This is a genomic window from Ancylobacter sonchi, from assembly GCF_018390695.1.
GTDB lineage: Bacteria > Pseudomonadota > Alphaproteobacteria > Rhizobiales > Xanthobacteraceae > Ancylobacter > Ancylobacter sonchi.
Map to the genome: position 1 here is coordinate 1 of NZ_JAHBGF010000009.1, position 47827 is coordinate 47827.

General features: G+C 58.3%; 49 protein-coding genes and 2 pseudogenes. 22 read left to right on the forward strand and 29 right to left on the reverse strand.

The genetic code is table 11. The features are described 5' to 3' along the window. From KHC28_RS01265 to KHC28_RS01285, 5 genes are all read left to right on the forward strand, one after another. Nucleotides 1-1577: YaaC family protein (locus KHC28_RS01265; protein ID WP_214006526.1), on the forward strand; the 1577-nt coding region annotated here is incomplete at its 5' end. A gap of 219 nt (nt 1578-1796) precedes the next feature. Beyond that, nucleotides 1797-3914 carry an ATP-binding protein gene (locus KHC28_RS01270; RefSeq protein ID WP_214006527.1) on the forward strand — a complete coding sequence of 706 codons (2118 nt, stop codon included), beginning with the start codon at nt 1797-1799 and terminating at the stop codon, nt 3912-3914. Nucleotides 3915-4625: 711 nt separating this feature from the next. Continuing rightward, on the forward strand, nt 4626-6137 hold the full coding sequence (locus KHC28_RS01275; RefSeq protein ID WP_214006528.1) for a hypothetical protein: 1512 nt from the start codon (nt 4626-4628) through the stop codon (nt 6135-6137). Between the two features lie 274 nt (nt 6138-6411). Then, the gene (locus KHC28_RS01280; protein WP_214006529.1) at nt 6412-6795 is read left to right on the forward strand and encodes a hypothetical protein; all 384 of its coding nucleotides are present in this window, start codon (nt 6412-6414) and stop codon (nt 6793-6795) included. Further along, entirely contained in the window at nt 6792-7769 is a 978-nt protein-coding gene (locus KHC28_RS01285) for a tyrosine-type recombinase/integrase (RefSeq protein WP_214006530.1), read from the forward strand. Before KHC28_RS01280 ends, KHC28_RS01285 begins: the two co-directional genes overlap by 4 nt. 39 nt (nt 7770-7808) lie before the next feature. Here the strand turns inward: KHC28_RS01285 and KHC28_RS01290 are convergent, their stop codons facing one another. Next, complete coding sequence (locus KHC28_RS01290) at nt 7809-8312, reverse strand: hypothetical protein (RefSeq protein WP_214006531.1); 504 nt, start codon at nt 8310-8312, stop codon at nt 7809-7811. Nucleotides 8313-8580: 268 nt separating this feature from the next. Here KHC28_RS01290 and KHC28_RS01295 point away from each other — a divergent pair, with 268 nt between their 5' ends. Further along, entirely contained in the window at nt 8581-9411 is an 831-nt protein-coding gene (locus tag KHC28_RS01295) for an Abi family protein (protein WP_214006532.1), read from the forward strand. Nucleotides 9412-9475: 64 nt separating this feature from the next. Continuing rightward, complete coding sequence (locus tag KHC28_RS01300) at nt 9476-10750, forward strand: DUF4238 domain-containing protein (RefSeq protein ID WP_214006533.1); 1275 nt, start codon at nt 9476-9478, stop codon at nt 10748-10750. Here KHC28_RS01300 and KHC28_RS01305 read toward each other — a convergent pair. Continuing rightward, nucleotides 10726-11628: a hypothetical protein gene (locus KHC28_RS01305; protein ID WP_214006534.1), complete on the reverse strand. Its 903-nt coding sequence runs from the start codon at nt 11626-11628 to the stop codon at nt 10726-10728. The genes KHC28_RS01300 and KHC28_RS01305 overlap by 25 nt on opposite strands. 129 nt (nt 11629-11757) lie before the next feature. Between KHC28_RS01305 and KHC28_RS01310 the strand changes: the two genes are divergently transcribed. After that, a complete protein-coding gene (locus KHC28_RS01310) occupies nt 11758-12756 on the forward strand; it encodes a DUF4268 domain-containing protein (RefSeq protein WP_214006535.1) in 999 nt (332 codons plus the stop codon). Nucleotides 12757-12912: 156 nt separating this feature from the next. Further along, nucleotides 12913-14070: a hypothetical protein gene (locus tag KHC28_RS01315; RefSeq protein WP_214006536.1), complete on the forward strand. Its 1158-nt coding sequence runs from the start codon at nt 12913-12915 to the stop codon at nt 14068-14070. A gap of 24 nt (nt 14071-14094) precedes the next feature. Here the strand turns inward: KHC28_RS01315 and KHC28_RS01320 are convergent, their stop codons facing one another. The 3 genes from KHC28_RS01320 to KHC28_RS01330 are packed head-to-tail and all read right to left on the reverse strand — an operon-like array spanning nt 14095 to nt 15296. After that, nucleotides 14095-14340, reverse strand: coding sequence for a hypothetical protein (locus KHC28_RS01320; protein WP_214006537.1), 246 nt, complete (start codon nt 14338-14340; stop codon nt 14095-14097). A gap of 15 nt (nt 14341-14355) precedes the next feature. Continuing rightward, a complete protein-coding gene (locus KHC28_RS01325; protein ID WP_214006538.1) occupies nt 14356-15066 on the reverse strand; it encodes a hypothetical protein in 711 nt (236 codons plus the stop codon). Nucleotides 15067-15071: 5 nt separating this feature from the next. Then, nucleotides 15072-15296: a hypothetical protein gene (locus KHC28_RS01330; RefSeq protein ID WP_214006539.1), complete on the reverse strand. Its 225-nt coding sequence runs from the start codon at nt 15294-15296 to the stop codon at nt 15072-15074. 204 nt (nt 15297-15500) lie between these two features. Here KHC28_RS01330 and KHC28_RS01335 point away from each other — a divergent pair, with 204 nt between their 5' ends. Next, nucleotides 15501-16055, forward strand: coding sequence for a tyrosine-type recombinase/integrase (locus KHC28_RS01335; RefSeq protein ID WP_214006540.1), 555 nt, complete (start codon nt 15501-15503; stop codon nt 16053-16055). A gap of 457 nt (nt 16056-16512) precedes the next feature. On the opposite strand, the pseudogene KHC28_RS01340 reads toward KHC28_RS01335, so the two are convergent. Beyond that, nucleotides 16513-17624, reverse strand: a pseudogene (locus KHC28_RS01340) (IS3 family transposase). Nucleotides 17625-17734: 110 nt separating this feature from the next. Here KHC28_RS01340 and KHC28_RS01345 point away from each other — a divergent pair. Next, the gene (locus tag KHC28_RS01345) at nt 17735-17977 is read left to right on the forward strand and encodes a hypothetical protein (protein WP_214006541.1); all 243 of its coding nucleotides are present in this window, start codon (nt 17735-17737) and stop codon (nt 17975-17977) included. 38 nt (nt 17978-18015) lie between these two features. On the opposite strand, the gene KHC28_RS01350 is transcribed toward KHC28_RS01345, so the two are convergent. The 5 genes from KHC28_RS01350 to KHC28_RS01370 form a co-directional block, all read right to left on the reverse strand. After that, entirely contained in the window at nt 18016-18867 is an 852-nt protein-coding gene (locus KHC28_RS01350; RefSeq protein ID WP_214006542.1) for a type II secretion system protein, read from the reverse strand. Continuing rightward, a complete protein-coding gene (locus KHC28_RS01355; protein WP_214006543.1) occupies nt 18839-19624 on the reverse strand; it encodes a type II secretion system protein in 786 nt (261 codons plus the stop codon). Before KHC28_RS01355 ends, KHC28_RS01350 begins: the two co-directional genes overlap by 29 nt. 405 nt (nt 19625-20029) lie before the next feature. Then, nucleotides 20030-20506 carry a hypothetical protein gene (locus tag KHC28_RS01360; RefSeq protein ID WP_214006544.1) on the reverse strand — a complete coding sequence of 159 codons (477 nt, stop codon included), beginning with the start codon at nt 20504-20506 and terminating at the stop codon, nt 20030-20032. Nucleotides 20507-20912: 406 nt separating this feature from the next. Further along, nucleotides 20913-21587: an HAD family hydrolase gene (locus tag KHC28_RS01365; RefSeq protein ID WP_214006545.1), complete on the reverse strand. Its 675-nt coding sequence runs from the start codon at nt 21585-21587 to the stop codon at nt 20913-20915. A 62-nt stretch (nt 21588-21649) separates the two neighbouring features. Then, nucleotides 21650-21961, reverse strand: coding sequence for a hypothetical protein (locus KHC28_RS01370; RefSeq protein ID WP_214006573.1), 312 nt, complete (start codon nt 21959-21961; stop codon nt 21650-21652). A 216-nt stretch (nt 21962-22177) separates the two neighbouring features. Here KHC28_RS01370 and KHC28_RS01375 point away from each other — a divergent pair, with 216 nt between their 5' ends. From KHC28_RS01375 to KHC28_RS01390, 4 genes are all read left to right on the forward strand, one after another. Beyond that, nucleotides 22178-22861, forward strand: coding sequence for an SOS response-associated peptidase (locus KHC28_RS01375; protein WP_214006546.1), 684 nt, complete (start codon nt 22178-22180; stop codon nt 22859-22861). 255 nt (nt 22862-23116) lie between these two features. Continuing rightward, the gene (locus tag KHC28_RS01380) at nt 23117-23356 is read left to right on the forward strand and encodes a hypothetical protein (protein WP_214006574.1); all 240 of its coding nucleotides are present in this window, start codon (nt 23117-23119) and stop codon (nt 23354-23356) included. 10 nt (nt 23357-23366) lie between these two features. Next, the gene (locus KHC28_RS01385; RefSeq protein ID WP_214006547.1) at nt 23367-24104 is read left to right on the forward strand and encodes an N-6 DNA methylase; all 738 of its coding nucleotides are present in this window, start codon (nt 23367-23369) and stop codon (nt 24102-24104) included. A gap of 196 nt (nt 24105-24300) precedes the next feature. Continuing rightward, nucleotides 24301-24669: a DUF6876 family protein gene (locus tag KHC28_RS01390; RefSeq protein ID WP_214006548.1), complete on the forward strand. Its 369-nt coding sequence runs from the start codon at nt 24301-24303 to the stop codon at nt 24667-24669. A gap of 47 nt (nt 24670-24716) precedes the next feature. On the opposite strand, the gene KHC28_RS01395 is transcribed toward KHC28_RS01390, so the two are convergent. The 3 genes from KHC28_RS01395 to KHC28_RS01405 all read right to left on the reverse strand — a co-directional run bounded on the left by KHC28_RS01395 (nt 24717) and on the right by KHC28_RS01405 (nt 27029). Further along, complete coding sequence (locus KHC28_RS01395) at nt 24717-25094, reverse strand: hypothetical protein (RefSeq protein WP_214006549.1); 378 nt, start codon at nt 25092-25094, stop codon at nt 24717-24719. 4 nt (nt 25095-25098) lie between these two features. After that, nucleotides 25099-25677: a hypothetical protein gene (locus KHC28_RS01400; RefSeq protein WP_214006550.1), complete on the reverse strand. Its 579-nt coding sequence runs from the start codon at nt 25675-25677 to the stop codon at nt 25099-25101. Nucleotides 25678-25841: 164 nt separating this feature from the next. Continuing rightward, complete coding sequence (locus KHC28_RS01405; protein ID WP_214006551.1) at nt 25842-27029, reverse strand: Fic family protein; 1188 nt, start codon at nt 27027-27029, stop codon at nt 25842-25844. Between the two features lie 253 nt (nt 27030-27282). On the opposite strand from KHC28_RS01405, the gene KHC28_RS01410 reads away from it, so the two are divergent. Together KHC28_RS01410 and KHC28_RS01415 are read left to right on the forward strand one after the other, a co-directional pair. Further along, a complete protein-coding gene (locus tag KHC28_RS01410) occupies nt 27283-27825 on the forward strand; it encodes a LexA family protein (RefSeq protein ID WP_246564141.1) in 543 nt (180 codons plus the stop codon). Between the two features lie 2 nt (nt 27826-27827). Beyond that, nucleotides 27828-29090 carry a Y-family DNA polymerase gene (locus tag KHC28_RS01415; RefSeq protein WP_214006552.1) on the forward strand — a complete coding sequence of 421 codons (1263 nt, stop codon included), beginning with the start codon at nt 27828-27830 and terminating at the stop codon, nt 29088-29090. A gap of 33 nt (nt 29091-29123) precedes the next feature. Here KHC28_RS01415 and KHC28_RS01420 read toward each other — a convergent pair whose 3' ends face one another. The 4 genes from KHC28_RS01420 to KHC28_RS01435 all read right to left on the reverse strand — a co-directional run bounded on the left by KHC28_RS01420 (nt 29124) and on the right by KHC28_RS01435 (nt 32127). After that, complete coding sequence (locus KHC28_RS01420) at nt 29124-29849, reverse strand: hypothetical protein (protein ID WP_214006553.1); 726 nt, start codon at nt 29847-29849, stop codon at nt 29124-29126. Then, entirely contained in the window at nt 29849-29995 is a 147-nt protein-coding gene (locus KHC28_RS01425; protein WP_214006554.1) for a hypothetical protein, read from the reverse strand. The genes KHC28_RS01420 and KHC28_RS01425 overlap by 1 nt, the downstream gene beginning before the upstream one ends. A 276-nt stretch (nt 29996-30271) precedes the next feature. Continuing rightward, a complete protein-coding gene (locus KHC28_RS01430; RefSeq protein WP_246564143.1) occupies nt 30272-31183 on the reverse strand; it encodes a hypothetical protein in 912 nt (303 codons plus the stop codon). Between the two features lie 11 nt (nt 31184-31194). Then, complete coding sequence (locus KHC28_RS01435) at nt 31195-32127, reverse strand: hypothetical protein (protein WP_214006555.1); 933 nt, start codon at nt 32125-32127, stop codon at nt 31195-31197. Nucleotides 32128-32460: 333 nt separating this feature from the next. Between KHC28_RS01435 and KHC28_RS01440 the strand changes: the two genes are divergently transcribed. Beyond that, a complete protein-coding gene (locus KHC28_RS01440; RefSeq protein WP_512699542.1) occupies nt 32461-34350 on the forward strand; it encodes a ParB/RepB/Spo0J family partition protein in 1890 nt (629 codons plus the stop codon). Between the two features lie 53 nt (nt 34351-34403). Here the strand turns inward: KHC28_RS01440 and KHC28_RS01445 are convergent, their stop codons facing one another. Further along, nucleotides 34404-35579, reverse strand: coding sequence for a replication initiator protein A (locus tag KHC28_RS01445; RefSeq protein WP_214006557.1), 1176 nt, complete (start codon nt 35577-35579; stop codon nt 34404-34406). A gap of 868 nt (nt 35580-36447) precedes the next feature. Here KHC28_RS01445 and repA point away from each other — a divergent pair. Next, on the forward strand, nt 36448-37665 hold the full coding sequence (gene repA, locus KHC28_RS01450) for a plasmid partitioning protein RepA (protein WP_312893047.1): 1218 nt from the start codon (nt 36448-36450) through the stop codon (nt 37663-37665). Nucleotides 37666-37956: 291 nt separating this feature from the next. Next, on the forward strand, nt 37957-38961 hold the full coding sequence (gene repB, locus KHC28_RS01455) for a plasmid partitioning protein RepB (RefSeq protein ID WP_214006559.1): 1005 nt from the start codon (nt 37957-37959) through the stop codon (nt 38959-38961). A gap of 55 nt (nt 38962-39016) precedes the next feature. On the opposite strand, the gene KHC28_RS01460 is transcribed toward repB, so the two are convergent. From KHC28_RS01460 to KHC28_RS01490, 7 genes are all read right to left on the reverse strand, one after another. Further along, nucleotides 39017-39436, reverse strand: a complete 420-nt coding sequence (locus KHC28_RS01460; protein WP_214006560.1) for a hypothetical protein — start codon at nt 39434-39436, stop codon at nt 39017-39019. A gap of 9 nt (nt 39437-39445) precedes the next feature. Beyond that, a complete protein-coding gene (locus KHC28_RS01465) occupies nt 39446-40108 on the reverse strand; it encodes a hypothetical protein (RefSeq protein WP_214006561.1) in 663 nt (220 codons plus the stop codon). Further along, the gene (locus KHC28_RS01470; protein WP_214006562.1) at nt 40105-41727 is read right to left on the reverse strand and encodes a TraM recognition domain-containing protein; all 1623 of its coding nucleotides are present in this window, start codon (nt 41725-41727) and stop codon (nt 40105-40107) included. The genes KHC28_RS01465 and KHC28_RS01470 overlap by 4 nt, the downstream gene beginning before the upstream one ends. Nucleotides 41728-41744: 17 nt before the next feature. Continuing rightward, nucleotides 41745-42182, reverse strand: a complete 438-nt coding sequence (locus KHC28_RS01475) for a DUF4112 domain-containing protein (RefSeq protein WP_214006563.1) — start codon at nt 42180-42182, stop codon at nt 41745-41747. A 238-nt stretch (nt 42183-42420) separates the two neighbouring features. Further along, the gene (locus KHC28_RS01480; RefSeq protein WP_214006564.1) at nt 42421-42792 is read right to left on the reverse strand and encodes a hypothetical protein; all 372 of its coding nucleotides are present in this window, start codon (nt 42790-42792) and stop codon (nt 42421-42423) included. Between the two features lie 9 nt (nt 42793-42801). After that, the gene (locus tag KHC28_RS01485) at nt 42802-43116 is read right to left on the reverse strand and encodes a hypothetical protein (protein ID WP_214006565.1); all 315 of its coding nucleotides are present in this window, start codon (nt 43114-43116) and stop codon (nt 42802-42804) included. A gap of 11 nt (nt 43117-43127) precedes the next feature. Continuing rightward, nucleotides 43128-43502, reverse strand: a complete 375-nt coding sequence (locus KHC28_RS01490; protein ID WP_214006566.1) for a hypothetical protein — start codon at nt 43500-43502, stop codon at nt 43128-43130. A 227-nt stretch (nt 43503-43729) separates the two neighbouring features. Between KHC28_RS01490 and KHC28_RS01495 the strand changes: the two genes are divergently transcribed. After that, complete coding sequence (locus KHC28_RS01495; RefSeq protein WP_214006567.1) at nt 43730-44785, forward strand: YARHG domain-containing protein; 1056 nt, start codon at nt 43730-43732, stop codon at nt 44783-44785. A gap of 56 nt (nt 44786-44841) precedes the next feature. Further along, complete coding sequence (locus KHC28_RS01500) at nt 44842-45456, forward strand: hypothetical protein (protein ID WP_214006568.1); 615 nt, start codon at nt 44842-44844, stop codon at nt 45454-45456. A 30-nt stretch (nt 45457-45486) separates the two neighbouring features. Here KHC28_RS01500 and KHC28_RS01505 read toward each other — a convergent pair whose 3' ends face one another. The 3 genes and pseudogenes from KHC28_RS01505 to KHC28_RS27185 all read right to left on the reverse strand — a co-directional run. After that, entirely contained in the window at nt 45487-46032 is a 546-nt protein-coding gene (locus tag KHC28_RS01505; protein WP_214006569.1) for a hypothetical protein, read from the reverse strand. After that, complete coding sequence (gene mobQ, locus KHC28_RS01510; RefSeq protein ID WP_214006570.1) at nt 46029-47042, reverse strand: MobQ family relaxase; 1014 nt, start codon at nt 47040-47042, stop codon at nt 46029-46031. The genes KHC28_RS01505 and mobQ overlap by 4 nt, the downstream gene beginning before the upstream one ends. A 335-nt stretch (nt 47043-47377) precedes the next feature. Next, nucleotides 47378-47544: pseudogene (locus KHC28_RS27185) on the reverse strand (DUF4172 domain-containing protein); the annotation flags it as partial. Between the last annotated feature and the right edge of the window lie 283 nt (nt 47545-47827).

Here is a 47827-nt window from a genome sequence, read left to right on the forward strand (position 1 = left end):
AAAAAAACCAATTCCGTGGACTTTTTGGCTGTTTCAGCCACCATGTCCGGATGGACGATGGATGGCAACTGAGACTCGACATTCTCAAACGGGATGCCGAACAGAAGATACTTGCGCCGTTGCGAATGCATGGGTGGAAGGCAGCAGTCGACCGTGAAGTGAAGCCCGGCGAGTATATCGTCATGTCGGCCGAGCGTGGGGGTAAACGCCTGACTTTTGCGCTGCTCTATTCCTCGGCAACCGACAACAAGGTCTACCAAGCCCTCCAGGCAGAGGTAGATCTGATCATGTTCAACGGTGCGCCCTACCATCTCCAATCGTTCACCCAAGGCATCACAGCGCCCGTTCGCCCGGCCGATGAATTTCCGGTGATCCTTGTACAGTGGAACCGCGAGACATCCGAAGGCAAGTTCGCGCCTGATGAGGAAGCGGTTGCAACACTCGATGAGGGAGAAGAGGGTGACGATCATCGCGTGCTTCTATCGGAAACGCCGATCGAAGCGGTATGGCTGAGGCTTCGTCAGTTCCATAGCGTTCGGCTCGCGCAGGGCATGATCGAGGGCCGTGCCGTCCGGGCCGGGGTGCCGCTTTCATCCGAGGTGCTCAAGGACAAAGCTGAAGGCGTCGCCTTCGCGCTGCGCAACGCGACCGACTATTTCACCGCATCACAGACGCGCAATGTCAGCCAGCGCATCCTCAATCTCTATTACGGGTCGATGGCTTTCGTGTTCGCCGAGATGCTCGCCGCGCCGATGGGTCCTGTGACGCTTGCCGAAATAGAGGACGTCACCAAAAAGGGCCACGGGCTCTACACTATCGATGGTGCGACAACAGACCTGCAGGACATCATCGTCGGAGCCAAGCGGTCGGGGTTCATGCCTTATTGGATGCAGTTCCTTGGAAAAGACACCGCTTGGCTTCCAAAAGATGCAGCCAAGGTGTCCGAGCAAGTGCACGCCCGTCCCGAGGGAAGCTGGGCAACGCTCGAGGAGCTGTTTGCGCGCATTCCCGAGATAGCCGATTTATACATCGACATCTTCAAGAGCCCGGCAGGCTGGCTGCTGCCCAGCCACGACACATCCGCGAACCCGGGCGGTTTCAGCTCGCGCCAACACGAACGCCCTACTCGGACCTATGCAGTCCTTACCGACATGTCGGGACGAATGACACGCAATGATGTCGCTGCATTTCCTGGCCCAATCAGTGAAATTAAGAAGCTCGAATCGAAGGGGCGAGCACGGCGTTTTCGCGCCGCAATTGACCATGCCGGCCTTGACGTCTGGTGGAATGCGCTTCAGGTCCACCGCAGTCCACTTGGGCGCACAGCGCTTATCAAGCCCATTTTTTTAAACGTGAATGAATACCGGGCACTTTGTTTCACGGTGCTCTATGCGTTGTCGATAGTCGTGCGTTATCGGCCCAGCGTTTGGCGCCGGGTGCAGGAAGGTGATCTGGACCATATGCGCGCGCTGATCGAGGCCTTCCTTGCCGTGGTCGAAAGGGTGCTACCCGAGCAATTCCTGCTGAGCGTCACCGACAGCAGGATTTACGTGAAGCAGCCGGGCTCGCTTTTTTGAACAGCAACCGGCAGATCGACTGTCAACTCATCCCCAACCGGTCTGTTAGCAATGACATAAACCCTACCTGCCCGGAAAGCCAAAGCATCACGGGATACCATTTCTGCGTCAATTGACTTTTGAGCGTCGACATTCCACGGCCATGCAAAGCTGGACGGGAAACGCTGCTCAGTTTACCACCTATGGGAAACGCTCAGGCCATTGTTCGCCGGATTTCCCATGCCGACACTGACAACAGATCTCATCGGCCGCGTTAAGCGTCTTCCCCTTAAACCCTCCGCCACGTCGGCCCTAATGCCGCTGTTCGAAGCGATCTCGAACGGCCTACACGCTATCGACGATCGCCACAGGGATAAGGCGAAAGATCACGGTACTGTACTCATCGAGGTGCTCCGTAAGGAGAACGCAAATCCGTCATCACCTGTCACAGGCTTCGTTATCACCGATAACGGCATAGGGCTTAACGACGATAATTATAGGTCATTCTTGCGGCCTGATTCCCAGCACAAGTTCCAGCGGGGCGGCAAAGGTGTAGGCCGCCTAGGCTGGCTCAAGGTCTTTAAGGACATTCACGTAGAAAGCACCTTCGTCGACGTTACGGGCCAGTTGGCCGTGCGATCCTTCGATTTCGTGCTCAGCGACACAGAGCAGGTCGTGCTTCGTCCGGGCGCGCGGGCCTCGGCAACAGGCCCAGGCACGCGCGTTTCTCTCAGGACCTACGACACCCTCTATGGGACGAAATGCCCGTTGGATGCCGTTACCCTTCGTCAGAAGGTCATCGGCCATTTCATGCAGCTCTTTGCGGCCGGCGCAGCTCCATCGATCACGATGGCGGACGGGGTAGATACCGTTGACCTGAAGTCGGCATTCCATGACCTCGTGCGCAACACATCCGAGCAGACTATTCCCGTGCTTCTGACCGACGGTGAGACCATCGAGCTGACGATCAGGCACATACGCGCGGCTAAAGCGATCCGGCCTGACGCCAATAAGAAGGCGTATAATTGGCTGTTCCTCTCGGCGAATGATCGAGCCGTTGAAGAGACCGTCATTGATGACCAGATCGGCCTGAAGGCGCTCGATAGTGACGACGTTTATATCGGATGTGTATCGGGGCCACATCTCGATGCACATGTGAATCAGGAGCGCACCGGGTTCAGCTTCGATGCCGGCGAAAGCCGGGAAATCCGCCGGGCGTTGCAGGCCTCGGTGATGGCTTACCTCGCCACCTATGTCGCTCGCTTAAAAGAGAAAAAGCGTCGTCTTGTACAGCAGGTCATCGCTGAGTACCCGCAGTTCCTCTATCTACAGGGCGAGATGGAGGGCTTCATCAACAAGCTTGCCCCCGGCGTGACTTCGCGCGAGGCGGTCTATGTGGAAATGTGCAGGCATCGCTACCGCCGGACGAACCAAGAAAACAACAAGCTCGAAGAGGTTTCAAAAGCCGGAACCGCGCTGACCAAAGAGGTAGAAAAGAGGGTCGAGCAGTATCAGGCTTTCGTTCAGGAGCAGCAGCGAGGCGTGCTGGCGGAGTATGTCCTTATAAGAAAGTCTGTTATCGATATTCTGGACCGCTATGCCGAGTACCAGGAAGGAACAACGAAACACTACCTGGAAGAGGCGGTTCATAAGCTAATTGTTCCAATGAAGACCGACTCGGCTAGTCTCGAGATCGGTGATCATAATCTCTGGTTAATTGACGATCGCCTCGCGTTCTTCGCACATTTTGCTTCAGATCACCCGCTCAAGAAATACACGGATAATCCATCGTTGGATCGACCCGATGTCGCCTTCTTCTACGATACATGTTTCGCTTGGCGAGAGCAGGAGGCGGCGAATACTGTGGTACTCGTTGAATTCAAAAGGCCATCACGCGACGATTATAACGGCGAGGATAATCCACTTAAGCAGGTGATCAGCTATATCAAGAAGTTCAAGACATCCACTTCACTTAAGGATTCGAAGGGGCGCCAGTTATCTCCGCGGCTGCAGAGTGCCACGTTCCATTGTTATATCGTCGCGGACATAACGGATTCGCTGCGCGAGGCGATTGAAGGGTATCGCTTCCATGAGACGCCGGACGGCCAAGGCCTGGTCGGTTACCTGACCAATCCAGATGCCGTTGTCGAAATTATCTCGTATCCCAAACTGCTAGCGGACGCGAAAATGCGGAACAGCATCTTTTTCCAGAAGCTCGGCATCACCAACGTCGATCCCGGTGCTGCACGCGCCGAGAATGCGATCGAGGATGCTCTCGACGAGGTCGACGCCGAAGTCGATGCGGACGGTGAGGCGGAGCGGCTCCACCTTGCGGCTACCATCGTGTTGGCCACTTAGCTTGAGAGGGCGAACTTTCTTTGGCCAGCCTGTACCGGGGTCGGCCCCACCAAATTACTCTGCCGAGAGGGCAGCAGGTAAACTTCGCCGGCCACATGTCACGGCGGCCAGAGCTTTGACTTTCTCATCCAGAATGTGCCCCCATCAATTTGCGTGCTAGGGCGTGGTCAGCCGGACTTCCTCCGTACCCGTTTCACCGCAAGCTTTAAATAAGACCGGGCCTTCCGTCTAGTCACGGGAGGAGCCCATGCCATAGCATTCGCTGGCGGACGATCGCCATGCTGTCGCCATCCCCGGCATAACGCTCAGCCGCACGCCATGGCGGCATGTCTTTGCCGGTGGGACATGTACCGCCCAGCCAGCTTTGCATCGAACGCCCTTGCGTAATGCAATGATGAAGTGTCATTTTGCCCTTGAATGCGAGTAATGAGGTAACGCACGTAAAACATCGACGGCTCTCCACCGTGATGTTCCTCAAAGCTCACTGGATATTTAAATATGACGACCGCATATTCTATGACGTGTAACACGGTCTGTGATTATACTGATCGAAGTATATCGATATTCGCATCAAAGACATGAAGCCTTAGTTATCGTATTATTAACGATTTACACTAAAATGCATCTAGCTTACGCCGTAAAATTTGGTGTTGAGTTATCGATAAATCCTTAGGCCGATTATCAAGTCCATATGAGAAATGGAATCATGAAATGACTTTGCATCATGAAATAGCGGGAATAGCAAAAGAGAATTCGGCTATCTATGTCGGGAAGCAGACTGTTGAAAACTTATCGCTAGTTGCTATAAGGGATCAGATAAGTCGACTGGTCGGCAACAGAATAAAAGTTGTTTCGGATAACTTTTATTCTACTCTTAGATCAGCGAATACTATACTTGGTGGTGCTATTAAGGATTTAGATTATAAGTTTCACTTACAAGGAACTACTGTATATCTGTCGGCAGTTGGAGGATTGAAGCTAACCGTGGAATACGGTTGTGTGGATGAGCAGACGCAAGCTGACGTAAAACTTGGTGAAATTGAAATGATCGTCAAAGAAATGTCGATTAAAATCGACATTTCACCAAGTACGCTAGTGTGTAATCCGTCTACGGCGACATTCATACCTTCGATCAATCGGGAAGGCAATTTTGATGATATCTTAGACAATGCAAATGTTGATCGAGATTTGGCGGTTAGAGTCGAGGGAACGTTAGCATACAGTTCGATACAGACGATGATTGCATCGATGCTTAGAGACACATATGCGATCAGCTTTATATCCTTATTTCCGGGGATTGTGCTTAAGGGAAATCTTAATATCCATGTCATTGGCGCGCAAAGTACAATTTTGATTGTGCCGAGTGCAGGTATTGCCCGTGCGCCCGGTTCGGTATGTGAGTGTGCGGATGTTGGCGACGGTATAGGTGAGAATAAGCCGGGATCGACAAATGTGACATCCAACGATCTTGGGAACGTGGGAACGATCGAAATTGGAGGGCCCACTGCTCCTAATCCCTCTAGTGTCCCCCTTGGCCGGCGGAGCAGAGGTATTGGCGATACGGGATTCTATTTTCCTAATTTAGTAGCGAAAAAGATAGTTGAGGGCCCGTTTCCTTTGGTTCGCGTTGATCTTTCTCAAGGTGGAACATTGAAATGGAATGCCCACGGTGTGGTAGACTTCAAGTATAATGCAAATTGGTTTGATGATGCATTAGGTGCCACGTTAGTAAGATTGATGAGTTTTCCCGGCGATACAACATTTGCTGGAAATCTAGAAGTAGATTTGGGTAAACTCGGAACCTATAAGGCCTCAGAATTTGTGGCGCATCAGCAACCGGGGCCCTGCGAAATCAAGATCGCGCTTTATCCAGTTTTGCGAGACGGCACAATAGTATTTAAGCCTGTTGTGCAATCCATTGCTATTGCGGATTTCTATGTCCAAATAACATTTATGTCTATTTGGGCATCGTATTTTGGTCCGCTCGGTTCCATAATCGGATTCATTGTAGATATGATTATTGGCCGTATGGTGGCTCACAACATACCTATCGAATTAAGACGCGCGCTAAACAATTATATGTCAAACGCTGCATGGAAGATAATGGACGTTAGCTACTGGGAAAAGCTGAGTCAGCAATCTAAAAGATACACTCCTAACCCGGTTGTTCTCACTGATGTGCTTCCTGATTCTATGCTTATTTCTGCGAAGTTTGATGATTGACGGATAGTATCATGTTTCACTGGTTAGTCGTCTCAATGAGACAGCGAATAGGCGTTCCAGGCTCTGGCTGGACGGATGAATAATCGTCCTCTATTCGGTGAATAACTCAACGTAAGTCCGAGATGGGCGCCGTGTTAAAATGGCGCCCATCAATTCTCATTGCCCGAGTCGGGCGATGCTCGTTAGCGAAGTGGTCGTGGGGGCGATCACTGTATCGCTTGCTAGCTTTATTAGATTATGATAACCTATTTTATCAAAAGTTATTGGAGGGCGTATGGAGGGGATCAGAATCGAGCTGCGTGGGTCCACTGATGACGGCCATCCAAACAACGACAATTTCCAGAATGAGCTCGCGGCCCTTTCCCAAGCCCTCGCTGCGGCGCAGGTTCCACATAGTCAGATTGCCATATCCCTGCATTCGCAGGGAGCGATGGAATTCCTCTCTCCCGAATTGTTCGTCACGGCCGCTCAAGTCGGGGTGCCGGCACTCGCGGCCATTCTCGGCGCATGGGTGCAGGCGCGTTGGGGCCGACGCGTTCGATTGAAAATTGGCGACTTAGAGGTTGAGGCTGGCACGATGGAAGAGGTCGAGCAATTGCTCCGGCTGGCACGTGACCACCAAAAGTCGAGCGGCGGCCATGGCGAGGGCGAAGTATGACGGCGATCTCGATCATTCCGGCGGGTAGTCGCCTTCCTGCGCTCGTTCGTGCTGCCGACGAGCGCACCCGCTTCCGCTTCCTCGAATTTTTCACGGCGCAGATTCGCAATCCGAACACTCGCCGTGCCTATGGCAAGGACGTGTCGCAGTTCTTTGAGTGGTGCCAGGCGCAGGGTGTGCACGAGCTTTCCGAGATCCACACGTTGCACGTCGCCGCCTATGTCGAACTGCTGACCAAGAGCCATGCCGCGCCGACGGTGAAGCGTCATGTCGCGGCGATCCGGCGGCTGTTCGACTGGCTAGTGACCGGGCAGGTGCTTTCTGCCAACCCTGCCCTTTCCGTTCGCCCTCCAAAGCACTCACAACGTAGGGGCAAGACACAGATCCTCGAGTCCGATGAGGCGCGCGTTCTTCTCGATGCTGTCGACACTGACACGCTTATTGGCCTTCGCGATCGAGCGCTGATTTCGCTCATGCTGTTCGCGCTCTCGCGCATAGGCGCCGCGATCACTATGAAGGTCGAGGATGTCTATATGCAGCGGCATCGGCTCTGGGTTCGGCTGCACGAAAAGGGCGGCAAGGTGCATGAGATGCCATGCCATCATACACTTGAGGCTGCACTTCATGCTTGGCTGGACGCGAGCGGGTTGCGGGCAAATCCGAAGGCTGCGCTGTTCCCAAGCTGCCCGGGGCGGATGAAAGCCGATGACTTATCCTGGGTACTAGCAGGTAAGGCAATGACGCAACCTGGTGCTTATCAGATGATGCGCCGGCGCGCTGCTGCAGCTGGGATCTCGGCTATCATTGGCAATCACAGCCTGCGCGGCACCGGAATCACGGCCTACCTTAAGAATGGGGGGACGTTGGAAAAAGCCCGCGACATGGCGAACCATGCGAGCACCACTACCACGCAGCTTTATGATCGTCGCAGTGACGATGTAACCCTCGACGAGGTGGAGAGGATTATCATCTGAAGTGGCAATCAGTAGTCGGGCCAGATGTAATCCGGCGACTCAGCGATAGGGTGACGGATCAGCGTTGTGACTGGGGCTGCTGCAAATCTGATCAGCGAGTTTTGGAGCTGTTTGCTGCGCTAGAAAACATATTTTCCGCTCCATCAAAAGGTCTTGTACTCGAACGTCGCTGCTCCCGCTAATGTGAGGCTGCGGTTTATTCATTTGTTCTCCGAGCTTCACATACTCGCTAGACAAAAAATACAGTAGAGCGATAGCAGAGACGGTAGCTGTGATTACTTCAAGATGGAATGGCGCCCATGATGGGTTACTGTGTAGATTTTGTGCGTATACTGAAGGAACGGAAATTATCGACTTTATGATTGATATTATGAGCGATAAAAATGCGATAATCGCGCCTACTATTCCGAGCGATACGTAAAAAATAAGTCGACCTAAATCGAAGATCGCAATCAATGCTATAAGGGCTGAAATAAATAAAAATGGTGTGACAAGACAGAGCAAAATGTGAGTGCGGCGAGATAAAGAATGGGGCTTCGCCATGCTATCACTCCAAATTACTATTCACTCTTTATTAGAGTCTGTCATGTGTCCACGGGTTTCTATTCGGTGCGCCTTGACATGATTGCGAAGCCTGAGAATACCCCTGAAGGTTTCCGGCGCTCCATATCAATTTACCACTTGCTGAAAACGAATAAGGCCACCAAATTGGTGGCCTCACTCTAGAGCGTCGGGGGTCCGTCACGAACGAAGCGCGCTGCCGACCTAAGTCCCGACGTTTCAATTCAAAATATAAAGGGAGGCAGCCTGTATGTCAAGGAATCTGACTGACCAGGACATACAAGCGATCAAGGCGCTTATCTCAGAGGAGCGCTTGGGGACGTTTCGTTCGATCACCCACAGCGACGACGATGCCATCGAGCTGCACCAGGCGGCCATGATGCTTTCCGCATCGCTCATGTCTGTCACGGGCATGATAGAAATAGCCCTTCGGAATGCGGTTTGCGACCAAATCTCGACCGATTATGGCGTAGCCGACTTTTTGCGGCGTCCCCCCTTAGGGCTCCACTGGCACGCGCTCGAGAAGAAGAAGATCGAAGACGCGGAATCACAGGCACGCCGCGCGGCATACTCAAAGCTCGATAATGCCGGGAAGGAGGCTCTGGACGGGCGAGCGTTTCCGAACGGAGTGCCGCCCAACATCAAACACACCACGCTCGCCAGGAAACGCCAAGCGACGCTCGTGGTCTCCAGTGGACAGGTGGTCTCCCAACTCACGATTTTTTTCTGGAAGCGGCTCTTCTCGGAACAGTATGAGCCGACGCTTTGGAAGCGGTCATTGAAGAAAGTTTTCCCGAATAAGAGATATGAAAGATCCGATATCGCAGAGCATCTCGAAGTACTCTATCAAATCCGAAATAGACTGGCACATCATGAGCTAGTGTATGGTCGGCGCCTCGAACAAATACGAGGAGCAATCGAATTTGTCGCCCATAATATGAAATCGCGCAGACCCGATCCGGAATCGAATTTTGCAAAATTCGTTTTGCCACACCGTGAGCAGCTGGATAGTCAGGTTGCTGTGTTCACTGCGACCTTCAATCGTCTCACCACTCCGCCGAATGAACGACACGACGGGTAAAGCATACAGGCGTAAACTTCAGCACTTTCGACAGTGCATATGAGCCTCGTCACTGCAGGTAACTATGGACCGGCCTTCCAAAAAGCATCACTTCGTTCCCCAGGCCCAGCTTAGGCACTTTGCCGCCGATCCAGAAAGGCGCACGATTTACGTTTTTGCAAAGCGAACCGATCGGTCTTTTCTGACGTCGATCCTCAACGCCGGGTCCGAAAACGACTTCAATACGGTGAGCCAGGGCGACACAAAATGGAACTTCGAGGACCTTTTCCGGGAGGTCGATGCGCGCTCTGCCCGCCTCGTCGCCGAAATCGTCTCCCGGCGCTCGCTGGCTTGGATGACGGCGGACGATCGTATTGCGCTGGCCGATTTCTTCGCGACCCAGATGCTGCGGACGCATTTCAGCAGAACGACACCCAAGTATCTGGCCGGGCAATTGCGGGAGATTGCGCGCCAGGTTGGCTACGATCCCGATGCCGACCCCCACATGGCCTTGCCCTCTGACGCGGCAGTGAGACTTCGGGCGGTCAAGGCATTCCTTGAGCGGCAACGTCACACGGTAGCCCTGCTTGGCCTTCATCCTGCCCTTTATGGGAGCTCCGGCGAGCATCGCTTCATTTCGTCGGATCATCCCGTCAGTCGCATTAATGCCTTTCCCTATGGGGATATCGGGCTCACTTCGCCGGGCGTCATGGTGATGCTGCCGGTTTCACCTGACCTGACGGTCGCGCTGCTTTGCCCGACGATTGTCCAACGCTACGAACTGGCGGCGAGTGCAGATATCGAGCCTGAAAGCAAGGCAAGTATGATCCGCTATCGGGACGGCCTGTGGTCCGGCGACCCGATCGCCATCGAAGGCGACATGGTGCGCTACCTTAACGGTCTCCAGGTCTCGCAAAGCGCCAGCTATCTTTATGCCGACAGCGATGCGTTCGACTTCGCTCGCGAAATTCTGCGGGAGGACGAGGACCTGCGGAGCGTCGAGACGCATTCGGAGCTCGGAGAGATGGGGCATGGGCCTCCACCGCGCCCGGGAATGCCTGCAGGGACACACCTCGTCATCTTTGGTTCCCTCGATCACTGCATGCTGGCGATTGAGGAGATCGACGAGAGCGGCGAAGGCCTGACGGTACGAACCAGGCAGGTCGATCTGCTCGCTCAGGTCGCCGCCGACAGGGGGATGTTGCGGGTCGAGCTATATGTCGATCGGCAGGTTACGCATGGAATGGGCCAAGCGATGGTGGAGCGTTTTGGCGAACCGTCATCCGGCTGGTTTCGGGTGGTCCATCGCGACCCGAGCCTGAGATCGCTCAGCGTTCAGCTCGATGCCAAGCGCCGTTGAGATCGCCCGGAGCGGACAGAGCGCTTCAGGATCCGGTCGAGATCGGCGTAGGTGAAGGCGGGGGCTCGCCCGATGAGGAACGACGGGGCAAAAAAGTCGATCACGTTCTGTCCGGGTTTCAGAGCTTCACGTATCTGGCGCCGGACCTGCTTCAGTTGTTCGCCGGAAGGATTCGCGACGCCATCGCGTTGCAGAACGGCCGTGACCATATGCTCTAGGCGATCCCGCCGCATGCGCCCGCTGCAGTAGCTTCGGATGTATCGCAAGAGCGACTGCAGGAACAAACCCTGGCAGTGAAAAGACTGCATGACGCCGCCCAAGGTCTGCTCGAATGCAGCTGTGACGTTCGATGTTCTGTTCATCTCGCGATAGAAAGCCAACGTTTGCGCTTCGAGGAAGCCGACGCCGATTTCCGCGGGCGGCGCGCAGAAGAGATAGGACGGAACCGGTTGCCTCAGACTGACGTGCCTGTAGAGATGCAAGCCGAAGCACAAAGCGAAGATACAGGTCAGATTGTTGGCCGTCGCAACGTTTAGGGCACGGAGATCCTCGATGATCTCGGCCCAGCCGACACGTTCGCCGCTGGGTGCAAGAAGGAGGCCCTGGGCGGCTGTTCCGTGAGCATCGACATGTAGCACAGGTCTCAATCCCTGCTCGGCTCGTGTCGTCAACTGCCTGAAGAGCTCGCGCAGTTCGCTTCCATCTCGAACCGCATATTCGAACACGGGGAAACCACCCGCGGTAGCGAGGCCTTCAAGGTCTTCTAGGATGCGACGGGTTGGTCCCATCTCGCCTTCCGGCAGCGAGTGGATCCAGACGATCGCGTTGGTCTGCAATGTTTCTGAAATCGTGAGAGCGGTGTCCGAGTAAACTATCATTCCGGCGGGTCTCGCCTTGCTCTCTGAATCTATGGGTTCACACCTAACTATCTCGCAGGCACGAGTTGCGGCGGCAAATGGTACCAGTGCTAGACTGGCAAAGTTGAACAAGAAAAGCATGGGGGGAACATGACGCTTCCGACGCTCGGTCGGCTGACCACCATGAAGGTCACTGATGTCTGGGAGAATGAGCCGCGCGGGTTCACACCATGGCTGGCGCTCCCCGACAATCTTACGCTCCTGTGTGAAATTCTCGGCCTCGACGAGCTGGTGGACGTCAAGCAAGAAGACGCGGTGGGCCGCTATCGCGTCGACATCCTCGCTCGGGATCAGGACGGTGGGACCGTCGTCATAGAGAACCAGTTTGGCCGTACAGACCATGGCCATCTCGGCCAGATCATGACCTACCTCGCCGGCCAGCAAGGGCGTGTCACCGTCATCTGGATCGCCGAACGGTTTAACGAAGAGCATCGAGCGGTCGTCGATTGGCTCAATGCCAATTCCGGCGACGACTACACCTTCTTCGCGGTCGAGGTGGAGGTGTTACGCATCGGTGCGTCCGAGCCTGCCCCGTGGTTTAACGTCGTTGCAAAGCCCAACATCTGGAGTCGCAGCATCCGCGCCGGCTCTAGCGATGCCGAAAGCGCGGAGATTGCATCGCGCCACACGTTGCGCATGTCTTACTGGTCATCATTCGCCGAATATCTGCAAGCCCACAGTTCCGAATTCCGTATCAAGCGCGCGAACAAGGACCACTGGTTTTCGTTCGCCTCAGGACGTTCAGGATCCGTTATCTCCGCTACAATCAGCGTCGAGCGGTACAAGCGCATCGGCGTCGAGCTTTACAATCACGGCGACGGCACCAAGGCCATTTTTGATGCGCTGCATGCACAGCGTGACGAGATCGAACGCGAAATAGGCGTCACACTCGAATGGCAAAGGCTGGATGGTCGGAAAGCGACACGCATCGTCCTCTACCGGACCGGCGAGGACCCTTCTGACCCACTTGCATGGCCCCGTCAGCACGCATGGATGCTGGATTACATGGTGAAGTTTCGGCGGACATTCGGCTCGCGCCTCAAAGCCCTGCCATTATCGGGCTTCCGTCAAGCGGACGATGAAGCATGACGATTCGTATTAATCTAGTGTTGAGATCATTGTATTTCGATATGTTGAAAGTTATCTTAACATAATTGTAATAATATTATTCTATACATAAATTGTACGGACGCCATAGCCGCACTCAACTATGCGTCCGTACAACGAAATTACATTCGATTTTTTATGAAGACGCCTGCCGACCCTTTGTTGCATTCACTTGCCCGTTCTCATTCCAAAGAGCCCGGTGCCGGGTCGCGTCCAGATTCATTCGCTGAGCCGAAAAAAGACGACATGCTGCGCGACCTCGATGCGCAGATTGCCGCCATTGCCGAAATGGTGGCCTCGCAGCGTTCGGCGGGAGCCGATGAGGCGAGCCTTGGCAATCTTCGCGGGTTCGCCAACCAGCTTAAGGCATTGCGCGGGCAAGTCGAAACGGCGGCCTCGCCCCAGTTCCTCATGCAGCTTCGTGGACGGATGTCCGCAGCAATGACCGCCGCCGCTGGCGCAGTCATATTAGCGCCGGGTGCGACTGCAGCGTCTGCCGGCAGCGCCGCGCTACGCATGGCGAGCGCTGAAACACAGCGGCTTCTGGGGCGGAACAGCGGCCAGATCTCCGAGCGGTCCGAGGAAATGTCGGACTGGGGCCAGAAATACGGCATCGACCTGACCGAGCACCAGAAGCGTGAAATGGAGCTCAAGCGCCAGGAGCAAGAGCTGCGCGATAAGGGCGACTTCCACGGTGCGCTTGGCATCCACGCCGACCGTCTGCGCCATCAGATCGGCGGTTACAGCACGCTGCTCGACAGCGACAAGCTCTCCGATGCCGATCGCCGCAAGATCGAGGAGCGCAGGAAGCAGGCCGAGGACGATCTTCAGGCCAGTTTGCGTGAGCAGGAACGGCTCGGGAAGGGCAAGGACACTGGCCAGGCCGAGCAACAGGGCAAAGATGATAGGTCGGATGTGAAGGAACTGTATGGCCCCGATGACAAGCGCAGCACATGGGAGTTAGAGCGACGCACCGACTTGAAAGCGGGTCAGGCCTCCGCACGAATGAGCCTGCGCGATGATTCAACGAGTGTCAGTGCCGGACAGGCGGAAGTAGCTACTCAGGGTGTAACAACCGAGGTCAAGAAGGCCATGGGTCAGGCTCTTGGAGCCGCGTTCGAGCTTGGCGCGCCCGATGATGTGAAAGCACAGGCTCGGCTGGCGGCAGCACCCGCCGCCTCCGCGGGCGCCCAGGATTCCTCGCGCACGGCCGATCTCTCGACCAGTGCGAAGCCTGCCCCAACCCTGACGGCCGACACCCACAAACCGCCCGCCGGTCGCGGAACTGCCCCCTGAGACCGAGAGCCAGCAGCTCTCCGCTCAGCGTGCCGGAGTGCCTTTCAAGGCGTTGCGTATCCATAGCGATTTGGCCGCCGATATCCCGACCCAGCCGATCCCGGCTAGGGTGGCGCCGAAAGGGCCCCCGACAGCGGCGCCCGCGAGCATCGCCCCCTTCATCGTGAGGACGCCCGAAGCGGCACCGAACAGCATTGCGCCGGCATCACCTGCGCCCTCGGTCGAGGTTGAGCGGCGCTCGCTTCCGATAGGTTCCATGTACCAGGACATCCATAGGCTCCTTCGCTAAGGTTGATCGGGTATGGCGGACGTGGAGCCTGTGGCGAAGCGTCGGCCGACATTGCCTCCGACGATCAGGCAGGCCTTGGTGGCTGGCAGGGTGCGTCCGTCCAGCGTGATGCTGACAGAGGGAGCGCCGGAGAAGCAGGTACGAATGCCCTCCCGGATTGCGTCCGGGCTGAGCGCGGGAATCTTCTGTGGCTGCGCCTGCCCGACGAAATGTCCGGCGTCATAGGCGAGCTCGGGGCGCAGTTCGAAGGATTTTCCCGTGAGGCCCCGATAGGCCGCCGCCCCCTGCCCGGCCGAAGTGACGATGGCGGCAAGAAGAACGCCTGGTCTTTCGTTCTGCACGGCGGCAATGGTAGCGACACTGTCGACCTGGTGGCCGATGCCCAGTTCCCGCACCACTAGCGACGCATAGAGCCCAGCGGAAAGGGTCCGGATGGCCGCAGCATCGACCGCCGCTGCGCACCATTCCCAAACCTCGGGAAAGCCATTGCCGCGTGCGAGCTGCTTCTGACGCACGATATGCGCACGGCCTTCCGCGCAGGTTTCGCGGGTTTCCTCAAGCGATATGGCATTCATCGACCGGAGGCTGGATAGGGCGTCTTTTCGTGCCTGTGCCTGCTCCGACGGGCTGGCGGCAAGAGAGCCCTGACCGCATGCTGCAACGAGCAGCAGCACGGCGAGCGTGCGAATAGAGCTGTGGTGCCGCATCGCTGTCACCACTGATAGTCATAGGGGGCGCCGCCGGAGACCGCGTCGCGGTTGCGCGACCAGCCCGTCCCGGCTTTTCCCGTCAGCGCCCTCTGGCCCGTCGTCATGTTGACGATGACGAGGATCGCGCCGTTCGGTTTGAGATTGTCGCGCGCCCAGGCCAAGAGCACGTCGATGGATGGGCTCTGTTGAAGGGCCGTGCTCTGCCCTTCCGCTGCTATGCCGTACATGGTCTTTTGCCCTCAAGCTGCCTTGCTCTCGGGTCACGATTCTCCCTCAATGCAACACTTTCCGCAATTTTGTTGCAACTTGTACTTATTAAAGCTTTATCGCGCTCCGGTTTTATTTTGATAAATACACGGGTTTACTTTATGTTACGATTTTTGGAGCGGCGTGCTGCATCAGTATTGCGGATTCTGATGCGGAGTCCGGCAATGCAAAAAGGCTCATGGCATGTCTATGATGAGAAGGGACGGCGCAAATACATTACACCCGCCGAGCGGGTGCGGTTTCTGGCATCGATGCCGGCGGAACCACCCGAGCGCTATGCGTTCTGCATGTTGATGGTCTTCGCAGGATGCCGCATCAGCGAGGCGCTGGCGACGGGGCCCGCCCATGTCGAGCCGGGCCGGGTGCGGTTTCGCACCCTTAAGCGGCGGCGGCTGCATTTCCGCACCGTTCCCGTGCCGCTGTTTGTCACCGACCTCCTGCTTGCCCTGCCCGTCCCGGAATGCGCTGAGCGCTTCTGGACCGTGCATCGCACGACCGCCTATCGCTGGGTGAAGCACGCCATGCGCTATGCCGAGATCGACGGCATACAGGCCTGCCCCAAGGGGCTACGCCATGGCTTCGGGATACGCGCTGCGGTGAAAGGGGTTCCCCCCAATATGACGCAGAAATGGCTCGGCCATGCCCGGCCGGACACGACCGCCATCTATATGGAAGCCTCCGGCGCTGAAGAACGTCAGATAGCCGAGCGGATGTTTTGAAGCCCCGCGCCCTTGCAGTCGCAGAGTTGTTACCCTTCCGGTGGGGCTGCTCTGTGTGCTCATGGCCTCGGCCGTGCTGCTGGTCCATGCGCTGCTCGTACTCGGAAGTGAGCGCCATACCCACCGCTTCCCTCGCCGAAAGAAAGCCCCGTCCCGGACAGATACCCTGCCCCAAAGGGCAAACCCCACAGAAAGCGATAGGTAGTTCATGGATGCAGCGCCGGACAGAAGACAGGCCGAACGAGCCGTAGCCCTCGGGATGCTTGCCGCATTGGGCAAAGCAGGTGACCCGTCAGATAGGCTAGTCGCGCGGCTATTCCTTAAAGCGGCCGTGGAGTTCATCGGCAAAGAGGCGGCGCTGGCAGAGATAGAATTATTGGGCGACATATAGGGCTTCTCGTGCAGCGTGGGTGCTCTGTGTCGATGTTCGTTGACGTTGCCCCCTATTTGCCCTCGTTCATAACTGGACTCTGTTCTCGATGTGGTCCGTTCTGGACCGGGTTGCAAACTCGTTGGGGGTGAGGCCGCCAAGGCTCGTGTGCGGCCGGTGGGCATTGTAGTCCATCCTCCATTCTTCGATAAGCCTGCGAGCGGTCGGCAGGTTACGGAACATGTGCTCGTTGAGACATTCGTCCCGGAAGCGACCATTCAGGCTCTCGACGAACCCGTTCTGCATCGGCTTGCCTGGCGCAATGTAGTGCCACTCGACCTAGCTATCCTCCTGCCATTGCAGGATTGCCCGCGATGTCAGCTCGGTGCCGTTGTCGCTGACGACCATGAGCGGCCGGCCGCGAAGGGCGATGAGAGCATAGAGTTCGCGGGCGACCCGCTGGCCGGAGAGCGAGGTGTCGACGACGAGCGCCAGGCACTCTCGCGTAAAGTCGTCGACGATGACCAGCACGCGGAAGCGCCGGCCATCGACGAGCTGGTCCGCGACAAAGTCGAGGCTCCAGCGCTGGTTCGGCCCCTGCGGCAGGGCCATCGGCGCCCGCGTTCCGAGCGCGCGCTTGCGCCCGCCACGCCGTCGCACCGTCAGTCGCTCTTCACGATAGAGCCGGAACAGCTTCTTATGGTTCAGCTCGACGCCGTCCCGCCGCAGCAGGATGTGCAGGCGCCTGTAGCCGAACCGCCGCCGTTGACCCGCCAGGGTCTTCAGGCGCGCCCGGATCATCACGTCGTCGGTGCGCCGGGAGGCATAGCGATAAGTCTTCGGATCGAGCCCGATCAGGCCGCACGCCCGGCGCTGCGAGTAGCTCTTCTCTTCGATGGCCCAGGTCACGAATGCTCTCCGCGACCCGGGCTTCAGAAGTTTTTTCCGAGCGCCTCGCGCAGCGTCGCGACGTCGAGCATCGACTCCGCCAGCAGCTTCTTGAGCTTGCGGTTCTCGTCGTCCAACGCCTTCAGCCGACGGGCGTCGGACACCTCCATCCCGCCATAGCGACTGCGCCAATTGTAGAAGGTGGCGTCGCTGATCCCGTGCTTGCGGCAGATATCCGCCACCGCGACCCCCGCCTGATGCTCCTTCAGGACTGCGATGATCTGCTCTTCGCTGAACCGGCTCTTCTTCATCTCCGTCTCCTTCCAACGGAGTCCAATTCAAACCGAGGGCGCTTCAGGGGGCAACGTCAACGTCCATCTGCGTCACCTTCGATGCCCGCTCCGGCGTGCTGCAAGGCACGATGCTGTCCTATCCGCAGCTCGTCGCCGTCGATTATGTCGATGACCATACCATCCTGCTCGATTTCGGGATGCGCCACGTGCGCATCGATGGCGAGCGGCTGGCGGAGCTGATACAGCGACTACATTCCGCCAGCGTCAGCGTCATCCAAGCATGGTCGCCCAAAATTTGGGGCAAGATTGAACCCGAAGACGTGCTCATTGTGCGCCGTATCACGCATCTGTGGCTCAGACAGGGGCATTGACGACGAAGTCAGCTTCCCAGCTTGGAATCGCAAATGGTTCATAAACGGACGGTGCCACTAAGAAGTAGACGGAAGCTGCATAAGGCGCTGGTCTCGGCTACGTTGTATTCTGACGTCCGATCATCAGTCGTTGTGCAGTTTGGCGTGATAGGTGAGCTTTTTTTGTGAGTGTAGATACGACCCGATGCTGGTTTTCCGTCGTCCAGTTTATTGTCAATTCCCCATAGCTCGACAGGGTTGATAGCTCCATACACGGGATAGAAAGTCATCGAGGGATCGTCTCGACCGAACGTCAGAACATTCGCGTTTACAACAATATTCGGAAAACTATTGGCGGAATTACTCACCGTTTCATAGCCAACGGCATATCCCGCGTTCGGGATTCGGGAGTACGGTGCATTAACGCCTAGGACGACATCTCCCGGGCCGACAGGGCCTGCCACACCTGAATAGGTGCCCTCAATGAGATTCGCGTTCGCTAAGTGCCGCCAGAACCGATGACGCTCGCTAAACTGAGGGATTGTACTCCCACCTAGCATTCCATCACCATCCCCGTTGCAAGTTGCAGTACCGACTCCGACCACGTCGAAGCAGTCAGAGCCAAGTCCGTCGCCGCCATCCGCCGCTCCCCAGAATTTCGTGGCATGCGTGATGTCTCCCGGGATACCTAGGTAGCGGTCTTGGAATGTCATGACTGCGGTATGATAGCGTGAGATGTCTGTGCTGATTGACCTGACCTCTGCAGCACGAATCAAGGACTGCCCAGCCAGAATACCCCCTGTCAGCAGGCCAAGGATGACGAGAACTATACTCAGCTCAACAAGTGAAAAGCCGTGTTTCATAAAATATAATTTCGCAAAATCAAAACGCTTTAGAAAATTCAATAGCACAGATTTTACTTTTCGTTAATAATAGGTATTCTGCATCAAAATTTGTGTTTGATATAGCTGATGTACATTCTGAATAGCGTATCGCCAATACCCGACCTCGCCCCGGCTTACCATCATCCAGTTTCAAGTCGATATTCCAGACCTCTTCTGGAAAAAACAATCCGTTTACAGGTGAGCCATTGCTTGACAATGCACCTATCTGTAGTGTGTTGCCGTGATCTGTATTAAAGAATAAGCTAGTTTCTGTTGGATCTAGATTATCTCGTAATGCAGAAAACCAGAACCCATTGCCAATTCGAGAGCGGGGAGCATTGTTCTCGTCGGACTTTAACACTCCCGAAGCGCCGGAAATTCCATTATATGCACCTTCTATAAGCCCGGCAGAGGCTAGTTGCCTCCAGAATTGAAAGAACTCATTTGGAGAGCTTGCCGGAGCGGTATGCTGCGCTACGAGGCCATTACCATTGCCATCGCAAACACCCGTTGTGGTATTCACAGCACTTCCGGAATTGCTGATACAATCTGCCGAACTCGTCTGACGCCCCCAGAACCGTGTAGCGTCGCGAAAGTCTCCTGGTACAGCCAAATACTTGTCACGAAACGTTTGAGTCGACGTTACCCATCGTTGATACTCTGTTGTGACGGCACGCAGCTCGGCGGCCCTTATCAGGCTTTGTCCGGCCAATATTCCGCCGGTAAGTAGGCCGAGAATAACCAGAACAATACTTAGTTCTACCAGTGAAAAACCGCGTTTCATGTACAAAAATCATACACAGTTTGAGTTAAAAATCTATCTATTGTTAATGTCGATTGTAATCATATGAACTAATTAAATCTAAGCTCGCCAACATTTACATCGCTGGTCCATAGGTCGGCGTATGATAATTTTTAGTCCGTTGTGTTCACGCGCTTCATTTGCGGCCGGGGGATGTTGACGGTGCTCTAGCGTTGTTCTCCTCCAGCGTCGCATTAGAGGCATCGATTTTAGTGGACGGTGCAATCCCTATTGCCGGCTCGACCACCTGTTCGCCGTCCACCCACCATTCTTTGCTGCCATTAGCCCATTCAACGGCTGGCCCATCCTCCCGGTGAAGCTGGCCGTTGCGGTACCAAGCCTTGGTTCCATCCGTCCCTATTAATGCGGGGGCATCCTCTCGATGAATCACGCCATTGACATACCAGCTCTTGCTTCCGTCCGGGTATTCAATTGCCGGTCCGTCATCCCGATGGAGAACGCCGCGGCGACGCCATTCTTTATGCCCATTGGGTCGTTCGATCGCAGGGCCGTCGTTGCGATGGAGTTGTCCTTCCCTGATCCAGTCCCGGCTTCCGTCTGCCAGTTCAATGGCAGGCCCATCTTCTCGGTGGAGCTGGCCGTCGCGGTACCATTCTGCGCTTCCATCAGGCGCTTGTACCGCAGGGCCGCCATCACGGTGGAGTTGGCCGTTGCGATACCAGTCCTCGGTTCCGTCTGCTCGCAGTACCGCGGGGCCGTCGTTCCGATGGCATACACCGTCTCGAAACCATACTTTGCGACCCGACGCCCTTTCGATCGCCGGCCCGTCCTCGCGGTGCCGCTTTCCGGATCTCCACCATTCCATGGTTCCGTCAGGGTGAGTGACAGCAGGCCCGTCCTCACGATGGAGCACTCCATCTCGCCACCATTCTACCCGTGTATTTGAAGGCTTGCCCTTCATTGGATCGTTGGGCTGTTCGGGAGAAGATGTATTCATAATACGTCCTATGTGTTAGCAACATAGGTGCAGTACAGTAGTGATTAATAATTTGTGTTAAGCTTTGATGAATAGTTTTTGGCTGGTATGATCCTCAGTGGCCGACATTGTAGACTAGTATATTGTGCGTTGTGCGTGGGATATGCAGCGAGAAGGCACTGCTCGGCCCAGATCGTCATCTCACTAGGCTCACCGCGAATCGTTGCGTGGCCATTTACTGACGTTCTTACGCCCTCGCAGCAAAGGCGCATTGCACTAAAATCCGATGTGCTGCGACACGCCGATCGCGTTCGGCGAAGCTGACCGGAGCCGCTACCGGCGACCGCCAACCTCGTCCAAATGCTGCTTCAACTCGTGCGGATCTTCGAAAACCCGATAGGCCCCGGCATCCCGCAGTTCAGCCACGCCGTAGCCACCGGAAAGCACACCGATCCCCAAAGCGCGGCATCGCTGCGCCGCGAGCATGTCCCAGATGCTGTCGCCCACCACGACAGTGTTCTCAATCGGAACATTGAGCCGGGCGGCTGCAGCAAGAAAGAGGTCAGGGTCCGGCTTTGCGTATTTCACCAGGTCCCGCGTGACGACCGGGACGCGCTCCGGATCAACACCAAGCGCCGCGAGATTGCTGGCAGCGGTCTCCATGCGCCCGCTCGTGGCGATAGCCCAGGCGATGCCGCCGTCGGTAAGGGCGGCCAGCAGTTCCCGCGCGCCGGGGAGTGGCGTGACGGTCGCGCTCAGTCGGCTGTAAGCGGCAGCATGGCGTTGCCGCAGGCGTTCGTTACTATCCGCGTCGATGCTGAAGCCCGTCTCGCGCAGCAGCTGGTCGGCGAAGAGCCCCCCGCTCATCCCGATCTTTCGATGAATGCGCCAGACGGAAAGTTCGATCCCTTCTGCGTCAAGCGCTTCCTTCCACGCGGCGACGTGCTGATAGACGCTATCTACCAGCGTTCCATCGAGGTCGAAAAGGAATGCAGTGTCCTGGCGCATTGAGATCCCGGATTAAGCTGGTCGCCGAATGGCGAGCTGCGGTTTAGGAGGGCAGGCAAGAATCATATCCAGAGCAAGACGGCGATCACCACGCCTGCCGCTGCTGCTAGAGCCGAAACGACACCCACAAGCGGAAAGCCAGCCGTTTGATGCAGGACCCCGTCATAACGCCTGGAGCGTTCATCGGGGGCCCCTGGCGCGTCACCTTTTGACCGTTCGATCTGTTGTTCCGCGTAGGCAATCCGCTCGGGCGACGCGGGCGTGCCCGCTGCTTCGTCATCGGTGCCGAGAGGCGCGGCTGCCGGATCGGGAAAAGCAACTTTGTCTCGAGTCTTGCCGCTATCGATATCATGGCGCAGCCGGTCGACGGTCATGGTGTCTCCCTTTAGGTAGCAATAGCTGGCACTCTGATATTGTTCCGAAGGCAGGGCAGTGAGGAGCCGCCACCGGGCCCACGGTGCTTTCCATTTGCTCCGATGCTGGGGAACGCTGGGTTCTCGTCAACCCGATAGCGCGAGGCGCCGTACCCACCGAGGATGAAGCGCCGGCCGTGGTTTGCAATAGGGCGTAATCCCTCGCATGCTGGCTCCATGTGCGGGCGCTTCACACGCTACCTGACTTGGGCGGAGATCCACGCCCTTTACCGCCTCACTCTCGATTGGGAAAAGGGCCGCAACGACGCGCCGCGCTACAACATCGCCCCCACACAGGACGTGCCTTTCGTCACCGCCGGCGAGAATGGCGCGCAGCGCTTGCGTGAAGGCCGCTGGTGGCTGGTGCCGCATTGGGCCAAGGAGCTGCCGAAGGCAGCCATGTTCAATGCCCGCATTGAGACGGTGGATACGTCGCCTGCCTTCCGCGACGCCTTCAAAGCTAAGCGCTGCCTGATCCCCGCCGATGGCTTTTACGAGTGGACGAAGAACCCGGACGACGGCGGCAAGGACCCTTGGCATATCCAGTTGCCCGGTAACGCGCCCTTCTCCTTCGCGGGCCTGTGGGCCCATAATGACCGCCTCGGTGTCACGAGTTGCACCATCATCACCGAGCCCGCTTCCGAGCCGATGACCCGGTTGCACGACCGCCAGCCCGTCATCCTCGATCCGGCCTGGTACGATGCCTGGCTCGACCCCTCCACGCCCACGGGTGAGCTGAAGCCGATCCTCGCCCATGACCTTGACGGCGAGCTGCAATTCCATCGCGTCAGCCGAGAGGTGAACGCCACCCGTGGCGGCAAGGACCATCCCGGCCTGATCGCGCCGCTCAATCCGCTCTAGGCGGATTCCGCGTCGTCCTTCCTCTTCCTGCTCTTTCAGGTCGCCGGGTGCGGTAGGGCCTGCGTTCCTCCTGTTCGATAGGTGCCCCGAAAGCATGGACGGGACCTTATGCCCGCCGGCGGCGCGCCGTGTCCTGCTCCTGCCCGATCCATTCGCGCTTTGCGCTCCCGTGTTGGGGACACGCCGGCCTTTTCCGCCGGGCTTCTTTGGTGCCGTCCTTCGGGACGCAACCCATCAAACCAAAGGAGAGAAACGATGGCTTTTAACCGCAACACCCAAACCGCCAAGCAGTCCGAAACCAAGAAGGACGATGGCGAACCCACCTACTTCAACGCGCTGGTCGCACGTAGCGGCAAGGACGAGAAGGTCTTCTGGACCAAGATCGGAGCGGCCTTCCCAGCCAAAGATGGCGAAGGCTGGAACCTGGTGCTCGACGCTCTTCCCATCGATGGGCGGGTCTTCCTGCGCGCCCCTTCCGATAAATCGGACGCGTAGGAGGCCGGCGATGCAGTCTTGCTACCACAAGCCCTTCATCGCCACGCTGGAAAGTATCGGGCGCCATCGCGCCCGATACGACCGGCTCGGTGATTTCCTGGAACTCGCTTATTGCGCCGTTGCCAAACAAACAGCGGAAGCTCCTCGAGCCGAGCTGCTCGAAGCACGCTATAAGCGGGTCGCCAGCCACTATCCCGCTGACGACATCCGGGCGCTTCCGCGTCTGCTCGCTTTCATCCAGCTTGCGCTGAACGATGGCGGCCTGGACTTCCTCGGCACCATCGCTGCCGAGATGGGCGCTCTCGATGCTAAGGGCGGGCAGTTCTTCACCCCTTACGAAGTCGCCCGCATGATGGCCGAGATGACCATCACCAGTGCATCCGAGCCTATTGCCGCTCGTGGGTTCGTCGCCGTGGACGAGCCGGCATGCGGGGCAGGCTGTATGTCGATCGCTGCGGCCGACGCATTGGAAGCCGCAGGTCACGATATCGGCCGGGTGCTCTATCTCGAGGCAACGGATCTCTCGCCGCTCGCCTTCAAGATGGCGTACCTCCAGCTCTCGGCACGGGGAATCCCCGCACTGGTGAGGCACGGCAACAGCCTGTCGCTCGAGTGCTTCGAGCAAGCCTACACTCCGGCCATGGTACGGTTCCTGGCTCACCACGGTGATGCATTCGCATCATGGCGACGCGACTCCGCGGAACAGGCCGCCGCGGCAGCGTCGGGCTCATTACTCCTGATCGGGTGAGGGATCGTCCTCCACCCGGGCTTCCCTTGGATTGACGTGTGGCACTGCCCGCGGCTTGTGCGGTCAAGCGTGGAACGCTTCGGACACTGCAGGCAGGCCGGGTCTGACGACCGACCGCGCCGCTGCGCAAGCGCCCTTTCGACGTCAAGGAAGTCCCGATGGGCGGGGCCTCCGGACACACCGAAAGGAGATTGCCATGAGCAACACCCCTACCTTCTCTACTGCCGCGCTGCGGCAATTCACTGGTACCGAGCAATGGTACCGCCACCCGCTCGTGCGGCGCGTTCTGTTCACCGACGGCGCGAAGTTCGTCGCGGACAGCGCCGGCGCCTACTGGCTGCTCGATGAGATCGCCTTCGCCCAGCACAGTGAGCCGGCGGTCGCGCGTACAGGTTTCCAGCTCTGGAAGCTGATCGTCGCGGCCGATGCTTCAGCCGACCTTCGTTGCGAGGACGGCAATGGCGAGGCGGTCTACACCAAGCATCTCGACTGGACCGACTTCACGGCCGAGGGCGTCCAGCTCTATTTCGCCGACAACGTTATCCTGTTGCCGAGTGAGTACTGAGCGTGGCAGCGGGCCGCTGCGGCGGCCCGCTTTGCTCACCGAAATGATCAATACGATGATCGTCCCGTATTGTAGCGGGTTTGCCGGCCGCCTCCCCGATCGGTGAAGTCGCCGCCCTCAGGAAGCCGAAGATGCACCGAGAATTTGATACGGCTTTCATGGGAGGCGCGAGCTAACTGCTCTCCCGTGCTTTCCATGCCTGCCACCCGCACGGTGCCGCCGCCTTCGGACGTTTCGGCAGATACAGCGACGTCAAAGGCAACGACGGTAAAATCGCCGCTTGTCCCACCCGAATAAATGCCCGCGTCTCGCCCATCGAAATGGCCCCTGGCGCCGATATGGTCACCGTCAGGCCCGCTTTGCGCGGCTCGGATGCCTTCCACGATCTGGGTCAGCGACGTGCTGATGAATTCCTTCAGCTCCATGCGCTTAACTCGACAGCCAAGCGGTAAGCGCGGGCAACAATGGGGCAACGATGGTCATGTGGCTCGCAGCGCTGGATATGAACTCTTGGTACTTCGCGACAAAGTTGGCCGAACCGGCGGCATCATCCATCGCATCCACAGCTGCCGTGATGCGCGTGCGCTCCTCTTCGGAAGCAATGCCGGTCGCGATCGCGTCACGCAAGGCGCCAAACACCGCCCGATCGGCAACGATGTTTGTGGACTGATCGGTCGAGTGAAAATTCACCCGAGCGTTCGGACCCGACACATTGAACGTGTAGTTCCCGCCTTGGCGATGCGCGAAGGTGCCCTTACGCCGGATAGCTACCTGGTAATGGTCAGGTATCGAATGGAGCCCACGACGATAGACAGGGTCCGTGACGTCGAACGCCTCGTCCATGCCATTGGGGAGAATACGCCGGATCTCATCACCGACTTCGATGGCTACCGAAGTGTCGGGAACAATCACCTTCGCGGAGCCTTGGAATAGCCCCAGCGTCGAATGCTTTGTGGTGCCATCCTGCCCAACGATATCGATCTTGTCTTGGGGGAAGTTGCTGAACATGAGGGTACGCCCTTCAGTGCACTCATCGCGAGCATACTATGCCACTACCAACCTGCCATCCGGCGGGGCGGGCTTTCCTCAATTTTCTTAGCTTCCGTGTGAGCGCATTCCATTAGAGACCAGGCGCCGACAGTACCGTAGCCAACAGACGCGAGTGGGAGGGCTTACGTTTCCGGGAAGAGGCGCGGGAAAAGCGTGTCGAGCGTGCTCGCCGGGAACCGCAACGACACGGACCCTTTGGGCGTGTCGGATGCGAGCAGTCCTAGTGCCAGGACATCATTCAGGACGCGCCGGGCAGTCCGTTCCGGCAGACCGGTAATGCGCGAGGCCTCGCCGCGGTCGAATTCGCCACGGATCAGCGCCTCTTCCAGCAGACGCAACGCCTCGGGCTTTAACTCGCTTCGCTCGACCAGAATGCGAAGCCGCTTCGCCAGCGTCTCGAGATCGAACAGGCTTGCCATGAAGGTGACCTGGTCGAGGCAGACACGCAGGAACCACAGCGTGAAGTCCGTCAGGGCGCGCTGTGAGAGGTTGCCGCGTCCATCGAGATCGCCCTGTCGCGGACTATCGGCATGGTCCATCATCGTCTTGTAGTCGCGGCGGCTTTCAATGCCGCGGGCCAGGCCGCGGGATATCGACCACAGGCCGTGCGCACCGAGCCCCGCTTCATGCGCCATGGCATGGCTCATCAGCCGGCTTACCCGCCCATTACCATCAGGGAACGGGTGGATGAAGTTGAAGCGGTGATGGGCGGCGGGGATAGCACTGATCCTGCCGGCGCGGCCCAGATTCCGGAACCGGTAGCGGGTCTCGAAATACTCCATGAACGCCGTCACACTCTCGCTGGATGGCGGTTGGTGACGACCTACGGCCACGTCGTGCTCAGGCTCCGAGCGCCAGGTTCCGGGCACCATAACGAAGGATCGGCCGGCACCCCGTATCTCGAGCATCGTGGCATCGGCCCCGTCATAGAACTGGCGATGGAGCCAGAGCAGGAAATCGCGGCTTGCGGGCTCGGGTAACTCGCCGGCAGCAGCCAGACGATCGATCTCAGCTTGCACGCGGACATGAGCCGCGGCCTCGATCTGGAGGTTGCGGCGGTCCTCCTCCATGTCAAAATTGCCCGCCAGAGCGCGCTCGATATCGCGCGGCCTCGTGTCGTGCCCCTCGATGAGATTGCTGTAATAGGTGTTCATCAGACGCACGAGGTCGGCAAGGTTGGCGGCCGTGCGCGGATGCAGTCGGCCACCTAGGCCCGATGCGGCGGCCGTGAGGTCGGCCAGCACGTCGGAGACGGCAGCAGGCAGATCTTCAAGGCGGGCGGGTTCGATACGCGAGACGCTTTCGCTCATATAGTTTGGCCGATGACTGAATTACCTAAATACATATTTATAAATATGTTTTTTGAATAATCCAGAAAATATGGCCGATGCGTTGGCCGATGTTCTGGCCGTTCTCTCTGCCATTCGTTCTCCCTCACGCTACCTTACGACGAGCATCCGCGGCTTCCCGGTGGGTGATCTCGGGTGCTGACAAATGTTGCCATTTTGTTCCGATTATGAGCAGTATGGAGTTTCTGTAACGGAAACTCAACGCGAGACAGGCATGCTGCATGGACGCAAAGGCATAGGCGGTCGGCCGCGTAGCGAGCCGACCAAAGTCGTGCGCCTGCCATTGCCCATCGCCCAACTGGGCGCCCGCCTCGCTCGTCTGCGCAACATGGGAGATGTTGCTGCCCTCCTGGCCGTCGCCCCCTGGAAACAGGCCGCCGTACCCTTGGTCGGCAGCAATGCCGCCTGCGGCTTCCCCTCCCCTGCCGACGACCATCTCGACCGCCCGCTCGATTTCAACGAGCTGCTGATCGAGAACCCCGCCTCCACCTTCGCCGTGCGCATCGCGGGCGAAAGCATGATCAGTGCCGGACTGTTCCCCGGGGACATCGCCATCGTCGATCGCTCGCGGCGCCCCACGAATGGCAGCATCGTCCTCGCGCTGCTGGACGGGGAGTTCACCATCAAGCGGTACCGGATGCGCAGCGGCGGTGTGCTGTTGCAGGCGGAGAACCCCGCTTTCGCGGACATTCTCGTGTCTGAGGAGGCGAACTTCGAAGTATGGGGCGTCGTCACCCGCTCGATCCGCATGTTGTGACCATGGCCGTCCGGGTCGCGCTCGTCGATTGCAATAATTTCTACGCCTCCTGCGAGCGTGTCTTCCAGCCGCATCTGCGCGGAAAGCCGATCATCGTGCTGTCGAACAATGATGGCTGCGTGATTGCCCGCTCGAATGAAGCCAAGGCACTCGGGATCGCCATGGGCGAGCCCTGGCATCTAGTCCGCGAACGCCTGCCGACCAAAGGCATCATCGTCCGGTCCAGCAATTATGCGCTTTACGGCGATATGAGCGCTCGGGTGATGCAGGTGCTCGCACGCTTCACGCCCCTATTCGAGGCCTACTCGATCGACGAGGCGTTCCTTGGCCTCGCCGGTCTCGGCGGCCGCGAGGAGCCGCATCTTCGGGAGTTGCGGGCGACGGTCGCCCGCGAGACGGGCATTCCGGTCTCGGTCGGGTTCGCGCCCACCAAGACGCTTGCCAAGCTGGCCAACCGCTTCGCCAAGAAAGAGGCAGCGTGTGATGGCGTGCTTGTGCTCGACGGTGCGTACTCCGCCCTCCCCTATCTCGATCGATGCGAGTTGACCGACCTGTGGGGGATCTCACACCGCCTCGCCGCGCGGCTCTCTGCCATGGGCATCGTCTCACCGCGCGCACTCGCAGGTACGGATGCCCGCCATATGCGCGAGCGCTTCGGCGTCGTGATGGAGCGCTTGGTGCTCGAGCTGCAGGGTGTTCCCTGCATCGGGCTCGAGGATGCTCCCGCCGACCGTAAAAGCATCCTGTGCTCTCGATCTTTCGGCCGCATGGTCACCGATCGGCGCGAAATGGAGGAGGCCGTTGCCACCTATGTCGCGCGCGCGGCCGAGAAGATGCGGCGCCAAAATCTTGCGACCGCGCAACTCCACCTGTTCCTCCACACCAACCGCTTCCGGCCGGCCGACCCCCAATATGCGGCAAGCCGCACCATTGCCCTGAATGTGGCTACCGCAGACACGATGCGCCTGACGACGGCCGCCCTCGATCTACTCGGCGGCCTTTGGCGCGACGGCTATGCCTATAAAAAAGCTGGCGTCATGCTGCTGGAACTCGTACCGGCCCGGCAGGTACAGCAAGGCTTGTTCGACAAGGCTGATTCCAACCGTCGCAAAGCTCTCATGACGGCCATCGATGCCATCAACCGCGACCATGGACGCGGTACGGTCACGCTCGCCGCGGCGGGGCGCACGCAGGCATGGGCGCTTAAGAGCGCTATGCGCAGTCCACGCTTCACGACCCGTTGGGATGAGCTGCTGGCGGTCTAGAGCTGTGAAAGATGGGCTCGCCATCGTCCGGCGTCAGCCGATCAGGTCGTCGAAATCCATCGGCACGCCTGGGGATCGAAGCGCAGGCGGTATTTCCCTTGCGCGCCCTCGCGTCGCAGCGTGATTATACGCCTCCAATCCCTTGATCCGGTACGCATTGGCATAGCCGTTCTCGTGAGCCGTGCTGGGCACACGATCGACATACACCAGCCCGTGCGCTGCCAGCAGGCTTACAGCGGTCGTGATGCGATGGCGCTCCATCGCTGTGTAATCCACGATCTTGTCGTAGCTGATCTTGGCCAGATTTTCTTCACGGTCTCGGAAGGCAGCGAACAGGAAATAGAGTTTCAACGCGTTCAATTCGGCAATCGTGCGCAGATGGAAATCACTGAACGCAAGGATGCGCCCTTCCTTGTTGCACAGGCTCTTCGCCGGAAGCATCGTCCAACCCCGCTCAGGATCATAGTCCGTGAGCCGGTACGTGCTTCGACCATTCGGCGTTCGTTCGATCAGTTGCTGCTCGGCAAGGATGTCGAGCCCATCGGATAGCTTCGCGCGACTTAGCGATGTCGCCATACAAAGCGTGTCGTAGGTCGCCGAGGCGACGCCCGTTTCGCGGTCAATGCGGTGTGCGATCGCGGCCAAGGCCATCAACGCGGCCGTATGGTCTGCGCCCGTTCCTCCGCTCCAGCGGAAGGAACGCAGCCCGCCGCCGGTGATCCAACCCGAAGGCAGTTTTATCCAGGCGGGTAATGCCATCACAATTTGTCCTTTGGGCCTACCAGGCTGCGCATGGCGTAAATCGCGTACGCGGCCAATGCGAAACTGGCGAGAATGATGACGGTGGTCAGTGACGCCGGCGGCATAGAAGCGAGGGCGTTGGCGATGTCGTTAAGTGTCTGCATAGGGCTCTCCAAAATGATGCGTGCTGTCTTCAGCTCAGCAAATTTTGGTCGAGGGTCCCTTCATATTCTAGAAACAGTTAATTAGGAAAAATAGATCGTAGGCCAAAAAATCTAGATTTATCAGACTAGTACAAGGAAATCGAAAATCCATATAACATCCTGGTTCAGTTCATGGACCTTAGCCTGTGAACTAGAGGCGCCTCCGTGAGGCGCTATTTCGCGCCGGTGCGGGGAGCGAAAATGGAAAAGGCGTGAAGATGGCGGACGCGCCGAGCGTCACGGACCGTCGCCAAATTCCCTCCAGAAGGCTCGCTCCTGCTCGTCTTCGAGTTGCTGTCGGGAAAGGACGATCGGCGAGAGGTCGAGATTGTACATCGGGATCTGCCAATCGTGATGAAGCGTCGACACATGCTTCTGCGAGGCCGTGTCGAGGGGGAGCTTTTCCAAAATGAGTCGCTTCACCAGGGCTTCCATGAGTGCGTTGCCATCCTGGTGGCTCTCGGTGTCCTTGAATTCGACCGTGCCCCAGATCTGGGAGGTTGCCCTCAAACCCGGGACCGAGAACATGCCGAGTTGATGCATGGCCTCCGTTACCCGCAAGACATAAGGTTCAGAGCGCAGGAACCAGCGGAATGACGATCCTGCCGACGAAGGCGCGCTCCATGCCAGCGAGCTGTCATCGTAGGCTTCGATATCGGCATAGAGTTTGCGCTCACGGTCATACACTGGCCCATTCGGCATGATGTATTCTCCCGCATGCCCCTCGAGGCTGTGGCTACGCCTATGCTGGTAAACGTAGCGGCGCAGCTCCGCGAGATCCGTAGGTTTCATGTCGGCGGCTTCGGCATAGATCAACCGCGCTAGATGGTCGTAGAACCAGCCGATCAACACATTGAGCTTTCCGGCGACCAGCTTGGCGGGGCATCGCACAGCATCCATGAGGATGAGGATCTTGGCGGCCTCCTCCTCAGCAAATCCCTCCAGCACGGCCGATTCTCGCGGGGAGCTGTCCTTGATTTGCTGCGCGGCATTCCAGAAGCCTTGAGCGCTCTCAAGGATGATAGGAAGCCCTTCAGCAAAGAACGCCAACCTTTTGGGCTCCGGCATCTGGCAGAGCTGACGGGCCTGCCGAAGCCCAATCTCAGGACCCTTCGTTTTTTTCGTTTTGGGCTGCGTGTGTGTGGACATGGCTCTACCCTTTAGTCGTCGTCCCGCCGGTAGAATTTCCGCTTCGGCAGACGGTCCAGATCGACAGCGGGACGCGCGATGCCGCCTGCTTTCGCCCACATACGCTGACGCTTTTTCGCCGACGGCAGCGAGATCTCCATCAGGTGCGCAACGACCATCGGCGACTGCCCCCGGTCGAATAGCCGGTAGCAGACCTCCTCGCCACGCTTGGTTAGCCGCTTGTCGTCATACTGGTTCAGGGGATGATGAGGATGCTCCGCATCACTCAGACCGCCGATCGCACGTATCTCCTCATTTAGCGCGGTCACCTGCTGTTTGCGGATCCCAGCCTGACGCTTCACTTTCGCTTTGAGCCGGCCGATATCCTCCAGTAAAGTCCGCTCGGCGGCATCGAATAGGAGGCCCTCCATGCGCATCGTGCCAACATAATGGTGCGTAATATAGCGTTCCGACAGAAGGTCGAGATAGTGGCGCATCCGTTCGACCGCTTCGTAATTATAGACGGATGAACTCATCGAGAAATATTCACGAACATATTTCTCGCCGCCGACATCGCCAACGAGATTATGTATCTCGTGGCCGACCATGTTGCGGTAGTCGATCAATTCACGGATCTCATCTTTATCTTCTGCCGTGATGGCGCCATCGGCCAGAAGCGCATCCAGGCATTTTTTCACCTGGTCCTTTGCCGTTTTTGGGACACGTACCTGTGTCGCATTGTGGTCTGACATCATGGCCCGGAACTTGTCCGTGCCCTGTATGAGATCCAGCACCGTCTGCTTCAGCTGTTCCGCATAGAACATCACCAGCACCATCTGCAGGGAGCGCAGTCGCAAAATGTTGCGCTCTAGCGCCGGCAAGCGCGAGCCAAGCGGATCGAAATAGTGGCGTTTCGGCCCGCTATAGGCGGGTACGGCCTCGTTTGTGCGCTCCGGTTTTGTCATCGCCGCATGGTGGTTGATGGGCGACCATTCTGTTCTATCGCCACTAATTTACCAGCGAATTGAGACATCCCCTCGCGGGCGGGCTGTCGTGAACCGAACCCGCTTCCCGGTTTCGGCCCTGCGGCTTCCATCCCTGATGCAGATCCTTGCAGCTGCAGACGCAGCTAGAGGGGAGAGGCCGGGGGGCTGGCTGCCCCTTCTCTCTCCCCAAGCGAAATAGCCACGGCCGAGGCTCGTGCGGCTTCGCCTTCCTGCGCCCGCACCACCCGCATCGATTTCGCTTTCCCTCTCCCATCCCTGCCCGCTCACGCGGCCCCGGGAAGCAGCAGCGCAGTGCTGCTTCGCAGAACCACTCAGGAGAGAACCATGAACAGCGAAACCATCACTACCATTCCCCTCAACCTGCTCGTCCAGTCCGAGCGGAACGTGCGCCGCACGGGACGCAAGGACGCTATCGACGAGTTGGTCGCATCCATCCGTACCCACGGGCTGCGCCAAGGCCTCAATGTCCTACCGACTGAGGACGCACGCTATGAGGTCGTCGCTGGCGGCCGCCGCCTGCGCGCGCTCAAGCAGCTGGCGAAGGAAAAGCACCTGACGAGGGACTTCCCCGTTCCCTGCCGCGTGCTCACCGACAACGAGGATGCAGGCGAAATCTCACTGGCCGAGAATGTCGTACGCGTGGCCATGCACCCCGCCGACCAATTCGATGCCTTCCATGCCCTCGTGCAGAAAGGCCATACGACCGATGAAGTCGCGCAACGCTTCGGTATCGATACCGGACTCGTCGAGCGCCGCCTGAAACTTGCCAGCGTGGCACCCAAAATCTTCGCCGCTTACCGTAAGGGCGATATCAATCTCGACTGCCTCATGGCCTTCACCGTCAATGACGACCACGAGGCGCAGCTGCGGGTCTGGGCCGACCGCAAGCGCCACCATTTGACACCGCAATCCGTTCGCCGCGCGCTGACAGAAAGCACCATCCCCGCGACCCACAAACTGGCCCGTTTCGTCGGCCTCCAAGCCTATACCGAAGCAGGCGGAGCCGTGATGCGCGACCTGTTCGATGAACGCAACGAAGGCTATCTCACCGACAGCGCGCTTCTGATGCAGCTGGCGAGCAGGAAGCTATCCGCTGGCGAGCAGGAAGTTGCTGCCGAAGGGTGGAAATGGGTGCGCTCCGAGCTGGAAGATGACCACTCCATCCGCTACGGGCGGGTGTATCCTGAAATGCCACAAGGCGAAGGCGAGGATACTGACGCCGAGCAGTATGGCGAAGAGGAAGCCGAAGCCTGTGATGCGGAGTTCGGTGAAGACGAGGAGGACGAGCAAGACGATTCCGAAGCGGTCTATGCCCCCGAGGATAGGGCCAAAGCAGGTGCGCTCCTGCGCATCGATTGGGATGGCGATCTATCCGTAACGCGCGGCCTCGTTCACCCCGATGACATGGAACAGCACGAGCGGCAGGCGAAGCCACACACAGCGAAGCCGGACGCGGCCAAGGGCGAATACGCTGCGACCATCACCGAAGACCTGACCGCCCACAAGACCGCTGCCCTGCGTCACGAGCTGCTCCATAACCCACACGTGGCCCTCGCTGTAGCCGTCCATGCCATGGCCCTTCGGCTGTTCTATTCCGTCACCGCAGGGGATAGCTGCTCCAATCTCCGCATCGAGGAGACCAACCTCAAGCGGCTTGTGAAATCGCAGGAGGATTGCAGCGCCCATGCCGCGCTTGCGGAGCAGAAGGAGCGCTGGGCGGAGTTCTTGCCCGTTTCAGGAGCGGAGCTATTCGATTGGTGCCTCGCGCAGGAGGACTACCGTCTGATGGACCTGCTCGCCTATTGCACCGCCATGTCCGTCAGTGCGGTCAGGGGTAAGCAAGAGGGCAGCTTCGGTCGAGACCGTATCGCTCATTCCGAACAGGTCGCGCGCGCGCTCGAACTCGATATGACCAAACACTGGGAAGGCACCGCCGAAGGCTTCTATGGCCATATCCCGAAAAAGGCACTCATCCATGCCGTGGCCGAAAGCCGTGCGCCCATATCGGTCAGCGTCTCCGACCTCAAAAAGCATGAAGCTGCCCGCTATGTAGCCAAGGCCATGGGCGGAACTGGATGGCTCCCGTTGGCGCTGCGCCCTGCCCTCCCCTGCCCTGTCGAGCCGTTGCTCGATGAGGCAACGGATGCAGACGTCGAGAACGCCGCAGAGCACGCAGCGTAACGGGTGGTCGTGGGGGCTGGCCGGGTCAAAAGGCCCGGTCAGCTTTCGCACGTCTAGCGCATCGGCGCGCGCTCGGAACGCTTTCGGCAGAAGCCGATGAACGCCTTATCAGGGTTCTTTAGCTCCGGCTTGCCGGAATCCAGCCAGAACGACCGGAACTCCTCATGGAGCCAGTAGACGTCATAGCCAGGTGCCGCCTTGCGCGCCTCTGCGAACGTGTCGGGCGAGATGGGTGGGAACTCGGCTTCAGGCTCGCTCACGCCCTCCTCTACCGCCGCCGGCGGCGTCAGGCGCATTTTCTCGGGCATCGTCTCGCGGTTCTTGAAAAGGATGACATCATCCTCGAACGCGATGCTGTAATCGGGAAAATGCTGGTGCTTCTGGTCGTGCTCGACGATCGCGCCAACCAGCCGCCGGAACTCCTTTAGCGTCGAGTTGGAGCCGCATTTTTTCTGCAGCAGCTCCAGTCCCAAACGCCATTCGCGCTTCTTGCCGCAATGCTTGCGCGCCAGCTCATACATGCGCCGCTCCAGCGGCTTGCGCAGGCGGAAATAATTCCGGTGTAGGGTGAGCACCTCGTTCGCCCGGATGGCATTCATCACCCAGTCGGACAGCTTGATCTCGATCTCCTGCATCCGGCCTTCGCGCGTCTCACGCACCACGCGCGCACGGTCGACCAGACTGAAAATATCGAGCTGCTCTTCACCACCCGTGGTGATGTTTGTCTCTATCTGCGTGCCTTGCAGACGCCGCAGCGCCGCTTTCAGCCCTTCATAGCCCCGCCCATCCGTCACGCGATTGGTCGCGACCAGAAGGTCATAGGCCTTGATCTTGACCACCTGCTCGACGGGTCTGCCTTCATTACGAAGGGCCATCGCGCGGCTGATGCAGAAGATCAGCACGTCTCGGTCATGGACCGTCGCAAGGCCATCATTCGAGGGCCGGATCTCGATGAATTGGCCATTATGCTCGTAGCGCCGCTGGCGAAAATCCGGCTTCGTGGATAGCGAGAAAATCGGATGCTCCATCGACGCCATATCGCCCTTGGGCGCAGCGTCGAGAATGTCCACCACGAACAGATCGGTGGATGGATGGCGTTCCGGGAGCAACGGCGAACGGTCGTCGTCACCGACAACGCCTAGATCTTCCTCTTTCGTGATTTCACCCACCATATCCGCCAGCTTCGTGATTTCACCCACTGCGTCAAGAAAAAACGTGATTTCACCCACCGGGCCCCTGAGCGCCCAATCGTGATTTCACCCACCGGAGAACCGCAGATTGCTTCGTGATTTCACCCACCGAAGCGTCATCTGCCACGACCGATCACCAGAATCGTACAAAGTCGCGTAGTATGAGCTTCGTGATTTCACCCACTGCGTCAAGCGGCTTCGTGATTTCGCCCACCCGAAGGAGCCCTGAAGGAGAAAAATCCGTTCGTGATTTTACCCACCAGGACACGTGATTTCACACACCTCTAATACGTGATATCACCCACCGTTCTTCGTGATTTTACCCACCGGTCGTTTCTAATAAGCGAATATCCAGAATGGGTTACAACTGCTTCTCCACAGTGTAACACCTCTTAACACCATACAATAACACCTATATTAACACAGTAGAGGGTCTTCGACCCAAAGCGGCGTCGCTTCGCGACAAGCCTCAAAAGAGGGCTGCTTCGCAGCCTGTAATCGGCATCGGCTTCGCCGATTGATCTAAATAGCGTCGGCCTACGGCCGACTGTTTCTTCCATTTTTCATAGACGCCCCGACCGCCTAACGGCGGTCCCCGCGTACCCCCACCCTAACCGGCGCTCACGCGCCGGAAGATGGCTTGGCAGTTAAAGTACGGGGTGGGGAGGTTGCGGCAGAATGGAACTCTCGCGTAAGTGAAACGGCGCGAATACGTCGATTCGAGTGTTTTAATATTTCATTAAAACTTGAGAGACGCATCGTCGCGCCGATGAATTACATGCGAATAAAGCGTCGCCGCGCTCAATTTCGGATATTTACTACTTTTTTGTTGTAAGGTGCGCGAGAATCGCTACTGTCACGGTTAATAGCCGTTTTTCGTTAATATACCGTGACGCGAGAGTTTGCCGTGAAAAAGTCCCCTGCCCCGTTCCAACCGGCCCGCCAGTCGGTCGATGAGACGATCGGCGACCATGCCGAGCGGCTGAGTGCGCAGCTGCAGGCGATGAGCCATGCGCTTTTTCCGCCGACCGCGCAGAAAATGCTGCGGAAATTTACGTCCGGCGAAGCCGCGCGGCTGTTGAACGTCTCGGATTCCATGCTGCGAAAAATTTCCCTGAAAGGGGAAGGGCCCCAGCCAGAGCTAACCAGCAATGGGCGCCGCCTCTATTCGCTGGCCCAGATCAATGAGCTCCGGGTGAAGTTGGCGGCCTCCTCGCGTGGCCGCGCCGGGTCCAATTTCGTGCCGCACCGCCGGGGCGACGAGCATCTGCAAGTGCTCGCGGTGACAAACTTCAAGGGCGGCTCCGGCAAAACGACGACCTCCGCCCATCTGGCGCAGTACCTCGCGTTGCAAGGCTACCGCGTGCTGGCCGTCGATCTCGACCCGCAGGCTAGCCTGTCAGCCCTGCTCGGCGTGTTGCCGGAGATCGACGTTAGCGACAACGAAACCCTCTATGCCGCGATCCGCTACGACGAGCACAAACGGCCTTTGGCCGAGGTGATACGCAAGACCTATTTCGATGGACTCGACCTGATCCCAGGCAACCTCGAACTGATGGAGTTCGAGCACACGACGCCCAAGGCCCTTACAAGTGGCGCCGAGCCGGAAGCCATGTTCTTCACGCGGGTGGCGCGCGCATTCGATGAGGTCGCGGACGAATACGACGTGGTCGTGATCGACTGCCCTCCCCAGCTGGGATTTTTGACATTGAGTGGGCTGTGCGCCGCCACCTCGATGATCATCACCGTGCATCCACAGATGCTGGACACGGCATCCATGAGCCAGTTCTTGCTCATGACCCGCGATCTGCTAGGGGTCGTCCGTACCCATGGCGGCAATCTCGAATACGACTTTCTGCGCTACCTGCTCACGCGATACGAACCTCAGGACGCCCCGCAGACCAAAGTGGCGTCACTGTTGCGTAACCTCTTCGACGACCATGTGCTGACTAACACGATGGTGAAGTCGGCTGCCGTATCCGATGCAGGCCTGACCAAGCAAACCCTCTATGAGATCGGCCGCGAAAATCTGACCCGGACCACCTATGACCGCGCGATGGAAGCGCTCGATGCCGTCAATGGCGAGATCAAGGGCCTTATCCGTAAAGCGTGGGGGCGCTCATGAGCAACCCGTTGAAAATTCGTGGTTTCACAACGTTGGCAGCTGCCAACGTTGCCTCCCCTCCCCGCGCTCTCACCGGCGGGCGAAACAAAAGTTGGCAGCTGCCAACTTTCTACCGTTCGGATTCGGAAGCTCCCTTCCCGATCGCCGATCGGCGGCATTCCGGGAAAGTTGGCACCTGCCAACATGTGGGAAATCAGATCGCCCGACAGGCAAGCTTCGACAACCTCTCAACGCCGCCTAGCCTCGCTCCCATCCCGGAACGTGTCCCGGCCACAGAACGGACGGTCTGACATGAAACGCAAGGATACAATCGACTCGCTCTTTCTCAACAAGCCAGGGGCAGCCCCTGCCCCTACCCCCGCGCCAGCGGCGGAGAATGCGTCTCCCCGGGTCCGTACCGGGGCGATCTCCTCTATGGGAGTGAAGCTTCAGGAAATGGCGGACGGCGTAAAGACCGCCGCACGCCTGCAGGACCAACTCGCGTCAGGTGACCGTGTCGTCGAGCTGGCTCCATCGCTTATCGATGGTTCGTCCATCGCCGACCGCATGGTGCTCGATAACGATCCCGCCTTTGAGGATCTGGTACGAAGCGTCGATGAACATGGGCAGCAGGTGCCCATCCTCGTACGTCCACATCCAGAGAAGTCGGGGCGGTTCCAGGTCGTCTATGGCCGCCGCCGTTTGCGCGCCGCGGCGCGGCTCGGCCGCAGCGTTCGCACGATTGTCCGCACCATGGGCGATGAAGACCTGATCATTGCGCAGGGCAGGGAGAACCTCGACCGCGCGGACCTGTCCTTTATCGAGATCGCGTTCTTTGCGCGGCGTCTGGAAGACGCAGGCATTGACCGCTCGGTCATCACCGCCGCACTCGCATCCGATAAGGGCAGTGTCAGCCGCTATATCAGTATCGCTCGCGCTATCCCGGAGAACATCGCCATGAATATCGGTCCGGCGGCCAAAGCAGGCCGGGCACGATGGCTGGCACTGTCGGAAGCGTTGAAGAAGGCGAAGACCGTCAGCAAGATCGAAACGCTCACCAAGACCGACGCCTTCATGGCTGCCAATAGCGACGCACGCTTCGCCATGGCATTGCGCGCCGCATCGCCGGAAACCAAAAAGCCCGAACGCCGCACACTGGCGTGGCGATCGGGGGAGGGGTTGGCAGCTGCCAAGATAGAGCAGGGCGCTGACGAGACGAAGCTGACCTTCGGCGACGCCAGCGGAGCGGCATTTGGCGCATTTATCGCGCAACAGCTCGATGCGCTCTACGCACAGTTTAAGAAAGAAAATGAGTAATATCAATTGGATGGGACGCCAGACATCGCTGGCGCCCCATACTCGAGGTCGTGCGTCAGGTGCCTGACTTGCCTCTCTCCAAGTCGTTCAGGACTGCCCAAAATTCCTTGAACATGGCGATGCGGACCGGCCGGTCGGGCCCGTCAGGGCAATGATCCGGATGATACCGCTTAGCGAAATGCACCTTCACTGTTCGTAGATCCATGCCGCCAGAAGGGGGCGTGGCTAACAGGTCCATGGTGGATTGAAGGCTCGCCAGTTTCCGTAGTGCTTGGTCACGTTCGCTGCGCAACTGCCCGAGCGCGTCGGCTGAACCGCTTGGGTAGGGGTAGGGGGGCCGTACGGCCCCCCTTAAATTTTGCAGCGCATAGCGGAAGCTGGAACAGCCGAGCCCGAACATGAACAGGATGAAGCCCAACCCCAGCAGTCCCGTCACCAGGTCCATGAGCTTCGACCATAGAAGCATGAGTTCCACGGCCGCCCCCTAGGTCTCGGCGAGTTCTCGTCCGACGCGTGCCGTGCCGGTACGGACGAGTTCAAGCAGGTGTGGGGGCAGATGCTGCATTGAATGCAGCACGCTGCACTTCACCGGTGCCGCTTTGGGCAGAAGTAGCTTTACGGTCGGAATGGGTCGGGGCGAGGGTGCGGACCTATCCACGCCGTTAACCTGGCGCGCATCCGCCGGCGGATTGCGGCTGCGCCATTGCTGCCGCAGCAAGAACCAGCGGCCGAAGATCAGGATCGGCAGTGCGAACAAAGCGAGTGTTAGGAGATGCGGCACCTCCGCCGTCTCGAGCGTTACACCCTTGTCGGCAAGCTGCGAGATCACGAACGCCATCCATGCCATGCTCGCAATCAGCACTGGCACTGCAAGTACGGGATGCCCGAACATGCGGGTGCAGAGGGTAGGGCCCTGAATGGGCGAATAAGCCTCAATGCGGCGGACGCGGCGGTGAGCATTGTCCGCGGCCACCAGCAGGAACGACCAGGCCGCACACCAGCCCCATCCCATATCGAGGGCCCACCAGCCATAGCCGGTGTAGAGCGCGCCCGTGAAAAGCGCGAACCGGACGATCCCGTCTCCGAAGAGCTTCGAGAAGAGAGGGGCAGAGGGTAGGGTAGGGGACGACGAAACGTGATAGCTCATTGCGCACCCTCCTGTTTGAACGTGACGGGCGTGAAGATATCGCCACCGGAGTACGAAAACCGGCGGCCGGCCTGCATCCAGACTGCATCGACCAATCCACCATGCTCCGGGCCACCGGAACGTAGTGAGGTGGTGAAAATCGCTGGATCGAGTTTGTAGTCCTTCTGCTGCTGGAGGCCGCCACCTTGCTGTTCGCCCCAGCTTGTGCCGTTCTGCAAGGAGCGGTTCCAACCATCATTGTCGGAGCCGGCATTGGTCGCGCTGCGATTGCCTCCCGCCGGACCGAACATGTGGGTCTGGTTGACCGACCAGGAGCGGCCGATATTGCTGCCCGTCGTGTCCGACTTGCTCCCGCCGCTGTTGGAGCCCCAATTCTTGCTCTCGCGCCAAACCAGCCCCTGTCCCGCCGATTCCGCGGCCCAGCGATTGGTGACGTGACAGACGTTGCGGCAGAAAATCCGCGTGCACAGATTGGCCAGAAGCATTTCGGCGGTGTGCTCAGGCCGGATTCCGCCGATCTTGCTATAAATGGTCGGCAGGGACTGAGTGATGTAGAGCGACGCGACCCTAGCCGAGCGCGCCGTCGAGAAGAACTCAGCATCCCCCGGCGTCAGGAAAAACTGGCACTCGTCGCCGGCGAGGAAGAGCGGCCGCATATCCTCCGGCGTGAGATAAGCGGCGCGAGCCTCGGCCGCACGCTGCCAGAGGTATTTGAGGATGATCTGGGCGATGACGCCGTCCTCTTTCCAGATCTTTTCCGGCATGTCGAGCAGCAGGATCGTGCCGTCGAAAGTCAGCTCCGGCACGAACGTCGTTTCGGTGCAGAACAGCGTATGCAGCCTGCCTTGTGAGAACCGGCTCAGCATGCTGGTCAGCGAAATGACGATGTTGGAGCGGGTCTTGTTGTCGAGCGGGGCGAAATCGCTCAACCAATAAGTTGCGCAGGTCGAGAGGGTGTGACTGTCGATGGGCTCGAGTGGGGCCTCCCTAGCCTTGCGGAAGCAATGGTGGAAAACTGAAGTCGCTTGCCATGTCGGCTCTTCGACCTCCTGAGGCGTTTTCGGCGCAGATGACATGAAGGCACGGAGTAGCTCAAAGCTGAAGGTGCCATTCGCGGCGAAAATGATCGGGATGCTATGCAGCAGAAGTTGCCGCGACGCGTCCTCCCAGAAGCCATTTTCTGACCCCGATCCCGAGCCAAGAGGCTTTGAAAGGCGGGTCGCTTCGACCATCTTGAAGATCAGCTCGACAATGTTGCCGATAGACCTGTTGCCGCTTTTACGGAGCTCATAGGCGACGAAGTTCATGCGCCATAGATCGGTAGGTCCGACACGCAGGATCGACTCCTCACGCCCCATCTCCCGGGCATACTGCTCCCACGTATCCGCCTCGCCGGGCTTGGCGCAGAGCACCATGCCACCGAAATTATTGGCGAGCATCACGTGGGCAAGCGTGCGGGCAACACCACTCGATTTGCCGCTGCCGACCCCACCAAAGACCAGCATGCCTTCAAAGAGGTCCCGCAGACGGATGAACTCGCCTTTGGCGAACTCCAGGACCGGTGTGTCGAGATCGGAAGGGTAGGGGCGCCCGGAGGGCGCCGAATTGAGTTTGGACATTCCCATCAATACCTCCCTCACGCACGTGTGCCGAAGATCACGACGCGCTTGCCTTCCGCCATGGCGGAAGACATCGCTTCGGCATCATTATCGTTGTCGTGATAGCTGGTGCCCTCGATCGAGCGCAGCAGCAGGTTGCCGGCCCACAGATGCGAGCAGAACATCATATCCAGTGCGTTTCCCGCGAACGGGATGGCGCCGATCGCTGCGTCGATCGTGATGAGTGCCGTCATCTGCATCAGCACGATGCCAGGCACACGTGCCCGTGCCCCCTGTGACACGAGGTAGAGACCGGCACCGATCGTGTAGACGGAGCCGACGATAGGGATCCAGGTCAGAATGCCATCAAGGCCGATACCGACCGGCCCAACCCCGATCAACTTGTCCGAGGACCGGCAGGCCTGTTTGACGCTGGCCGTGATGTTATGGATGTCGATGCTGTTCTTCGCGCGCATAGGCGTGCTCCTTCAATGACCGTGCGGTGATCGATGACGAGAAGAGGGGAGTGCGGTAACTGCGCTCCGGCACGTCGGTGAAGAGGGGAGGGGGCGATCGGATCGCTCCCTCCCCCGAGAGCCGGCCCCGGGAACGGACATGGGGGTCCGTTCGCGGAACGGCCGGTAAGCCGGTGACACGTGGTGTGGCTATTAGTTGTATGCAGGCCTTTGAGAGGCGGGCTCGGGCGGGTCTGCGTTAGCGCTCGATATCGAGATCGTGCTCAGCGGCCGTCATGTCGTATCCATGCCCGACGGAGGCATAGATACTCGCCGTTCCGCCTTGCTCCGGACCGGAAGAGGATCTGGCCGGTGCGTAGGGCTTATTGAAGCTCGGTTCGGGAGCATGCGATCGCCCGCTTCCGAACCACATTTCATCGACCAGCTTATCGGCGATGTCGCCCATCACATCACGCTGGATGTACTGGGCTGTCGATCCGATCGCGTCACACACCTTGTCGAACAGGGCACGGTCCTTCTCCGACTGTGCCGGGTTGAAGGAAAGGCCAAAGCCGACCTGGGTGATCTGCTGGGTTTGATAGGAGCGCTCTGAAGCACGTAGCCTCGCCATATTTGTCTCCTATCGGTCAAAGTCGATTTCTTCCGGCGTGGACGGGGATGGCGAGGCGGGCCCCCTGTCCGGGCGTGGAGGTTCTCGCGACGGACAGACCTCGACTCTGAAGTCCCACGAGTCCTGCAGATCGGGTGGCATATAGGAGTAACTGTACCTCATCATCACATCCTTGACGTGCCCGTTAAGGTCCTTCCCAGCCGTCTGCAGCCAATCGTCGAGCTTACGAAACTGCCTCTCGGTTCCCCCCTCGATGTGGCCCTCGAGTTTGAGGGTCACGGTCATGGTGCGCTCCGGCTGAAAGCGTTTCAGGAGATTCTTCATGCGAGCCTCCCTCAACCGCACCCCAGTTGGCGCTTGCGAGAGGCAAGTTCCGCATGGCGAACGACATTGTCGTACCAGTCATTCGAACTCTTCACGCAAGTGAAGAAGCCATCGCTTAAAGCGGCGCAGGCCCCTGCGGCACAGGTCAGGAAAACGGCCTTCTGGGAGGAGCTAGCCTGGCTGCTTGCGGTGTATCCACACGCTGCAGAGATCGCTGTGGCGGTCACGCCGCCTACCAGCAGCGACAGAGAGTCGATGCCTGCCGACTCTTCCTGAGCTGCCAGGCTCTGGCATGCGGTCTGGGCAATGGCCTCCGGGGCCGTTGCCAATGTCGCTAGGGACATAAGAAGGACAATTGCCCGACTGCGTAACTTGCGTACTCTCATTCCAACCTCCTGAGATACAGCGTGGTCGCTGCGACGGTTGGACGTTGCGGTACAGGGCGGCCGTTGGCTCGGTAGCAATACAGAAAAGGTCAGTAAATACGCGGGAGGCTAAAAAATATGCAATTATTACAATGCATTATTGGCGCTTTGATGTTGATCGGGCAGGTTGGTTTCCGGTAAAATTGTAGCTAATTGCGCAGGGTTTGGGCGATTTGGACTACGCTCGGATGACGAAAAGCCAACATGCACATTTGAATCACGAAGCACGCGAGGCACGGAAGGCTTTTGCCGATTTCGTGGTGAAACTGGCTAAGGACAGGGGCTATCCCACGCGGAAAAGCTGGGCGAATCTCATCTTCGGAGCGAGACCCTCCGACAACGATCTCCGAAAGCTGGGTTACTGGCTTCAAGGCCAGAGCATCATGTCCGAGTTAGCAGTGGCAACGCTGCGGGAAAAGCTGAACCCGCAGCGCGCCGAGCTGGCCGAGTGGATCCGGCTTTATGAGTTGGCACAGGCGCAAGATAAGCGGATGGGGCCGAAGCCCCGCGCGTCCGGTGCCGGAACGACGGGCGGCGAGGAACGTCCAAAGCCGCAAACGCTCGAGCCGCAGCAGGCCATCGATGATACGGCAGAGCGTAAGCGAGGTTCTGTCGCTCCCGATGATCCATCCATTGATGCTGCGGAGTTACCTCCCTCATCCACACCCAAACCATTGCCGCCACCACCAGTGCAACTCGTGCCCGAGCCTTCAGGTGTGCTTCTCCATCCAGCTGACCAGGCGCAGCGGGCACGGCTTGTCGCCGTCCCAGCTGCGAAAGGGTGGCGCTACGGCTTGATGGGGCTGGCGCTGCTCCTGCTGCTTGCCGGAGGGCACGCCGCCTGGAGCACGATTTTCTCTCCCAGGATGGTGACGACCATTCCGCCGGGCAAACTGCGGGTCACTCACGGGTTCGTCATTCCCGATTCCAACACGAGGCGACTGACGGTTGATGAGCTGAATAAGCTTGGCGGATGGGAGCTATATGTTGCGCGCAACGAGATATTCGCGCGTCATGGGCGTAAGTTCCAACAACCCGATTCTAAATGTCTTCAAGCGCATTTTGACAGCTGGTCTAAAGAAAGACGCCCGGACGGCTGGTACGTACCATCGAGCGGTACGATAGAACTCGATGGTATTGAAGCCTCCAATGCCGTTATGATCAGACAATACGAATGCTCTGTTCGAAATGGACAGCAGTCATGTAATGGTCAGATCAATATATGCGGAATAATACGAGAATAGTAATATAAATTTAAGATATTAGTGAGACTATATCCTGAATACTTTTAAGAGGATATATGGGATCTAAATTATTCATTCCGAATGATAAGCAGCCGGTTGATCCAGCTGATTGGGATATAAAAGAAGTAAGGCCAACTCCCGAAGGTCAGACCGTTTCTATGTCGACAGGTGCAAGTTGTAGAGTCGATAAAAATATCGAAGTAGTATATAATTATTACGCCGATTGGGCGGCGATGGCGTTAAAGCCAGAGGCGGGTCATACAGGCACTTACGTCACAAAAGACTTGCTTCAAGTGATGGATAATCAGTCTGGTCGACTATATGACGTTCCAATGAACGTTGGAAAACCGAACGATGTTGATCTGGGTGTTTCCTATTATGGCGAAACGTCTGCGTGGTTCAATAGAGATACAGAATGGCGAAATGGCCGGATCGAGGAATATATCGCCGGCTTTAACCAACGAAGGGGAGAGCTCCTAAATGCCCCGAAGGAATCGATTCCCGAGATGAAGCGGATGACCCACCCGGAGATCCTGGAGCAGCTGGGCATCAATTGCACCAAGTACGGTTTCGAGGTGGCGCCCGTGTTCTCGACCGACGATATTCGGGCGCTCGCTAAAGCGGGCGATCCCGATCTGAATATCGAAAAGGACAAAGGGCCCTCCCGATAGGCGGCAGGGCAGTGGTCCGCGCATCGACCATTATCGCTCCCTACCTGCGTCCTCACGCCGGCTTTGCCTTTGTTCGGGATCTAGGAAGCTGATCTGCGAAATTTTCGGCTCGTCCTGTCCCACGTCGTGGTGATAGTTCCGGTTCCACTCCTGCAAGCAGGTGAGAGTGGCACTCCGAAGCGGATCGATGATCTGCTCTAGTTGCCGGCCCTCGATCAGTATCGATTCCCCGGTGTCCGAAAGCCGGATACGCAGGAACGTGCCCATAAGCTGCACCCGCCCAATGAGGGCATAGGGCACCAGCTCCGTTACGGGCTGGTTCCCGATGGGATCCCGGTAGCGCAGCTCCAGCAGAAACTGCCGATCGCGTTTAAGGTCGATCCGGATGGCCTTATAGCTGTCATCCTCTCCCGTATCGGATTGCGGAGGCGCCTGTGTCGGTGTTTCTGGCGCAGAAACTTCCACCGCGGATGAGGGATCTTGTGCCGAAGCCATGCCGCGGTCCGCGACAAAGCCGCGTGGCTGGGAAACGATGCTTTGCCAGAAATCGTCCCGGGGTTTGTGACTGGAGCTCATCGGTCAATGTCTCCCTTGTCCCTTGGAGGCATGGGCGGGCCGACGAACCGCTCCTGTGGAAGTAGGGGAGGGGGCTTGCGCATTCGCGCCGTAGTGTCCTCGAGCCAGTCGGTGAACCTACCCACTGCGTTCAGGATGGGAGCCGCGTTGTTGATCTTGCCTTCGCTTCGCGCAAACTCTCCATCGATGACTTTCTTTGCGTAGGTCCAGGCGCGTCCCGAAATGCGATGCGCCACCCACTGATTTACCCGTTGGCGGAGGCGCTCGTTCAGCTCTTTAACTCGGCCAGCCAGCTTAGCTCGCGCGACACTGGCATCGACATGAGGAGCGACACCAAGATAGGGCTGGGGCGATTGCTTGAGCCCGCGCTCTTCGAAGCTGCGGTGATCGATGCGGCTTTTCTCGCCGTTCCGCTCGAGGACGATGTTAGCCGTCCGAGCCCAGTCTTCCCGGGCTTCCTGCCATTTAGCCTGGTCGTTCCAGTCCGTCGTCGGGCGGAATTTGGCGGCGCCATCCTCGGTCTTCTTATGGATGCGAGCGCCGACGGTCTTGTTGCCGAAAGCGCCGTTCACGATCGGCCGTAGAGGCAGCATGACGTGGAAATGTGGGTTCATGCCGTGGCCGTCGCGGGTGGGCGGATTGTGCCAGCAGATATCGGCGATCATGCCCCGGTCGACGAAGTGCTTTTTCACGAAGGCCCGAGCCACCTCGATCCGTTGTTCCTGGGTGAACTCGGCGGGCAGCATGACACGAAACTCCCGAGCCAGCTGGGCGTCTTTTCGCTTCTCAACCTCATCGACCTTCTGCCAGAGCCTCTCCCGATTGAATGCCCATTCAGGGGTGCCGTCAGGGGCCAAAATCTCGGCGTGCTCGACATGGCCCTTTCGTGTGTAGTCGTGGCGGGTGCCATCGATGCCAAAAAGCACAGCCGCAGCACGATAGGCTGCTGCCCCGACCGCTGATTTGGTCTTGCGGCTGATGATCTGGATGCGTGTCGACATCAGTGCCATAGCGTCGTGTACCTTCGGCCTCCCAACCGATTCTAGATTGAAATCCCTCTGCGAGGGAAGAGCCTCGGAAGGCTCTGAAGTTATAAGGGTGCACAGATATGACGCTGGCGCGTCATGCACCCTCAAAGAGAAGGGTGACGTTGTCACGGCAATCTGGGATTGTGTCAAATCGGATGTGGATGGGGCGTTTTGCTATTGTCCCCGAGAGCAATGGGCGAAGTTCTCCAGGGGAGAGTGAGTGCCGACCCGGCTGGAGCTGACAGCATCATTCCGTAGACGGTATACCGGAAAGTTCGGTAGGCGTGTCGGTCGGGTTCGTGATCCGAATGGCCGGGCTATTCCGCCGCCGTGATCAGATTCAGCGCATACCGGGTATAGCGGCGCTCGCCTGTCCGGGTGAGGGCGCCTTTCTCAACAAGGTCCTGCAGGTCGCGCGTGGCCGTCGGTCGCGAGTGCCGGTGATCGCAATATAGTTTTCTGCGCTGAGCCCGCCCCGGAACCCCTCGACCTTGACTCGATAGAACAAAAAAGGAACATTACTGCATTCGACGCAAAGCGGATCGTAGCTGGCGTGCCTCGGCCGATACTGGCCCTATCAGATCGCTCTGCCACAGCTCAGACGAGCGAGCAGTTCCATCGGCATGCCGAAATTTAGGAATTCATGCGCCACCCGAGAGACGCGCCCCGCGGACATTCTTTCTTCCTAGAAGGCCGTCCAGGCTAGGCCAGAGAGGTGCAAAAAAACCAATTCCGTGGACTTTTTGGCTGTTTCAGCCACCATGTCC

Excerpts from the sequence above, each read along its gene's own strand:
- KHC28_RS01270 (WP_214006527.1), top strand. The coding sequence starts at position 1,797 with ATGCCGACACTGACAACAGATCTCATCGGCCGCGTTAAGCGTCTTCCC.
- KHC28_RS01275 (WP_214006528.1), top strand. The coding sequence starts at position 4,626 with ATGACTTTGCATCATGAAATAGCGGGAATAGCAAAAGAGAATTCGGCT.
- KHC28_RS01280 (WP_214006529.1), top strand. The coding sequence starts at position 6,412 with ATGGAGGGGATCAGAATCGAGCTGCGTGGGTCCACTGATGACGGCCAT.
- KHC28_RS01285 (WP_214006530.1), top strand. The coding sequence starts at position 6,792 with ATGACGGCGATCTCGATCATTCCGGCGGGTAGTCGCCTTCCTGCGCTC.
- KHC28_RS01290 (WP_214006531.1), bottom strand. The coding sequence starts at position 8,312 with ATGGCGAAGCCCCATTCTTTATCTCGCCGCACTCACATTTTGCTCTGT.
- KHC28_RS01295 (WP_214006532.1), top strand. The coding sequence starts at position 8,581 with ATGTCAAGGAATCTGACTGACCAGGACATACAAGCGATCAAGGCGCTT.
- KHC28_RS01300 (WP_214006533.1), top strand. The coding sequence starts at position 9,476 with ATGGACCGGCCTTCCAAAAAGCATCACTTCGTTCCCCAGGCCCAGCTT.
- KHC28_RS01305 (WP_214006534.1), bottom strand. The coding sequence starts at position 11,628 with ATGATAGTTTACTCGGACACCGCTCTCACGATTTCAGAAACATTGCAG.
- KHC28_RS01310 (WP_214006535.1), top strand. The coding sequence starts at position 11,758 with ATGACGCTTCCGACGCTCGGTCGGCTGACCACCATGAAGGTCACTGAT.
- KHC28_RS01315 (WP_214006536.1), top strand. The coding sequence starts at position 12,913 with ATGAAGACGCCTGCCGACCCTTTGTTGCATTCACTTGCCCGTTCTCAT.
- KHC28_RS01320 (WP_214006537.1), bottom strand. The coding sequence starts at position 14,340 with ATGTCCTGGTACATGGAACCTATCGGAAGCGAGCGCCGCTCAACCTCG.
- KHC28_RS01325 (WP_214006538.1), bottom strand. The coding sequence starts at position 15,066 with ATGCGGCACCACAGCTCTATTCGCACGCTCGCCGTGCTGCTGCTCGTT.
- KHC28_RS01330 (WP_214006539.1), bottom strand. The coding sequence starts at position 15,296 with ATGTACGGCATAGCAGCGGAAGGGCAGAGCACGGCCCTTCAACAGAGC.
- KHC28_RS01335 (WP_214006540.1), top strand. The coding sequence starts at position 15,501 with ATGCAAAAAGGCTCATGGCATGTCTATGATGAGAAGGGACGGCGCAAA.
- KHC28_RS01345 (WP_214006541.1), top strand. The coding sequence starts at position 17,735 with ATGCTGTCCTATCCGCAGCTCGTCGCCGTCGATTATGTCGATGACCAT.
- KHC28_RS01355 (WP_214006543.1), bottom strand. The coding sequence starts at position 19,624 with ATGAAACGCGGTTTTTCACTGGTAGAACTAAGTATTGTTCTGGTTATT.
- KHC28_RS01365 (WP_214006545.1), bottom strand. The coding sequence starts at position 21,587 with ATGCGCCAGGACACTGCATTCCTTTTCGACCTCGATGGAACGCTGGTA.
- KHC28_RS01370 (WP_214006573.1), bottom strand. The coding sequence starts at position 21,961 with ATGACCGTCGACCGGCTGCGCCATGATATCGATAGCGGCAAGACTCGA.
- KHC28_RS01375 (WP_214006546.1), top strand. The coding sequence starts at position 22,178 with ATGTGCGGGCGCTTCACACGCTACCTGACTTGGGCGGAGATCCACGCC.
- KHC28_RS01380 (WP_214006574.1), top strand. The coding sequence starts at position 23,117 with ATGGCTTTTAACCGCAACACCCAAACCGCCAAGCAGTCCGAAACCAAG.
- KHC28_RS01385 (WP_214006547.1), top strand. The coding sequence starts at position 23,367 with ATGCAGTCTTGCTACCACAAGCCCTTCATCGCCACGCTGGAAAGTATC.
- KHC28_RS01390 (WP_214006548.1), top strand. The coding sequence starts at position 24,301 with ATGAGCAACACCCCTACCTTCTCTACTGCCGCGCTGCGGCAATTCACT.
- KHC28_RS01395 (WP_214006549.1), bottom strand. The coding sequence starts at position 25,094 with ATGGAGCTGAAGGAATTCATCAGCACGTCGCTGACCCAGATCGTGGAA.
- KHC28_RS01400 (WP_214006550.1), bottom strand. The coding sequence starts at position 25,677 with ATGTTCAGCAACTTCCCCCAAGACAAGATCGATATCGTTGGGCAGGAT.
- KHC28_RS01405 (WP_214006551.1), bottom strand. The coding sequence starts at position 27,029 with ATGAGCGAAAGCGTCTCGCGTATCGAACCCGCCCGCCTTGAAGATCTG.
- KHC28_RS01410 (WP_246564141.1), top strand. The coding sequence starts at position 27,283 with ATGCTGCATGGACGCAAAGGCATAGGCGGTCGGCCGCGTAGCGAGCCG.
- KHC28_RS01415 (WP_214006552.1), top strand. The coding sequence starts at position 27,828 with ATGGCCGTCCGGGTCGCGCTCGTCGATTGCAATAATTTCTACGCCTCC.
- KHC28_RS01420 (WP_214006553.1), bottom strand. The coding sequence starts at position 29,849 with ATGGCATTACCCGCCTGGATAAAACTGCCTTCGGGTTGGATCACCGGC.
- KHC28_RS01425 (WP_214006554.1), bottom strand. The coding sequence starts at position 29,995 with ATGCAGACACTTAACGACATCGCCAACGCCCTCGCTTCTATGCCGCCG.
- KHC28_RS01430 (WP_246564143.1), bottom strand. The coding sequence starts at position 31,183 with ATGTCCACACACACGCAGCCCAAAACGAAAAAAACGAAGGGTCCTGAG.
- KHC28_RS01435 (WP_214006555.1), bottom strand. The coding sequence starts at position 32,127 with ATGACAAAACCGGAGCGCACAAACGAGGCCGTACCCGCCTATAGCGGG.
- repB (WP_214006559.1), top strand. The coding sequence starts at position 37,957 with ATGAAACGCAAGGATACAATCGACTCGCTCTTTCTCAACAAGCCAGGG.
- KHC28_RS01465 (WP_214006561.1), bottom strand. The coding sequence starts at position 40,108 with ATGAGCTATCACGTTTCGTCGTCCCCTACCCTACCCTCTGCCCCTCTC.
- KHC28_RS01470 (WP_214006562.1), bottom strand. The coding sequence starts at position 41,727 with ATGTCCAAACTCAATTCGGCGCCCTCCGGGCGCCCCTACCCTTCCGAT.
- KHC28_RS01475 (WP_214006563.1), bottom strand. The coding sequence starts at position 42,182 with ATGCGCGCGAAGAACAGCATCGACATCCATAACATCACGGCCAGCGTC.
- KHC28_RS01480 (WP_214006564.1), bottom strand. The coding sequence starts at position 42,792 with ATGGCGAGGCTACGTGCTTCAGAGCGCTCCTATCAAACCCAGCAGATC.
- KHC28_RS01485 (WP_214006565.1), bottom strand. The coding sequence starts at position 43,116 with ATGAAGAATCTCCTGAAACGCTTTCAGCCGGAGCGCACCATGACCGTG.
- KHC28_RS01490 (WP_214006566.1), bottom strand. The coding sequence starts at position 43,502 with ATGAGAGTACGCAAGTTACGCAGTCGGGCAATTGTCCTTCTTATGTCC.
- KHC28_RS01495 (WP_214006567.1), top strand. The coding sequence starts at position 43,730 with ATGACGAAAAGCCAACATGCACATTTGAATCACGAAGCACGCGAGGCA.
- KHC28_RS01500 (WP_214006568.1), top strand. The coding sequence starts at position 44,842 with ATGGGATCTAAATTATTCATTCCGAATGATAAGCAGCCGGTTGATCCA.
- KHC28_RS01505 (WP_214006569.1), bottom strand. The coding sequence starts at position 46,032 with ATGAGCTCCAGTCACAAACCCCGGGACGATTTCTGGCAAAGCATCGTT.
- mobQ (WP_214006570.1), bottom strand. The coding sequence starts at position 47,042 with ATGGCACTGATGTCGACACGCATCCAGATCATCAGCCGCAAGACCAAA.